The 55,301-nt window shown below is 71.0% G+C and carries 52 protein-coding genes and 2 pseudogenes (1 of these 54 running past the window's edge); 23 read left to right on the top strand and 31 right to left on the bottom strand.

Annotated elements, in window-relative coordinates; all coding sequences use genetic code 11:
- From ACFYOB_RS34910 to ACFYOB_RS34900, 3 genes are all read right to left on the bottom strand, one after another.
- A protein-coding gene (locus tag ACFYOB_RS34910) for a SpoIIE family protein phosphatase (RefSeq protein WP_388567230.1) crosses the window boundary here: on the bottom strand, window positions 1-1,785 show its 5' portion. It extends 624 nt beyond the left edge of the window; 1,785 of the gene's 2,409 nt are visible here — the first part of the coding sequence; its start codon is at window positions 1,783-1,785; its stop codon lies off the left edge, out of view.
- Entirely contained in the window at window positions 1,782-5,846 is a 4,065-nt protein-coding gene (locus ACFYOB_RS34905) for a HAMP domain-containing protein (RefSeq protein WP_388567228.1), read from the bottom strand. Before ACFYOB_RS34905 ends, ACFYOB_RS34910 begins: the two co-directional genes overlap by 4 nt.
- 66 nt (window positions 5,847-5,912) lie before the next feature.
- The gene (locus ACFYOB_RS34900) at window positions 5,913-6,257 is read right to left on the bottom strand and encodes an STAS domain-containing protein (protein WP_388567226.1); all 345 of its coding nucleotides are present in this window, start codon (window positions 6,255-6,257) and stop codon (window positions 5,913-5,915) included.
- A gap of 199 nt (window positions 6,258-6,456) precedes the next feature.
- On the opposite strand from ACFYOB_RS34900, the gene ACFYOB_RS34895 reads away from it, so the two are divergent.
- The 5 genes from ACFYOB_RS34895 to ACFYOB_RS34875 all read left to right on the top strand — a co-directional run bounded on the left by ACFYOB_RS34895 (window position 6,457) and on the right by ACFYOB_RS34875 (window position 10,010).
- Window positions 6,457-7,374, top strand: a complete 918-nt coding sequence (locus tag ACFYOB_RS34895) for a SigB/SigF/SigG family RNA polymerase sigma factor (protein ID WP_388567224.1) — start codon at window positions 6,457-6,459, stop codon at window positions 7,372-7,374.
- A 6-nt stretch (window positions 7,375-7,380) separates the two neighbouring features.
- Window positions 7,381-7,692 (top strand): STAS domain-containing protein, encoded by a 312-nt coding sequence (locus tag ACFYOB_RS34890; RefSeq protein WP_388567222.1) that lies wholly within the window; start codon window positions 7,381-7,383, stop codon window positions 7,690-7,692.
- The gene (locus ACFYOB_RS34885) at window positions 7,689-8,639 is read left to right on the top strand and encodes an anti-sigma factor RsbA family regulatory protein (RefSeq protein ID WP_388567219.1); all 951 of its coding nucleotides are present in this window, start codon (window positions 7,689-7,691) and stop codon (window positions 8,637-8,639) included. The genes ACFYOB_RS34890 and ACFYOB_RS34885 overlap by 4 nt, the downstream gene beginning before the upstream one ends.
- A 196-nt stretch (window positions 8,640-8,835) precedes the next feature.
- Window positions 8,836-9,228, top strand: a complete 393-nt coding sequence (locus ACFYOB_RS34880; RefSeq protein WP_388567217.1) for an ATP-binding protein — start codon at window positions 8,836-8,838, stop codon at window positions 9,226-9,228.
- 395 nt (window positions 9,229-9,623) lie between these two features.
- Window positions 9,624-10,010 (top strand): hypothetical protein, encoded by a 387-nt coding sequence (locus ACFYOB_RS34875; RefSeq protein ID WP_388567215.1) that lies wholly within the window; start codon window positions 9,624-9,626, stop codon window positions 10,008-10,010.
- A gap of 4 nt (window positions 10,011-10,014) precedes the next feature.
- Here the strand turns inward: ACFYOB_RS34875 and ACFYOB_RS34870 are convergent, their stop codons facing one another.
- The 6 genes and pseudogenes from ACFYOB_RS34870 to ACFYOB_RS34845 all read right to left on the bottom strand — a co-directional run bounded on the left by ACFYOB_RS34870 (window position 10,015) and on the right by ACFYOB_RS34845 (window position 16,559).
- On the bottom strand, window positions 10,015-10,992 hold the full coding sequence (locus tag ACFYOB_RS34870; protein WP_388567212.1) for a helix-turn-helix transcriptional regulator: 978 nt from the start codon (window positions 10,990-10,992) through the stop codon (window positions 10,015-10,017).
- A 251-nt stretch (window positions 10,993-11,243) separates the two neighbouring features.
- Window positions 11,244-11,366 carry a hypothetical protein gene (locus tag ACFYOB_RS34865; RefSeq protein ID WP_388567210.1) on the bottom strand — a complete coding sequence of 41 codons (123 nt, stop codon included), beginning with the start codon at window positions 11,364-11,366 and terminating at the stop codon, window positions 11,244-11,246.
- A 57-nt stretch (window positions 11,367-11,423) separates the two neighbouring features.
- The gene (locus ACFYOB_RS34860; protein WP_388567207.1) at window positions 11,424-13,151 is read right to left on the bottom strand and encodes a thiamine pyrophosphate-dependent enzyme; all 1,728 of its coding nucleotides are present in this window, start codon (window positions 13,149-13,151) and stop codon (window positions 11,424-11,426) included.
- Window positions 13,152-13,172: 21 nt separating this feature from the next.
- A complete protein-coding gene (locus tag ACFYOB_RS34855) occupies window positions 13,173-14,747 on the bottom strand; it encodes an FMN-binding glutamate synthase family protein (RefSeq protein WP_388567204.1) in 1,575 nt (524 codons plus the stop codon).
- A 212-nt stretch (window positions 14,748-14,959) separates the two neighbouring features.
- Window positions 14,960-15,202 (bottom strand): annotated as a pseudogene (locus ACFYOB_RS34850) (hypothetical protein); the annotation flags it as partial.
- 13 nt (window positions 15,203-15,215) lie between these two features.
- Window positions 15,216-16,559, bottom strand: coding sequence for a PIG-L family deacetylase (locus ACFYOB_RS34845; protein WP_388567202.1), 1,344 nt, complete (start codon window positions 16,557-16,559; stop codon window positions 15,216-15,218).
- A gap of 402 nt (window positions 16,560-16,961) precedes the next feature.
- Here ACFYOB_RS34845 and ACFYOB_RS34840 point away from each other — a divergent pair, with 402 nt between their 5' ends.
- Complete coding sequence (locus tag ACFYOB_RS34840; protein ID WP_388567200.1) at window positions 16,962-17,291, top strand: plasmid stabilization protein; 330 nt, start codon at window positions 16,962-16,964, stop codon at window positions 17,289-17,291.
- 324 nt (window positions 17,292-17,615) lie between these two features.
- Here ACFYOB_RS34840 and ACFYOB_RS34835 read toward each other — a convergent pair whose 3' ends face one another.
- From ACFYOB_RS34835 to ACFYOB_RS34820, 4 genes are all read right to left on the bottom strand, one after another.
- Window positions 17,616-18,170 (bottom strand): cysteine hydrolase family protein, encoded by a 555-nt coding sequence (locus tag ACFYOB_RS34835; protein ID WP_388567198.1) that lies wholly within the window; start codon window positions 18,168-18,170, stop codon window positions 17,616-17,618.
- Between the two features lie 531 nt (window positions 18,171-18,701).
- The gene (locus tag ACFYOB_RS34830) at window positions 18,702-18,935 is read right to left on the bottom strand and encodes a hypothetical protein (protein ID WP_388567196.1); all 234 of its coding nucleotides are present in this window, start codon (window positions 18,933-18,935) and stop codon (window positions 18,702-18,704) included.
- Window positions 18,936-19,016: 81 nt separating this feature from the next.
- On the bottom strand, window positions 19,017-19,721 hold the full coding sequence (locus ACFYOB_RS34825; RefSeq protein ID WP_388567194.1) for a DUF6766 family protein: 705 nt from the start codon (window positions 19,719-19,721) through the stop codon (window positions 19,017-19,019).
- Between the two features lie 82 nt (window positions 19,722-19,803).
- Complete coding sequence (locus ACFYOB_RS34820; protein ID WP_388567192.1) at window positions 19,804-20,223, bottom strand: hypothetical protein; 420 nt, start codon at window positions 20,221-20,223, stop codon at window positions 19,804-19,806.
- Between ACFYOB_RS34820 and ACFYOB_RS34815 the strand changes: the two genes are divergently transcribed.
- The 4 genes and pseudogenes from ACFYOB_RS34815 to ACFYOB_RS34800 all read left to right on the top strand — a co-directional run bounded on the left by ACFYOB_RS34815 (window position 20,178) and on the right by ACFYOB_RS34800 (window position 22,320).
- Window positions 20,178-20,666 (top strand): LysE family transporter, encoded by a 489-nt coding sequence (locus ACFYOB_RS34815; RefSeq protein WP_388567189.1) that lies wholly within the window; start codon window positions 20,178-20,180, stop codon window positions 20,664-20,666. The two genes, ACFYOB_RS34820 and ACFYOB_RS34815, sit on opposite strands and share 46 nt — an antisense overlap.
- On the top strand, window positions 20,629-20,919 hold the full coding sequence (locus ACFYOB_RS34810; protein ID WP_388567186.1) for a LysE family transporter: 291 nt from the start codon (window positions 20,629-20,631) through the stop codon (window positions 20,917-20,919). Before ACFYOB_RS34815 ends, ACFYOB_RS34810 begins: the two co-directional genes overlap by 38 nt.
- 36 nt (window positions 20,920-20,955) lie before the next feature.
- A pseudogene (locus ACFYOB_RS34805) lies at window positions 20,956-21,463 on the top strand (PaaI family thioesterase).
- Complete coding sequence (locus ACFYOB_RS34800) at window positions 21,460-22,320, top strand: hypothetical protein (RefSeq protein ID WP_388567184.1); 861 nt, start codon at window positions 21,460-21,462, stop codon at window positions 22,318-22,320. The pseudogene ACFYOB_RS34805 and the gene ACFYOB_RS34800 overlap by 4 nt, the downstream one beginning before the upstream one ends.
- Window positions 22,321-22,642: 322 nt before the next feature.
- Here ACFYOB_RS34800 and ACFYOB_RS34795 read toward each other — a convergent pair whose 3' ends face one another.
- Window positions 22,643-24,538 (bottom strand): caspase domain-containing protein, encoded by a 1,896-nt coding sequence (locus tag ACFYOB_RS34795; RefSeq protein WP_388567181.1) that lies wholly within the window; start codon window positions 24,536-24,538, stop codon window positions 22,643-22,645.
- Window positions 24,535-24,906, bottom strand: a complete 372-nt coding sequence (locus tag ACFYOB_RS34790; RefSeq protein ID WP_388567178.1) for a hypothetical protein — start codon at window positions 24,904-24,906, stop codon at window positions 24,535-24,537. Before ACFYOB_RS34790 ends, ACFYOB_RS34795 begins: the two co-directional genes overlap by 4 nt.
- A gap of 294 nt (window positions 24,907-25,200) precedes the next feature.
- Between ACFYOB_RS34790 and ACFYOB_RS34785 the strand changes: the two genes are divergently transcribed.
- The 4 genes from ACFYOB_RS34785 (at window position 25,201) to ACFYOB_RS34770 (ending at window position 29,045) form a co-directional block, all read left to right on the top strand.
- Window positions 25,201-25,638, top strand: a complete 438-nt coding sequence (locus ACFYOB_RS34785; RefSeq protein ID WP_388567175.1) for a glutaredoxin domain-containing protein — start codon at window positions 25,201-25,203, stop codon at window positions 25,636-25,638.
- A 439-nt stretch (window positions 25,639-26,077) separates the two neighbouring features.
- Window positions 26,078-26,587 (top strand): hypothetical protein, encoded by a 510-nt coding sequence (locus tag ACFYOB_RS34780; protein ID WP_388567173.1) that lies wholly within the window; start codon window positions 26,078-26,080, stop codon window positions 26,585-26,587.
- Window positions 26,588-26,636: 49 nt separating this feature from the next.
- On the top strand, window positions 26,637-26,924 hold the full coding sequence (locus ACFYOB_RS34775) for a hypothetical protein (protein ID WP_388567170.1): 288 nt from the start codon (window positions 26,637-26,639) through the stop codon (window positions 26,922-26,924).
- 465 nt (window positions 26,925-27,389) lie between these two features.
- A complete protein-coding gene (locus tag ACFYOB_RS34770; RefSeq protein ID WP_388567167.1) occupies window positions 27,390-29,045 on the top strand; it encodes an Imm49 family immunity protein in 1,656 nt (551 codons plus the stop codon).
- A gap of 200 nt (window positions 29,046-29,245) precedes the next feature.
- Here ACFYOB_RS34770 and ACFYOB_RS34765 read toward each other — a convergent pair whose 3' ends face one another.
- The 3 genes from ACFYOB_RS34765 to ACFYOB_RS34755 all read right to left on the bottom strand — a co-directional run bounded on the left by ACFYOB_RS34765 (window position 29,246) and on the right by ACFYOB_RS34755 (window position 31,460).
- Entirely contained in the window at window positions 29,246-30,655 is a 1,410-nt protein-coding gene (locus ACFYOB_RS34765) for an oxygenase MpaB family protein (protein ID WP_388567165.1), read from the bottom strand.
- A gap of 158 nt (window positions 30,656-30,813) precedes the next feature.
- Window positions 30,814-31,212: a toxin Doc gene (locus tag ACFYOB_RS34760; protein WP_388567162.1), complete on the bottom strand. Its 399-nt coding sequence runs from the start codon at window positions 31,210-31,212 to the stop codon at window positions 30,814-30,816.
- A 2-nt stretch (window positions 31,213-31,214) separates the two neighbouring features.
- Window positions 31,215-31,460 carry an antitoxin MazE7 gene (locus tag ACFYOB_RS34755; RefSeq protein WP_388567160.1) on the bottom strand — a complete coding sequence of 82 codons (246 nt, stop codon included), beginning with the start codon at window positions 31,458-31,460 and terminating at the stop codon, window positions 31,215-31,217.
- Window positions 31,461-31,527: 67 nt separating this feature from the next.
- Between ACFYOB_RS34755 and ACFYOB_RS34750 the strand changes: the two genes are divergently transcribed.
- Window positions 31,528-31,803 (top strand): hypothetical protein, encoded by a 276-nt coding sequence (locus tag ACFYOB_RS34750; protein ID WP_388567158.1) that lies wholly within the window; start codon window positions 31,528-31,530, stop codon window positions 31,801-31,803.
- A gap of 519 nt (window positions 31,804-32,322) precedes the next feature.
- Here ACFYOB_RS34750 and ACFYOB_RS34745 read toward each other — a convergent pair.
- From ACFYOB_RS34745 to ACFYOB_RS34735, 3 genes are all read right to left on the bottom strand, one after another.
- Entirely contained in the window at window positions 32,323-35,973 is a 3,651-nt protein-coding gene (locus tag ACFYOB_RS34745) for a hypothetical protein (protein ID WP_388567155.1), read from the bottom strand.
- 377 nt (window positions 35,974-36,350) lie between these two features.
- Entirely contained in the window at window positions 36,351-36,818 is a 468-nt protein-coding gene (locus ACFYOB_RS34740) for a hypothetical protein (protein WP_388567153.1), read from the bottom strand.
- 91 nt (window positions 36,819-36,909) lie between these two features.
- Window positions 36,910-37,377, bottom strand: a complete 468-nt coding sequence (locus tag ACFYOB_RS34735; protein WP_388567150.1) for a hypothetical protein — start codon at window positions 37,375-37,377, stop codon at window positions 36,910-36,912.
- Between the two features lie 281 nt (window positions 37,378-37,658).
- On the opposite strand from ACFYOB_RS34735, the gene ACFYOB_RS34730 reads away from it, so the two are divergent.
- On the top strand, window positions 37,659-39,743 hold the full coding sequence (locus ACFYOB_RS34730; RefSeq protein WP_388567147.1) for a hypothetical protein: 2,085 nt from the start codon (window positions 37,659-37,661) through the stop codon (window positions 39,741-39,743).
- Between the two features lie 79 nt (window positions 39,744-39,822).
- Here the strand turns inward: ACFYOB_RS34730 and ACFYOB_RS34725 are convergent, their stop codons facing one another.
- A complete protein-coding gene (locus ACFYOB_RS34725; protein WP_388567145.1) occupies window positions 39,823-42,042 on the bottom strand; it encodes a S9 family peptidase in 2,220 nt (739 codons plus the stop codon).
- 62 nt (window positions 42,043-42,104) lie between these two features.
- A complete protein-coding gene (locus tag ACFYOB_RS34720) occupies window positions 42,105-43,892 on the bottom strand; it encodes an N-acetylglutaminylglutamine amidotransferase (RefSeq protein WP_388567142.1) in 1,788 nt (595 codons plus the stop codon).
- Between the two features lie 1,109 nt (window positions 43,893-45,001).
- On the opposite strand from ACFYOB_RS34720, the gene ACFYOB_RS34715 reads away from it, so the two are divergent.
- Window positions 45,002-45,226, top strand: coding sequence for a hypothetical protein (locus ACFYOB_RS34715; protein ID WP_388567141.1), 225 nt, complete (start codon window positions 45,002-45,004; stop codon window positions 45,224-45,226).
- A gap of 305 nt (window positions 45,227-45,531) precedes the next feature.
- Here ACFYOB_RS34715 and ACFYOB_RS34710 read toward each other — a convergent pair whose 3' ends face one another.
- The 4 genes from ACFYOB_RS34710 to ACFYOB_RS34695 form a co-directional block, all read right to left on the bottom strand.
- Window positions 45,532-45,693 carry a hypothetical protein gene (locus ACFYOB_RS34710; RefSeq protein ID WP_388567138.1) on the bottom strand — a complete coding sequence of 54 codons (162 nt, stop codon included), beginning with the start codon at window positions 45,691-45,693 and terminating at the stop codon, window positions 45,532-45,534.
- The gene (locus ACFYOB_RS34705; protein ID WP_388567135.1) at window positions 45,687-46,049 is read right to left on the bottom strand and encodes a hypothetical protein; all 363 of its coding nucleotides are present in this window, start codon (window positions 46,047-46,049) and stop codon (window positions 45,687-45,689) included. Before ACFYOB_RS34705 ends, ACFYOB_RS34710 begins: the two co-directional genes overlap by 7 nt.
- 374 nt (window positions 46,050-46,423) lie before the next feature.
- Window positions 46,424-46,777, bottom strand: a complete 354-nt coding sequence (locus ACFYOB_RS34700; RefSeq protein ID WP_388567132.1) for a hypothetical protein — start codon at window positions 46,775-46,777, stop codon at window positions 46,424-46,426.
- Between the two features lie 612 nt (window positions 46,778-47,389).
- Complete coding sequence (locus ACFYOB_RS34695) at window positions 47,390-48,124, bottom strand: hypothetical protein (RefSeq protein ID WP_388567129.1); 735 nt, start codon at window positions 48,122-48,124, stop codon at window positions 47,390-47,392.
- A gap of 278 nt (window positions 48,125-48,402) precedes the next feature.
- Here ACFYOB_RS34695 and ACFYOB_RS34690 point away from each other — a divergent pair, with 278 nt between their 5' ends.
- Both ACFYOB_RS34690 and ACFYOB_RS34685 read left to right on the top strand, forming a co-directional pair.
- Complete coding sequence (locus ACFYOB_RS34690; protein ID WP_388567127.1) at window positions 48,403-49,134, top strand: DUF6193 family natural product biosynthesis protein; 732 nt, start codon at window positions 48,403-48,405, stop codon at window positions 49,132-49,134.
- A 244-nt stretch (window positions 49,135-49,378) separates the two neighbouring features.
- Window positions 49,379-50,308 (top strand): endonuclease/exonuclease/phosphatase family protein, encoded by a 930-nt coding sequence (locus tag ACFYOB_RS34685; protein ID WP_388567124.1) that lies wholly within the window; start codon window positions 49,379-49,381, stop codon window positions 50,306-50,308.
- Window positions 50,309-50,668: 360 nt separating this feature from the next.
- Here the strand turns inward: ACFYOB_RS34685 and ACFYOB_RS34680 are convergent, their stop codons facing one another.
- Entirely contained in the window at window positions 50,669-50,992 is a 324-nt protein-coding gene (locus ACFYOB_RS34680) for a hypothetical protein (protein WP_388567121.1), read from the bottom strand.
- Window positions 50,993-51,352: 360 nt separating this feature from the next.
- Entirely contained in the window at window positions 51,353-51,778 is a 426-nt protein-coding gene (locus ACFYOB_RS34675; RefSeq protein WP_388567119.1) for a hypothetical protein, read from the bottom strand.
- Between the two features lie 677 nt (window positions 51,779-52,455).
- On the opposite strand from ACFYOB_RS34675, the gene ACFYOB_RS34670 reads away from it, so the two are divergent.
- The 3 genes from ACFYOB_RS34670 to ACFYOB_RS34660 all read left to right on the top strand — a co-directional run bounded on the left by ACFYOB_RS34670 (window position 52,456) and on the right by ACFYOB_RS34660 (window position 53,726).
- Window positions 52,456-52,581, top strand: a complete 126-nt coding sequence (locus ACFYOB_RS34670) for a hypothetical protein (RefSeq protein ID WP_388567116.1) — start codon at window positions 52,456-52,458, stop codon at window positions 52,579-52,581.
- 43 nt (window positions 52,582-52,624) lie between these two features.
- On the top strand, window positions 52,625-52,942 hold the full coding sequence (locus ACFYOB_RS34665; protein ID WP_388567113.1) for a hypothetical protein: 318 nt from the start codon (window positions 52,625-52,627) through the stop codon (window positions 52,940-52,942).
- A 397-nt stretch (window positions 52,943-53,339) separates the two neighbouring features.
- Entirely contained in the window at window positions 53,340-53,726 is a 387-nt protein-coding gene (locus ACFYOB_RS34660) for a DUF3592 domain-containing protein (RefSeq protein ID WP_388567110.1), read from the top strand.
- 699 nt (window positions 53,727-54,425) lie between these two features.
- On the opposite strand, the gene ACFYOB_RS34655 is transcribed toward ACFYOB_RS34660, so the two are convergent.
- Window positions 54,426-54,611 (bottom strand): hypothetical protein, encoded by a 186-nt coding sequence (locus ACFYOB_RS34655; protein WP_388567108.1) that lies wholly within the window; start codon window positions 54,609-54,611, stop codon window positions 54,426-54,428.
- Here ACFYOB_RS34655 and ACFYOB_RS34650 point away from each other — a divergent pair.
- On the top strand, window positions 54,610-54,747 hold the full coding sequence (locus ACFYOB_RS34650) for a hypothetical protein (protein WP_388567105.1): 138 nt from the start codon (window positions 54,610-54,612) through the stop codon (window positions 54,745-54,747). The genes ACFYOB_RS34655 and ACFYOB_RS34650 overlap by 2 nt on opposite strands.
- Before the next feature lie 195 nt (window positions 54,748-54,942).
- Here ACFYOB_RS34650 and ACFYOB_RS34645 read toward each other — a convergent pair.
- A partial coding sequence (locus ACFYOB_RS34645; protein WP_388567103.1) for a transposase occupies window positions 54,943-55,301 on the bottom strand: 359 nt, incomplete at its 5' end.

Raw genomic sequence — 55,301 nt, 5'->3', positions numbered from 1 at the left:
GGCGAGGCGCAACCCCGGCGCCTCGATGCGGTGGTGCGGGGGCATGATGGCGTGCTGGAGCTGGAGCGCGAGCCTGTTGCGTTCGGCCGATTCGGCTTCGGTGAGGGCGAGCTGGTCCCGGGTCGCGGCGAGGGCCACCTCGGTCCAGTGCTGCGCGGAGATGTCCTGGTAGGCACCGCGTACGGCGTGCAGCCGCTGGGCCGCGTCGAGGACGGGCTCGGCGACGACCCGGATGTGGCGCAGGATGCCGTCGGACCGGCGCAGGCGCAGGTTGACGGAGGCCGGGTGCCGGTAGCGCAGGACGGCGCGCAGGAAGCGGCCGAGCGCGGCGGAGTCGTCGGGGTGGGCGTAGTCGGGAAGGTCCCTCAGCGGTACGGGGGATGCGGTGCTCGGCAGTCCGTGGAGGGCGTAGAGCTCGGAGTTCCAGGTGATCTCGCCGGTGGCGAGGTTCTCCTCGAAGCCGCCGATGCGGCCCAGCCGCTGGGCGTGCTGGAGCAGGTTCGCCAGCCGGGCGGTCTCGTCCTCTATGCGCCAGATCAGCAGGACGGCGGCGCCGTGCCGGCTGACGCTGATGTCCGCGACCGAGGTCAGCGGGATCTGGTCGACCAGCGCGGTCAGGCTCACGCGCTCGGCACGAAACGGTTCGCCGGTGGCGTGCACCCGCTCGACGGTCTCGAAGAGGCCGCCCTCGCCCGCTGCCGTCGGGTAGGCCTCCAGCAGCAGTGCGCCGTTGACGTCTGCGCGCGGACGGCCTACGGGGTCTACGAACCGGCTGTTCGCGTGGCGGATGCGGAAGTCGGCCAGCCGGCCGTCCGGGTCGAGCACCGGGGTCAGGATGACGGTGGGGTCGTGCAGGCCCTCGGCGAGATCGATCAGCTCCGAGACGTCGGGGAGCAGTCCCTCCGGTGCCGCGGCGTCGGGCAGGGGAGCCGAGTCCAGGGTGTGGGCGCACAGCTCGGCCAGCGCCTCGATCTGGCGCCGGATCTGCGGCGGCTGGGGCGGCAGGGGGTGCGGCCAGCAGACTTCGAGGACGCCGTGCACGCGTCCGCCCGTACCGGCGGGTACGGCCATCCGGCCGCCCTGGGGCCATTGCAGGTGGCCGATCGAGGGGATGCCCTCGTGCCCCAGGTCGGCGATGGTCACCGGGGCCCGTTCGAGCAAGGCGTGGCGGGGGACGGTCGCGACGCCCGGGGGGACGTGGCGCCAGCGGGCGGCCTCCTCGGCGGGGAGTCCGGCGTGGCCGGCGAGGGCCAGTGAGCCGTCGGGAGCCGCGGCCCACACGGCGACGGCGACCGCTCCCAGCGGGGTCAAGGCGTTGGCCAGCAGGGACTCCGCCACGGCCTGGGTGTCGGCAGCCGCGGCGAGGACTCCGCTCTCGGCGGTGCGCAGGCGTACCGACACGGTGGGGGCCCGCGGGGTCGGCTGGGCCGTCGCGGTGCGTTCGACGAACTCGGCCGCGATCTCGCTGACGTGGTCGCGGGCCGCCTGGTTGACGATGTCGGCGGCGAGTTCGAGGACGGACAGCCCTGCCTCGCGGCACAGCTCGTCGAGCTGGTGGGCTGCGGCGGCGGGGGTGCAGTTCAGCCGCCCCATCAGGATTCCCTTGGCCAGCTCGACCAGCGCCCGGCCGTCGGCGGCCGCGTGGGCCTCCCGTACCTCTCGGCGCAGGCGCTCGACCGTGGCGACGAGCCGCCCGAGGGGGGTCGGCGCCTGCTCGGGGACGTGGGGCGGCGTTCCCTCGTCGGCCCGCGCCTCCGGGGGCGGGGAGGTGTGCGAAGGGGTCACCGTACCGTCGTTCCCTCTGCACGGCGGCCGGGTTCCGTCAGCCAGTGGCGGACGCGGGCGATGAGGGCGTCGGCGTCCACGGGCTTGGTGACGTAGTCGCTGGCCCCGGAGGCAAGGCTCTTCTCCCTGTCGCCGGGCATCGCCTTGGCCGTGACGGCGATGATGGGCAGTTCGGCGTGCGCGGGCATGCGGCGGATCTCCGCGGTGGCGGCGTAGCCGTCCAGCTCGGGCATCATGACGTCCATCAGGATGATGTCGACGCCGGGGTTGCGGGTGAGCGTCTCGATTCCCTTGCGGCCGTCCTCGGCGTGGAGCACGTGCATGCCGTGCAGTTCGAGGATGCCGCTGAGGGCGAAGAGGTTGCGTGCGTCGTCGTCGACGACGAGGACGGTGCGTCCGGCCAGGTCCCCGTCGAGCGCTTGGGGCGAGTGCTCGCCGTCCACCGCCCCGTTCGCGAGGGACAGCGCCTCTCCTGGCTCATCGGCGGACAGGTGCAGGACGATGCGTTCGCGGAGCTCGTCCAGGCTGCTGAGCAACTCCAGGCGGCGGGACACGGCCCGCTCGCGCAAACCCTGCTCCTGGCCGTTGTCGAGGCGGGGGTTGTTGTGCGCGAGGACGGGCAGGGAGCTGAGCGCCGGGTCCCCGTCGAGCGCGTCGAGGAAGCGCAGGGCTTCGCCGTCTGGCATGTCGAGTTCGAGGACGACGCAGTGGAACGGTTCGGACGCCAGCACGGCGGCGGCTTCCCGCGAGCTGGTGGCGCCGACCACCTGGATGCCGGCCTGCTCCCCGCTCCTGGCGTGGTGCGGTACGAGGTCGCGTTCGGCGCTCTCGGCGACGAGGGAGAGCAGGCCGCCCAGGCGTTCCTCGATGACGAGGAGGCGCCTGGCCTGCCGCTGCCGGCCGCCTGCGGTCTCACCGTCGCCCTCGCGGCGCGGCCGGGGCAGTTCGTACGAGCCGCTGCCGGGGGCCGGCAGCGTGGTGGCGGGGAGGACTCCGGGGCCCTCCTCGAAGTCGGCGTGGCTGGCCGGGAGGTAGAGGGTGAAGGTGCTGCCCTGGCCGGGGGTGCTCTCCGCCGCCACGGCTCCGCCCAGCAGCTGGGCGATCTCGCGGGTGATGGAGAGGCCGAGTCCGGTGCCCCCGTACTTGCGGCTCGTGGTGCCGTCGGCCTGCTGAAAGGCGCCGAACACGGATTCCAGCTGCTGTTCGGGGATGCCGATGCCGGTGTCGCGCACCCGGAAGGCCAGCACGCTTCCCCGGCGGAGCAGCCCGGCGGGCACCTCGGCGTCGGTGGCCCGTTCGATGCGCAGCTCGACGCCGCCGCGTTCGGTGAACTTGACCGCGTTGGACAGCAGGTTGCGCAGGACCTGGCGCAGCCGCGAGTCGTCGGTGAGCAGGTCGGCGGGCGCGTCGGGTGCGGTGGTGACGGTGAAGTCGAGGCTCTTCTGCGTGGTCATCGGCCGGAAGGTGGCTTCGACGTACTCCAGGAGCTGCGGCAGGTGGACCCGTTCGGGGTGGACGTCCATCTTGCCCGCCTCGACCTTGGAGAGGTCGAGGATGTCGTTGATCAGCTGGAGCAGGTCGGAGCCGGCCGAGTGGATGATGCCCGCGTACTCGACCTGCTTCGCGGTGAGGTTGCGGGTGGGGTTCTGGGCCAGCAGCTGCGCGAGGATGAGCAGGCTGTTGAGCGGAGTGCGCAGTTCGTGGCTCATGTTCGCCAGGAACTCCGACTTGTACTTGGAGGCCAGCGACAGCTGCTGTGCGCGGTCCTCCAGTTCCTGCCGGGCCTGTTCGATCTGCAGGTTCTTCGCTTCGATGTCGCGGTTCTGGCTGGCGAGCAGGGCGGCCTTCTCCTCCAGTTCGGCGTTGGAACGCTGCAACTCCTCCTGCTGGTCCTGGAGTTCGGCGGATCGCGCCTGGAGTTCGGCGGTCAGGCGCTGCGACTCGCCGAGCAGCTCGTCGGTCCGCGCGTTGGCGACGATGGTGTTGACGTTGACTCCGATGGTCTCCATCAACTGGCTGAGGAAGTCACGGTGGACGGGGGTGAACGCGGAGAACGAGGCGAGTTCGATCACACCGAGGACCTGGTCGTCGACGACGATCGGCAGGATGATCAGGCTGCCCGGCGTCGTGTGGCCGAGCCCCGACGAGATCACGTAGTCGGCGGGTACCTGGTCGGTGGTGATGGTCCGGTGGCTGCGGGCCGCCTGTCCGACGAGGGACTCGCCGAGGGCGAAGCGGACGGCCACGCCGTCGGACGCGGAGCGGCCGTAGGAGCCGACGAGCGTCAGCATCGTGCCCTGCGGAGTCTCCTCGGCCAGGTAGAAGGCGCCGTACTGGGCGGCGACCAGCGGGGTCAGCTCGTCCATGACGAGTTCGGCGACGACCGAAAGGTCGCGGTGGCCCTGCATCAGGCCGGAGATCAGGGCCAGGTTGGACTTCAGCCAGTCCTGCTCCTGGTTGGCGCGGGTGGTCTCCCGCAGCGAGCCGACCATGGAGTTGATGTTGTCCTTGAGGTCGCCGACCTCGCCCGGCGCCTCCACGGTGATGGAACGGGTGAGGTCGCCCTCGGCGACGGCGCTGGTGACGGCGGCGATGGCCCGGACCTGGCGGGTGAGGTTGCCGGCGAGCTCGTTGACGTTCTCGGTGAGCCGCTTCCACGTGCCGGAGACCCCTTCGACCTCGGCCTGGCCGCCGAGCCGGCCCTCGCTGCCCACCTCGCGGGCCACGCGGGTGACCTCGGCGGCGAAGGCGGAGAGCTGGTCGACCATCGTGTTGATGGTGGTCTTCAGCTCCAGGATCTCGCCGCGCGCGTCCACGTCGATCTTCTTCGACAGGTCGCCGTTGGCCACGGCTGTGGTGACGAGCGCGATGTTGCGGACCTGGTTGGTGAGGTTGTTCGCCATCGAGTTGACGTTGTCCGTGAGGTCCTTCCACGTGCCCGCCACGTTGGGTACGCGGGCCTGGCCGCCGAGGCGGCCCTCGGTGCCGACCTCGCGGGCCACCCTCGTCACCTCGTCGGCGAACGCGGACAGCGTGTCGACCATCGTGTTGATGACCCCGGCGAGCGCGGCGACCTCACCCTTGGCCTCCACCGTGATCTTCTGCGACAGATCGCCCCGGGCTACCGCGGTGGCCACCTGGGCGATGGAACGCACCTGGCCCGTCAGGTTCGACGCCATCACGTTGACGTTGTCGGTGAGGTCCTTCCAGGTCCCGGAAACCCCCCGGACCGTGGCCTGGCCACCCAGGTTGCCCTCGGTGCCGACCTCCCGGGCCACCCGCGTCACCTCGTCGGCGAACGCGGACAGTTGGTCGACCATCGTGTTGATGGTGGTCTTCAGTTCCAGGATCTCGCCGCGCGCGGTGACAGTGATCTTCTGGGAGAGGTCGCCCTGGGCGACGGCGGTGGCGACCTGGGCGATCGAACGCACTTGCGCCGTCAGGTTCCCGGCCATGAAGTTGACCGAATCGGTGAGGTCCCGCCAGGTGCCGGAAACGCCCTTGACGTCCGCCTGGCCGCCGAGGAGCCCTTCGGTGCCGACCTCGCGCGCCATGCGGGTGACCTCGCCGGCGAAGGAGGACAACTGGTCGACCATCGTGTTGATCGTGTTCTTCAGTTCGAGGATCTCACCCCGGGCGTCCACGGTGATCTTCTGCGAGAGGTCTCCCTGCGCGACCGCGGTGGTCACCTGGGCGATGTTGCGAACCTGGTCGGTGAGGTTTCCGGCCATGAAATTGACCGAATCCGTAAGGTCCAACCAGGCTCCGCCGACCCCCGGAACCTCGGCCTGACCGCCCAGCGTCCCCTCGGTGCCGACCTCGCGCGCCACCCGCGTCACCTCGGACGTGAACAGCGACACCTGGTTGACCATGCCGTTGAAGACGGTGGCGATCTCCCCGAGGAGCCCCTCCGCCGCTTCGGGCAGCCGTGTGCGGAAATCCCCGTCCCGTACGGCCGTCAGCCCCTCCAACAGCAGCCGCAGCTCCGACTCGGTGATGCCGCCCTCACTGGGTACCACTGGCGCTCCACCCGGTTCCGCCGCGCCAGTCCGCTCAGCCATCGCCAGCCCCACTCTCGATGTACCCGACAGGTGAAGGCTAACGCCCGCCACAGGACCCTACGGCCGTCACGGGCCGAGGGCGTCCTGAACGCTCGGGTGCAGGGACAGAACCGTATCGGCACCGGTCAGGGCGAACAGACGGCGCAGTTGGTCACCCGGAGCGGCGATCCGCAGCGCGGTAGAACGGTGCAGCCGCAGCAGCAGGTTGAGGAAGGAGGAGTCGCCGAAAGTGACGGAACTCGCATCCAGTACCACCATGGGGTGCCGGTCCGCGGCAGCCGTGAGGGCCTCCTCCAGCGACGCCAGGGTGTCCTGGTCCAGCTCTCCACGTGCCGCGACGACCCAGCCGGACCCCGCCGGGTAGCTGTCTTTCACCACGCCGTCGCCCCGCACGTCTTCTGCTCCCGTCATGTCCGCCTCCCCGGATCTCTCCTGTACGCGTTCCGGAATGGAGTATGCACGCTCGATCAACGCAGGACGACGCCCCACCGCTCGGTACGCCCCGCAGGACATGAGTCACACCCCGTACCTGAAACCGATAGGTGTAAGCCGCGGATCTCGGGGCACCAGCGGGCCCGGCAGCCATCGACAACCGGGAGGGACCGCCACCATGCTTCGTTCGGCCGCAGTCGTAAGCCCTGATCGTGCGTCGGACCACCAGGCCCCGGCCCGTAGGCCGCTCACGGAAGGAGACCAGGCCTCGGACGCCCCGCTCCCCCGCGTCGAACAGGCCCGGGAGATCGCGCCCGCGGATGCCAGGGAGTTGTCGAGGCTGTTCTTCAGCAAGCTGCGCTCCTACGAGGAGGGCACGCGGGAGTACCAGTACGCCCGTAACACCCTGATCGAGATGAACCTCTCCCTCGTGCAGTACGCCGCCCGCCGTTTCCGCGCCCGGGCCGCCGGGGGCGGGCTCGACATGAACGACATCATCCAGGTCGGGACGATCGGGCTGATCAAGGCCATCGACCGCTACGACCCCGAGCGCGAGGTCGAGTTCTCGACGCTCGCGCTGCCGTACATCACCGGTGAGATCAAGCGGCACTTCCGCGACACCACCTGGGCCGTCCACGTCCCGCGCCGCCTGCAGGAGCTGCGCTCCGTGCTCGCCAAGGCGCAGGAGGCCCTCACCGACACGCTGAACCGGGCCCCGACGGTCAAGGAGGTGGCCCAGCACCTCGGGCTGTCGGAGGAAGAGGTGATAGACGGCCTGGTCGCCGCGAACGGCTACACCAGCGGCTCGCTCGACACCGCCGGTGAGACGGAGACGCACGCGGGCCGCCCCGCCCCCGCCCTGGCCGAGAGGCTCGGCGACAACGATCCCGGCATGGAGCTGTTCGAGGAGTTCCACACCCTCGCCCCGCTGCTGCGTGAACTGGCGCCGCGGGACCGGCTGATCCTGAGCATGCGGTTCGGGCAGGAGAAGACCCAGGCCGAGATCGGCGCCGAACTCGGCATCTCCCAGATGCAGGTGTCCCGGCTGCTCTCCCGCACGCTGGGCCGACTGCGCGCCGGAATGCTCACCTCGTAGGAGTTCATGGTGGCCCTGACAGCCGTACCGCTGGAAGACCGCGCCGGCGCGCGCCTCAGCGGCAGCGGGGACCTGGACACCCGGCCGGCGCTGTGCGCGGCGCTGGCCGCGGTGAGCCGGATCCCGGGCCCCGTCGTACACCTCGACCTGTCAGCCGTCAGCTTCCTCGACACGGCCGCCGTAGCCGCTCTGGTGCAGGCATCGGCCCGCTTTCGCGGCCAAGGCCGGTGCCTGCTGCTCCACAACCCGCCATACTCGCTCCGCAAGGTAGTGGAGATGTTCCCGGACGAATGTGCCGCGCTGGAGGTCGCAGCATGATCACAGTTCCAGCGGCCGGCCACGCCGGGGCTTTCGTCCATCCCGCGCTGTTCTACCGGGGGCTCGACGAGTACCTCGACGGGGTGGGCGGATTCGTGCGCACGGCGCTCGCGGCGGACGAACCGGTCCTGGTCGCCGTACCCGCACCCCGGCTGGGTCCGCTGCGGGAGAGCCTGGGCGGGGACGTCCCTGGCGTCGAGTACGTGGACATGGCACGGCTGGGCCGCAATCCGGGGCGGATCCTCGCCGCGCTGCAGGATTTCGCCGGACGGCACGAGGGACGGCCGGCCCGGATCGTCGGCGAGCCGATCTGGCCGGGCCGTTCGCGGGCCGAGGTGCTGGAGGCCACGCGGCACGAGGCCCTGATCAACACCGCCTTCGCGGGCCGCGACGCCACCATCCTGTGCCCGTACGACGTGGCCCGCCTCTCCTCCGGCGTGGTCGCCGACGCCCGGCGTACGCACCCCACGCTGAGGGAGGCGGGCCGCGAACTCGCGAGCCGCGAGTACACCGACCCCTCCGTCGTGACCGGTGACTGCGACGTTCCGCTGGCCGAACCCGGTCCGGGAGCGGTGAGCCTCGACTACGCGGGCGGGGACCTGGCCCGGGTCCGCGAGTTCGCCGAGGCATGGGCCCGCGGGACGTCCCTGGCCACGGGCCGGCGGGGCGACCTCATCCTGGCCATCAGCGAGGCCACTGCCAACTCCCTCGCCCACGGGGGCGGCCACGGCACCCTGCGGCTGTGGACCGCCGCGGGGCAGGGTGTGGTGGCCGAGGTCCGCGACGCCGGCCACCTGGCCGATCCGCTGGCCGGGCGCCGCCGCCCCCCGCTCGCCTCCGCCCGAGGCGGACGCGGCCTGTGGATGATCCACCAGCTCTGCGACCTCGTCGAGATCCGGGCCACGCCTTCCGGCCTCACCCTGAGACTGCACATGGCCGACGTCTGAGCACCCGGCCGCCTAAACTGTCCCGGCGCTCGACGTCGCTGGACCGACGGAAGCAGCCGGGGGACCCGAGCGGTCACCACGAGACGAGAGCCGTGCCAACGGCGGGGGTGAGACCACAGTGACGAGCAGCGGATCGCAGACCGACCGACCGCCGGCGCAGCGGCCCGGGGTACCGGTACAACGCCGGCTCCTGGCATTGGCCGGAGTCCGTGGCCAGGTCGCCAAGGGGCGCGACTTCACGCGGCAGACGCTGCGGGACTGGGGCTGGGACGGGACCGACACCTCGGAGGACACCCTGCTCGTCGTCTCCGAGCTGGTCACCAACGCCGGTCTGCACGCGGACGGTTGCGTCCAGCTGGTCCTCACCCGCGGTGACGTGCTGCGCATCGAGGTGTTCGACGGATCCACGGCTCTGCCCCTCCGCGAGCCCGCACCCCGGCGCGGGGTCCCGGGCGGGCACGGGCTCTACATCATCGACCGGCTCTGCGACCGCTGGGGTGCCGAGGTGCACGCCCAGGGCAAGGTGGTGTGGGCGGAGATCGACGCCTCCCGGCTGCTCTCCGGCAAACCCGTGACCGTGACGGGCTGAGGGCACCGCGCGGCGCCCGCGTACCTCGATGACCATCGGACAGGTGTCGTCGGCGAGCCGGACAGGCGTTTGAAAGCGTGGGAAGGGGACACACGCGGGATGTCGGTGCGCTGCCCCTTTGAACGGTGTGGCACCACCGAGCCCGGTGGCCGCACTCCGTTTTCCGTCCCCCCGGAACGGAGTGCGGCCACCGGCTGCCGTCCTACGGAAAGCCCCGGCGCTGCCTCGACCTTGAACCCGCTGAGGACGATGCCCTGCGGGCGGCCGAGCTCTCGCGGTAGCCCACACGTTCTCGGTGTGTTGGTAGGAGGGCGGTTTTCGTTTTCCGGATAGCCGCCGCGGATCCGTTCGCCCGGCGGCTTTCGCCGTGGGCTCCGGGTCGATGGAATAAGCACATGCCACCCACACAACCCCCGACCATCGAGCCTCCCGGGGAAGGACGCGACAGCGCAGACTGCGAGCGGGTCCGGCGGGTCCTGGCCCGGGCCGGCTTCGACACCTCCTCCCACGAGGGGCAGGGTCTGCGGGTGTGGCCGGCTCCCGAGGGGGTCATGGTGGGGTGGGTCGCCCGTGAGGTGCTGCGGCCGACTGTCCAGGTGCACGGCCACGAGGAGGACCTGTCCCGGTTCACGTCCCTCGCCGGTCTGCACAAGGCGCTGCAGACGGCCCTGGCCGAGATCCTGCGCGAGGCGGGCCTCGATGTCGCTCCTCACGGGGAGCGCCTGCTCGCCGTCAGGCCGGGGGCCGCGGCGGCGGACGGAGGGGCCGGGTTGCCGGGTTGACCGCTCAGGACCCGGCGAGGGTGCGCCCGGGCGGGACTCCGTACGCGGCGCGGTAGGCGGCGGAGAAGCGCCCCTGGTGGTGGAAGCCCCAGTGGTTGGCGATGGCCGTGACCGTGTCCCGCGAAGGGTCCGCCGCGACCAGGTCGGCGTGGGCCAGAGCCAGTCGTACGCGGCGCAGGTAGGCCATCGGGGTCGTCCCGAGGTGGCCGCGGAAGGCGTACTGCAGGGCCCGGGGTGTGACACCGGCGGCAGCGGCCATCTCAGCCAGGCCGATTTCGGCGGCCGGCTGCGATTCGATGAAGGCGATGGCCCGGCGGACGGTCTCCGGCGTCGCGTCCCGCGTGTCGGCGGGCACGAGGTCGGGGCGGGCATCGGTGGGGAAGGTGGCCAGCAGCGTCGCGGCGAGCATCCGCGCGGCGGCGTCGACCACCAGCGGTTCGCCGCCCGCCGGCAGGGCCAGGACGCTCTCCTCCACGTAGTCGACGGTCCTCTTCCACTGACCGGCCATGGCCTTGGAGACGGGGGTGAAGCGGGTGAAGCGCAGCGGGCGGGCGGCCTCCCCGGCCGGGCGGCCCGCGAGCTGCTCCACGAGTGTGAGCGGCACCGTCACGGCACGCAGCTCGGCCGAATACACCCGGCCCGCGTAGGGCAGATGGGGCTGCGAGATCGCCAGGACATCACCCGGTCCGGCTTCGGTGACGTCGTCCGCGCACTCGCGTGCCATGCGGCCGCCGACCACGTGTGTGATGGCTACGGAGCCGAGCGGGTCGGTCGTGTACGCGTACTCCGTCGACAGGGCAATGGTGCTGAGCGATACGGGACCGGCGTTGGTGCGGGTGTAGCGGAAGGAGCCGCGCGGGGCGGGCGCCTTCATGCGCAGGCTCGTCCCGTACGCCCCCTTCAGCCAGTCCCGGGCGACGTCCACGTCGGCGGTCCGGAAGCTGTGTCCGTCCTGTGACTGGGCGTGCGGCTGTCCTTGCATGCCGATCGGGCCTTCCGTTCCGCGGCGGGCGCGGCACGGAGGAGCTGCGCGGACTCAGCGTACGTCGCGATGCGGATGCGGAGTGCGGGTTCCCGTCGTACGGACCGTACGACTCGGACCCCCTGACGCGGGGTCACGCCGGTGCCTGCCTTGTCGTGTCGGCCCGAGGACGTGCTCCTCGTACCGGCCGAGTCCGAGGAGGGCGCACATCAGCAGGGGCGGTACGAGCAGTGCCAGGAACAGCACGGGAGCTACCTGTGCCCGGTCAGGGTGGCCACGAGGACGACAAGTGCGAAGGCCATCACCAGCATGTGCAGCCAGACGGGTCCGGATGCGGCGGCCCAGGCGAGTAGCTCTGTCGTATTCGGTGTCATACGGGCGCGCATGCCCGCAGACCGGGCGGTGACACGGCCGGGAGCGGCCCGTCCGGCTCAGCCTTCCCGGCCCGGCAGGAGCTCCTTGGCCTTGGCGACGGCGTAGCCCCAGCCCTGTGCCACGGTCGCCTTGCCGGGTACGGCCACTTCCTCGGGGTTGGTCAGCACGTCCAGCAGGACCGGGCCGGGGGTGCTCAGGGCCCGCCGTACGCCGTCGTGGAGGTCGGCCGGATCGGTGACCCGGATACCCGTCAGGCCGAGGGCCGTCGCGACGGCTGCGAAGTCGGGGTTGTCGAGTTCGGTGCCGAATTCGGGCAGTCCCGCCTCCTCCTGCTCCAGTTTGACCATGCCCAGGCGGCGGTTGTCGAAGACGACGAGCTTCACCGGCAGCCGATACGTCTTGATGGTCATCAGATCGCCGAGCAGCATGCTCAGTCCGCCGTCCCCGCAGAGGGCCACGACCTGCCGACCCGGCGCCCAGAGCTGGGCTCCGATGGCCTGCGGCATGGCGTTGGCCATCGATCCGAGGTTGTAGGAGCCGAGCAGCCTCCGGGCGCCGCGCATGGTGACGAAGCGGGAGAGCCAGACCGTGGCCATCCCGGTGTCGGAGGTGAAGATGGCGTCCTCGTCGGCGTGGGCGTCCACCGCGGCGGCCAGGGCCTCGGGGCGGATGTCGTGGTCCCGGTTGTCCAGGGCAGCCCGCAGCTTGCCGATCGGGCGGCGTTCCAGGGCGGGGTCGGCCAGCTTGCGCTGGCCCTGCTGCCACTTGGCGTACCGCTCCCGCGCGTCGTCCAGGTGGGTGCGGTCGGGCGCGGCCTTCAGCAGCGGCAGCAGGGCCCGTAGCGAGGCGCCAACGTCGCCGGCCAGGCCCACCTCCACGGGGGTGCGGCGTCCCAGGTGGTCCTCCTGGGCATCGATCTGGACCACCCGGCAGTCCTTGGGGTACCACTCCCGGTACGGGAAGTCCGTCCCGAGCATGAGGAGCGTGTCACCGCTGTCGAGGGCGTGGGCGGCGGCGGGGTTGCCGATGAGGCCGGTCTGGCCGACCTGGAAGTCGTTGTCGCCCTCGAAGCCTTCCTTCGCCTTCAGCGTGAGCACCATGGGCGCCGAGAGCAGCTCGGCGATCCGCAAGACCTCGGCGCGGGCGCCGCGGGCCCCGCGGCCGACGAGCAGGGTCACGCGGGAGGCGGAGTTCAGCACGTCGGCGGCTCGGGCGAGGTCCCGGTCCTCTGGCCGGGTGACGACGCGGCCGAGCGCGAAGCGTGTGGGCCGGTCATCGCTCAGCTCCTGCTCGCCCAGGTCTCCCGGGACGGCCAGCGCGGCCACGCCGCCCTGGGTGACGGCGGCGCGAACGGCGCTTTCGAGCATCCGCGGCATCTGTTCCGGGGAGGTCACGGTCGCCCGGTAGACGGCCACGTCGCGGAAGAGCAGGTCGTTGTCGACCTCCTGGAAGTAGTCGCCGCCCAGCTCGGCGAGGGGGACCTGGCCGCAGATCGCCAGGACGGGGGCGCGGCTCTTGGCCGCGTCGTAGAGGCCGTTGAGGAGGTGTACGGAGCCGGGGCCGACCGTACCCATGCACACGCCGAGGGTGCCGGAGAGCTGCGACTGGGCCCCGGCGGCGAAGGCCGCGGCCTCCTCGTGCCGGCAGCCGACCCAGTCGAGGCCGTCGGTGGTGCGGATCGCGTCGGTCAGCGGGTTCAGAGCGTCTCCGACGACTCCGAAGACGTGCTGGACGCCCAGTTCCTTCAGTGAGTGCACGATGACATCGGCGACGGTGCGAGCCACGGGGTTGTCCTCCGGTCGGGTTCAGCGGAAGCGGTCGGGACTGGCCGCCTGCCAGTCGCCTGCCCAGCCTTCCGGCGGGGATGCGAGCAACTCGCGGGGGGTGAGCCAGTCGTGGAGTTCGGCGTAGGAGCGGACGGTGTGCGCGTCCACGCGCTGGAGCAGCATGTGGGGGCGCAGCTCGCGCGGGTCGTCGACGCCCATCGCCGCCATGATCTGGAGGGCGCTCTTGACGGTGGCTTCCTGGTAGCGCCTGACGCGCTGCGACTTGTCCCCCACGTCGAGGGCGCGGGCGCGCCGGGGGTCCTGGGTGGCGACGCCGACGGGGCAGGTGTTGGTGTGGCAGCGCTGGGCCTGGATGCAGCCGATCGCGAACATCATCGCGCGGGCGGCATTTGTGTAGTCGGCTCCCTGGAGGAGCCGTCGTACGAGGTCGCTGCCGGTGGCGACCTTGCCGCCGGCGCCGATCCGGATGCGGTCGCGCAGGCCGGTGCCGACGAGCGCGTTGTGTACCGTCATCAGTCCTTCGTCGAGCGGCAGGCCCACGATGTCCGCGAACTCCAGGGGCGCCGCGCCCGTGCCGCCCTCCGCGCCGTCGACGACGATGAAGTCGGGGGCGGTGTCCTCCTCCAGCATGGCCTTGCAGACGGCCAGGAACTCGCGGCGCGAGCCGACGCACAGCTTGAAGCCGATGGGCTTGCCGCCGGCGAGTTCGCGCATGCGGGCGAGGAAACGCACCAGCTCACGCGGTGTGGAGTACACGCGGTGGAAGGGCGGCGAGAGCACCGTCTCCCCCTGCGGCACGCCCCGAACCTTCGCGATCTCGGCGTTCACCTTGCTGCCCGGGAGGACTCCTCCCATGCCGGGCTTGGCTCCCTGGCTTATCTTCAGGGACACGCACTTCACCTGCGGGTGTGCGGCCTTCTCGGCGAACTGCCGCTCGTCGAAGCCTCCGTCCGGGGTGCGGCAGCCGAAGTATCCGGTGCCGATCTCCCACACCAGGTCTCCGCCGGGGCGCAGGTGGTACTCGGACAGGCCGCCTTCGCCCGTGTCATGGGCGAAACCGCCCAGTTGGGCGCCGGTGTTGAGGGCCAGGACCGCATGGGCCGAGAGGGAGCCGAAGCTCATCGCCGAGACGTTGAGCAAGGCCATGTCGTACGGCCGGCCGCAGTCGGGCCCGCCGACGCGGACCCGGGGCGGATCGGTGCGTACTGGGCGCGGCGCCATGGAGGGTACGAGGTATTCGCTGCCGGGCAGGTAGAGGTCGCGTTCGGTGCCGAACGGCTCCTCCGCGTCGGTTCCCTTGGCGCGCTGGTAGACGATGCTGCGGGTGTCGCGGTCGAAGGGGCGTCCGTCGAAGTTGCGCTCGACGAAGTACTGCTGGATCTCAGGCCGCAGGGCTTCGAGGGCGAAGCGCAGGTGCCCGAGCAAGGGGTAGTTCCGCAGGACGGCATGCCGCCGCTGCAGGGCGTCGTACGCGGCCACCGACGCGAGCAGCAGCAGCGGCCCGGCCGCGGCCCACCACCAGGGTGACGCCCACACGGCGGCGGCGACCGACGCGCAGACACTCAACAGGATCACCAGAGTTGTCTTCAGCACCCTGCGCTTGTGTCCCGCTTCGCACACCCCATTCCCGACGGCCCCGGACCACTCCGTGGAGGCGTGGCGACCGGGGCAATGGCCGGCGTGCCGCCGCCGGGGATCAGGTGAACTGGGTGCTCGCCGTGTGCAGGGCTTCCTGCAGCAGCGGGGCCCGGTCGAGGCCGATCTTGCCGCCGCCGCGTACGACGACGCTCTGTTCTCAGGGCGATCCCGCCGACGATGTGCTCGTTGAGGCTCTCGCCCGAGCCCAGCCCCAGCCGGAAGCGGGTAGGGCGCGTGCCCTTGGGTCGCCGGCCAGGGGAAGGAGTGGTCGGAGATCACGGAGAAGTCGAATCCCGCCCGCTCCGCTCCCACCACGCGGTCGACCAGTTCCCCGGGCCCGGCTTGCTCGGTCATCATCGGTACCCGATTCGCACCGTGCCGGGCGGGCGCCTTACCGCTCCGGACGGCAGTACAGGGACTGGGTTACCACTGCCAACGCAGCTCGGGCTGGTAGGGGCTGCACGCCCGCAGACCGAGACGGGGGTGGAGCACGGCCAGGTCCTCCTGGTGGAGACACCGGTCGGCGGATCCGATCCTTCCGTCGGTGTCGCGCCACCAGACCTGGCGGCCCGATCCGTCGCAGGGTGACACGGTGATCGTCGGTGCGGCGGTGAGGCAGGCGGCCGTCCCGGCGGCCCTGATGGTGCCGCCCGCGAAGGTCCCCCGCTGGCCTGGGCCGCCGTCGCAGTCAGCCGTCGTGACGGCTCCCGAGTCCGGCCGGGTGACTTCCCGAGTGAGGCAGCGCTCGACAACAGCCTTCGTACCGGTACTGCCGATCGCCGACATGATCTCCCCGGAACCGGGCTTCCGGTGCACCCTGCGGTGCTCCCTCTGCATCCACTGTCGGAAGCCCCGGCTGAGGGTGAACTCGGTCGGGCAAGGCACCGTGAAGCAGCCCGCGTATGCGATGTAGGCGGCGTGCACGGCTTCCTTGTCGCGGCGCTGCCGCGCCGTCAGGTTCGCGGGAAGAAGCGGTAGACCGTAACCGACGTACGGCGTGACGACAGGGCGGGCGGGAGAGCGGAACGCGGCCTTTCTGAAGAACCGCCCCGCCATCTCGTGATCGCTGTGATCGGCAGGATTCGGCGGACCGACGCCGAACGTGGCACTGTCGTGGTCGAGTGTGAGGACGCGTTCCGCGTTCCGCAGCGCGATCACCTCGGACAGCACGGAGACCAGCTCCATCCCCGTATAGGACGGCGCGCCGTCCACCGGCGTGATCGCTGCGATCTGCCCGCGGAACAGCTTCAGCAGGCTCTGCCCCGAGTACCGCGGGCTGCCGACGCCCCTCGGGAACCCGTCGGGCAGCCGGAGGAAGACGAGCCTTACGTCGGGGCGGCCGGTCAGTACGAAGGACACGAGGCTGCGCCCACGCACGGCGAGATCGGCCCGGTGCCAGCGATTCGGGGCCCCCGCCATCCTCGCGTAGGCCGCTCGCAGGCCCTGCTCCCGGCGCCTTACGTAGGAATCGTCGGTGAACGAACGCCCTGCGTCGCCGGCCGTCAGGTAGACGGTGCCGACGGAGCAGCGGGCGCGTATCAGCCGCTGTACCTCCGGACTGATGAAGAGCAGGTCGTCGTCCTGGTGCGCCACGCCGACCAGCGTGCTCCGGCACTCCGTGTCCGGTTCCGCGCCCCACCGGAATCCGGCGGGCTGCACCCCGTGGGACTGGGCGGCCCCTATCTGCAGCAACGGAGCGGTCCCGCCGAGCCCGAGGCCCAGGCCCAGGCCCAGGCCCAGGCCCAGGCCCAGCGTCACCAGGAGCATCCGCCGATGCCGCCCCCTCACGTCGCGGCTGTGCTGCTGCTCAGCGGTTCTGACCCCACTGCGTCCCCCTTCGGCGGACTCGTCGCTCCATGCACCGCGCACGCCATTGGCTGATGCACGGATGCTATGGGCGGACCCGGAGCGGTTGCGACACGAGCGGGCCGATCGGTGGACGCCGTCGCCCGGAGCACCTGGCTTGCCCGCTCCTGCCCGTACGCGCTCGCGTCCACTGGCTGGCCCAGGCCAGCGGGCCACCTCTGCGTGACGCGGAGTAGATCGTCCACCCAACCAGTCGCCGATAAGCGCTCGTCGCTTTCATCCACCGCCCGTGTGAGATGCGGGCTGATCCGGGCACACGCACCATGACGTTGTTGTCACAGCCCGCTGATGAAAGGTTCCGTCATGCCCAGAGGATCCAGCCCCAAGCGTGAGCGCCAGTACGAGCACATCAAGGAGTCCGGCGAGAAGCGCGGGATGTCCGAGGGCCGCGCCAAGGAGATGGCCTCCCGTACCGTCAACAAGGAACGCGCACGGTCCGGCGAGAGCAAGACCGCCAGCCGCAGCTCCACCCAGGGCAAATCCGCCTCACAACGCGGCGGCCAAAAATCCCACAGCGGTGGCGGCTCGTCCGAACGGACCAAGGACGACCTCTACCAGGAAGCGAAGAAGCGCGGCATCGAAGGCCGCTCCACCATGACCAAGCAGCAGCTCAAGAACGCCCTCGGCCACTGACCCCAAGGCCCAAGAGCCGATCGCCACCGTCGGCGAGGGCGCGTACACCCGATCAAGCACGCCTGCGGCGCCATGGTCGGCTGGATGCCCGAAGAATTCATCCAGCCAGCCTGTCGGCGCGGACCCGGTCGCGGCTGCAGAAGACCTGCCACCCGCGACCGCCCGGGGCTCCGGCACGCCTTCGGTCCGGTTATGGCCGCCGCCTTGCACGCAGCAGACTTCACCGACCCGCAGGGCCCGCAAGGAGGGCGCGCCCACACGGCAAGGCAATGCGGTCCAGCGAAGCATTCATGTGCTTCCTCCGCTCCTGCTCCTGGGGGCCGGCTAGCGCCCCGGCAGGGCATCGAACTTGATTTCACTTCCCGAGCAGATGACGGCTGACATGTTCCGTTCCATCATGCGCAGAGCTGCCTCCGCCAGATCGGGGTCGATGTGGGCGACCGCGTCGGCCGCGACCACGACGTCGAGATGCCGGATGTAGGCGTCCAGTGCCGAGTAGAGCACGCACTGTTCGGTCACCTGGCCGCACAGGACGACCCGCTCGGCTTCGAGCTGCCCCAGCAGGTAGGCCAAGGGCGTTTCGAAGAACGCCGAATGCCGGGCTTTGACGACGAAGAGCGAGTCCTCGTCGGGCGCGATCGGCTCCACCAGGTCTGAGTGCCGGCCGGACAGTGCTGCCTGGAGGATTTCGCCGTGATGGGACCGCCACTGGCCAAAGTTGTCATTCACGTAGATCACCGGCGACCCACTGGCCCGTGCCCGGCGCAGGAGCTCGCCTACGCCCGGCAAGGTTGTGCGCACGGACCGGACGAGCAACTCCGCGTCCTCGTGCTCGTAGGTGTTGAGCATGTCGATCACGATGAGAGCCGTACAGGCCATGGCGACCGCCTTTCGCTCCCTTCGGGCGGCTTCCCGGACCAGGGGCGCTCTAACCCCAGGGTCTCGGGCCCGGGGAAGAGGCATTGATCCGCATGCGTGCGCGCGCCGAAACCGGACGCTTGCAAACGCTGCTCAACCGTTCCCAGCCGCCGCTGCCGGCCGCGGACCCTCGCCGACACCAGCGGCCTGGACGAGGTGCGCCACCGGGTCGGGGACCTGGTCCGCGGGGAGCTCAAGCCGTCCTACACCGGCTTGGTCCTGGTGCAGCATGGGGCACTGCGCCGCATCGCGTACCCCGTCGGCGGAGACCAGCCCTTCGAACGGATCCCGAGTCATGTTCCCTCGACTCCAACTGGGCCAGTGCCCGGGCCGTGCACGAGAACCGCATGACCGTGGTGGCCGACCGGTCCGACATCACCTCCGGTTACGGCCCGGAGGCCGTCGCAGGTTTTGACTCCCTGGGCCTGAGCACCGCTGTCTACCTCCCGCTGCGCGGCACACGCCCTCTACCGGCCAGCCGCCCGCGGACGATCAAGGCGGCGGGGCGCTGTCCGTCACTGTCGGCGACATCACCGCCACGACATGCGGGCCGCCGCCTTGATGGGCCAGGTCCGCAGCATGGTGCGCCAAGCCGACCACGACCATCCAGGCCAGGGCCCGGACCAGGCGCCGGGCAGCACGCTGCTCCTCCACACCGACCACACCGACCACACCGACCACAGCAACGACACCGACGGACTTCGTCGAGCAGCGCGGCCAGGACATCGACGTGCAATCAACCCCCTCGGCCCTGCTCACCGCCACTTCAGCGCCGGCCCGCTTCCTGAGCCCGGGAGCCGGCACAAGTCACCCTTCGACGCCGGTCGAGGTGTGGGCGGCGCCGACGGGCTTGGACTCGGGCGAGCCCCGCTGGCGCAGGTAGACGGAGAGGATGACCATGGCGGCGACCGCCAGCAGCTCGGACTGCCAGTTCTGCAGCGTGCGGCTCCAGAAATCGGGCAGAACGAGGTAGGCAGCCCATCCGACGGGCGCCTGGAGCTGCCGCAGCTGCTGCTCGTCGTAGGCCGCTACCCCCGAGACCGACTGGGCGAACCAGGACCCGAGGAACAGGCACCCCATGACGATTCCCAGCGAACGCGAGTACAGCCTCTGCCGCCAGTCCTTGGTGCCCGCCCAGCGGGGCGAGTCGCTGCGGGCGTGCTCTCCCAGGCGCTGATCGTGGTCCGACTCAGGGCCGGCCTTGTGGAGCTCCTTGGACTCGGGGGAACCGCGCTGGATGAGCCAGACGGTCCCGAAGATGTAGAGGAAGAACTGGAGAAACTCCGACTGCCAGTTCTCGGTGACGTCCACGGCGAAGTCAGAGGTGGTCACGTATTCGCCCAGGCTGATCCGCTGGAGGCCGTCGACGGTGAGCGCCTCGTTGAACTCGGCGTGCCCGACGACGGCCTGGCAGGCCAGGACCAGCAGGAACGCCGTCCCGAACACCAGGGTGAGACTGTTGTCCCGCCAGAAGCCGCCACTCCGCGGCCGGTCGCGCCCGTCGCCGCTCATCGTTGCATGGCCCCGATGACGGTGAAGTACACGAGGCCGCCCACCACCACGACCAGGCAGGTCACGAACAAGAAGCGCATGGTCAGCCGCCCTTCAACACGCACTGGTAGGGCCGCTCCCCCTGGGGTGTGCAGCCGGCCGCCACGATCTTCCATCCGCTGCTGAACTGCGACAGGAACAATGTGTCGCCGTCGAGGCGAAGCATGGCCTGGCGCCCGTACACCTCGGTGGTGCGCACCGCCCCCGTCCGCGGAAGCTCCTCCGCTCCCAAGGCCTCAGCGCAGCCTTTCTGCTCGTCCTGCTCCAACTGCCCGCGCGTCTGAGGCGCGAGCAACCGACAGGCCGCCGCGTGGTCCCCGGCCGCCAGGAACCGCTCGAACCCCTCCCCCGCGGCACGCGCACCGTCCACCCGCACCGCGGACGCCCCGCACCCGGCGAGCAGCGCACCGACCACGCATGCGCAGAGGCCGATGCGCACGGCCCGCGCTACGGCCGGCTTCACCGCCGGCCCCTCGCTCCGGACTGCAGGACCACGCCTCTTCTCCCCACATTCGGCCCGATTGGCACCAGCACCCCCACTTATGCCCCCTGCCCGCTGCCGAAGCCACGCAGCCTCCTGTGCACCACCCAACCGGTCCACTGCCTTGCCGCAGCAGGAGAGGCGACAGGCCCCGTCCCGGACGCTCGGTCGCACCCGCCGTCACGGGGCTGGTCGCCGGACACGCGGCGTACGCGCTGGTGGCCGTGGCGGGTCTGGCGGTGATCGTGGCGAGCTCCCCGGCCGCGCTGACCGCCCTGACCGCGGCAGGTGCGACCTACCTGCTGTGGCTGGGCCGGGGTGTGCTGAGGCAGCCGGCCGTACCGGCGACCGCTGGAGAGGACGCAGACGCCTTCCCGCGTGCAGGTCATGTTCAAAGGTTTCGGGATCAGCGGCCTGAACCCTAAGGCGCTGCTGCTGCACTTCTCGCTGTTCCCGCAGTTCATCGACAGCGCCGTCGGCTGGCCGGTCGCGGTGCAGACCGTGCTGCTCAGCATGGTGCACCTGACCGCGTGCGCAGTCGTCTACTTCGCCGTCGGGGTCCTCGCCCGCACGGTCCTGAAGACCCGGCCCTCGGCCGCCCGGGTCGTCACCCGTGTCAACGGTGCCATGATGATCGCCATCGGCGCACTCCTGCTGGTGGAACGCCTGGCCGGCTGAGGCCCCGTTCCGCACGCCCCGGAGGAGAGCACGCTCATGGAAGACCAGACGAAGCAGGAACAGGCGAGCCCGGCAGTCCGTAAGCGCGTCCAGGACGGCTTCAACCGTCAGGGCCTCATGACCCACCTCGGTGGACGCCTTGCACAGGTCAGCCCCGGTGGCGTCCGCATCGTGCTCCCGGCTCGTCCCGAAGTGACCCAGCAGCACGGCTACGTCCACGCCGGTGCCACCAGCGCCGTCGCGGACAGCGCCGGCGGATACGCGGCATCACGCTGTTCGACGAGGACTCCGATGTCCTCACCGTCGAATACAAGATCAACTTTCTCGCGCCCGCCGCCGGCGACCACCTCGAAGCGATCGGCACCGTCCTGGAGCCCGGACGTACCCTGACCGTCTGCCAGCTGTCCACGGCGTCCAGTCCGGCGGCGGGCGGAAGCTCGTCGCCAACGGCCAGCAGACCCTGGGCAGATCCCTCCCGCTGACCGGCGATGATGGGCGCGGACGCCGCAGTGGCGTCCGGTGGGCTCTGGGGGGTGGGCAATGATCGAGGTCGGGCGAGAGGGCGCGTTCAGCGTGAACTGTGTCGGTGTGGAGTGCCGGCCGTTCCCGTTGAGCTTCAGCGTCCGCGAGGCCGAGGGGGTGTGGCGGGTGACCGCCGGCGCCGCCCAGGCGGGCGAGTTGGCCGATCTGCTCGTGGCCGTGGCGAACGATGCGGTCGTAGTGGTGTCGCTGGAAACCAACTCCTTCCTGGACGAGGACTGGAGGACGCTGCGTCCGTCGCTGATCGCGGCCGAGCTCGGCGTGCCGTGCACAGTCCACCCCCTCGGATCCTGGGCGTCCGGCACGTACGGACTCGCGGATGAGCTCCTGGTGCTGGACCGCGACCGCCTGCCCCGTCTCCTCGACGGTAGCTGGTCGCCGTACGAGCTGACGCTGATCGACGTACCCGCTGGCTTGACCACGGAGCAGTTTGACGAGCTCGCCCTCGTGCTCGGCACGACCGGCGTCGACGAGTCTCTCCTGGGCTGCCTGGGAGGCTCCCGGGTCTGGTTCTCCGGCCACGACGACTGCTACGTGCTGTTGGAAACCCGAGACCACGCCCTGCCGGCCGCGGTCCTGGCGCGGCTGCTGACCCTGCTGGCCGGCTCAGCCCTCGCCGAACTCACCGAGGAGCCCTCCTCGCGCGTTCCCGAGCCCGAACCCTGGTTGCCTGAGCGGCTGATCGCCACCGCACCCCACTGGGTCGGAGCCCTGGGCACGGTCACCGAGGAGCTGGTGACGATCCGGCTGGCTGCCCTGCCGGACCGGTGGCGGTTGAACGTTCCATTCCCAGAGCACGCCGACCTGACGGCGACGCTCGACGTACGCCACGGCACCTGGCGGATCGCCCCCGCAGGGTGACATCAGGAGCCACCTACGGCGAGGTGTCGGGCGCGAGTGGTTGCAGTCACGGTCTCATCCCGCCACCCTACGGGCTGCCTAAACCGCTTGGCCCGTCGCGGCTGCCGGCGCTGCCGGCCGGGGACGCACAGTGTTCCGGCGCTTGCGCCCCGCGCGCTTCTCCAGCCATCGCTCGGGACCGCTTCAGCCCAGCACAGGGTTGCTCTGAAGGTTCGCTTCCCCGCATGGCCTAGGGCCCTGGGCCGATGAGCCCAACGGAGTTGAGATCGACTGCCTGTATGCGTACAGCGGATAGGGGTGGTCGGCAGGACGCTGTCAGTGGTCAGCGGGCCGCCAACCGGGTGGCGCTGAGCCGGCGGTGTCCGGTCTCCAATTGAACGGAAGCGATTCCCGCCAGCGCGAGCACCTTCCACAGCGTGCCGGTGATGCCGTCGGCAATGTCCATGGCCCACTCGGGGTCCTTCGCGGCGACCACTGGAGCGACGTCGGCGAGAGCCGCCACCTCCACCTTGCTGTCGCCGATCATGCCGGTGATCTCCAGGGCATGGTCGGGGCTGGTGGCGGCGACGGCTTCCGCGACGACCACCAGTGCTTCCGCTCGCCGCGCGCGGTCGGTGATGCCGCAGGCGATGCGCAGGGCTCGAGGCGGGTCGGTGAGCGCAATCGTTCTGGCCACGCCGATCAGAGCAAGGGGATACTGCCTCTGGCCCACGAGCGGAGCGATGAAGCTCAATGCCCGGTCAGGGTCGATCACCGCGAGGGCCTCCGCGACTGCGGGCACTGCCCACGGACTGCACCGGCTGGGAATGAGGCGCAGGGCCCGGCCCGGATCGGTGACCGCAACCGTAAGCGCGATTCCCGCCAGGGCCACGGTGCGGGAGTACCCGTCCGGAATTCCGACGGCGATCTCCTCTGCCCTGTCAGGCGCGAACGCAGCGACGGCACGCGCTACCGCACTCAACGAGTCCGCGCCCAGACGGCCGGACCGCGTGTCGTCGAGGATGTAGGTGTCGAGGATGTACGTCCCATTGCCCGGGTGACGCAATCCGTCGATCCTCGCGATATCCGCCAGCGCCATGGTGCGGTAGGGCTCCCAGACAGTCGACAGGATGTCGATGGCGCGGAAGACATCGGAAGCGGCGACGACCACGGCTATGTGTGCCAGGACGGACTGTCGGCGATCCATGTCCGACAACGTGGCGGCGATGCCCAGCGCCTGTTCCTCGGCTATGGCCGCGACCGCTGGTGCGACCGCAGCCAGGCAGATGCGTCGCAGCTGCTTGCTCCCGGCTTCGGCCACGTGGCGCAGTGCCTGTTCGACTGCGGGGGCGGCACGCTCATGCGCCGAAGCGGTCGTGGTAGGCAGCCCGTGCCAGGCAGGTGCGGTGGCTGCGGGTTTGCCTGTGACGGCCGCGTTCACCAACATCGGAAGGGTTTCGTGCGCGAGGAGCTGACGAGCCGTGATGACCTGCCGGTTGTGCACCAGCCCCAGCATCCCCGCGGTGTTGGTGCCTCGCTGCTGCGGCGCCGGCAGGCCCTCTGCCGTCAGTTCGGCATGAAGGTGCCGGTAGATGTCCGTCAGGGTGAGCATCTGCCCGGCCCTGGGGCTGCCGTCCTGCAACAGCCGGAGCAGCCGTTCGGTGAACGCGGTGTGCCGCTCTCCGTCCAGAATCAACGCCGCCCGGTTCGCCGTGGCGGCGGTCAGCGTGAAGGTGCCGGAAACCTCCAGCGCGTTCAGCAGGGACTGCTCCTCGCCGGCCAAGGGCTGGCCGATGGCGCGACCGCTGAAACAGCTGTCCAGGATGAGCACGCGGTTGCTTGCGGGGCTGTCCAGAAAGGTCTCACGGACCGCATCGAACGTCAGAGCGGAATATGCCAACTGGTCGGGCCGCGTTCCGGCCAGGCTCAGATACAGCTTCCCGCGCCGGTCGATCAGACCATGTCCGCTGTAGTAGACCAGCAGCAGGTCGCTGGCCTGCTCGGCAGCCGAGGTCAGGACTTCCCCGATCTGCACCAGGTCAGCGTCCTCGGACACCGTACGGCAGTGCTCCTGCGCGAACCCGCCGAGAGTCGGGTCGGTGAGGGCCCGCGCCAGGTCAGTCACGTTGTTGGCGACTACGGGTGTGTCCGCCAGTCGCTCGTCACGGTAGCGCGGCGTACCGATCAGCACGATCCGCGACCGCCCGGGATCGACGGCCCGGAACGTCGGCCGGATCACGTGTCGCCGACTCGTTCCTGTCCCTCGGAGGCGAGGAGAACCTGGCGTAGCAGTGACTCGACATCGTCGACCCGCTGGGCTTCGAGCTCCACACTCCGCCCGTCAGGCGACGAGACCGAGACCCGCACGTCAGTACCACGAGGCCGGGTCAGGAACGCGTGCAACGAACCGGCCAGCACGCTGATCACCCCGCCGCTGCCGATCGCGGTGATCAGCACGTCGAACGAAGCCCCGAGTTCGTTGGGGCCGGGCTGTGCCGCACGGGGTGTGACACGACCACGCAGTTCCGGCTCACCATTCAGCCACTCGTCGAGATCCTGTAGTTCGCGGACCGGATTCCCGCCCTGCACCGAAAGCCACGCTTCCACTGCCCCTCCTCAGCTCTGGACCTCAAGGAGTCTATGGCGAAGGGGCAGTTGACGACCCGCAGTTCGGAAACGACGCTCGTACGACTCGTCCCCCGGAGCATGACGCTTACGCGAACGCTTCCCCCGGGAAAGCTTCACGCAGCAGATCCGCTCTCCCGGCTTTCGTCGTGGTCAGGTACACCTTGGCCGTTACGCAGCACATGACCAGACGAGGGACGCGTCAGCGTCCGGCGAACGCCCAGGTCAGGGGCTTAGTTCGAGGAGCCTTTCGAGTCATCGGTAGTCTTCGTCCTCATGACGCGCGCTTGGATCTTGCCGGTGTTGCTTGTGCTCTGCGGCTCACTCGTTGCCACTGGCCTGATATCCAGCGGGTCCCCCGGCCGAGCGGCAGCACTTCTGCTGCTGTTCGCGCTGCTCGCAGGTGTGAACTCGCCTCTGGTCTTCCCGAGGTCGATCAGTGCGCGGGAAGCGCAGCACCGCAGCGCGGTCGACGGCCGGCCGGTCGTCTTCTGGCGGCCGGGCTGCATGTACTGCCTCCGACTGCGCATCCGGTTGGGCCGTAGCGCCCGCCAGGTGCATTGGGTCGACATCTGGCGGGACCCGGCGGGAGCGGCAGCGGTGAGGGCTGCCAACGGTGGCAATGAGACCGTGCCGACTGTCGTCGTGGCGGGCCTGCCGCACGTCAACCCCGATCCTGCGTGGGTACGCGAACAGCTCTCCCGCTCCGCGTGATCAGGAGCGGTGCCGTATCGGAGAGGGCTGGACGCCGTGCCGATGGCGGCAGACGCGTCTGGTCCTGGCCGTCAACGTCAGTCCGTGAGACAGGACCCAAACCCCGGAGAGTCAGCTGAACAGCCACGCCTGGGGCCTCTAACGCCGAGCAGCAACGGCATCGATCCCAGACGCCCGCAGCTTGCGGGCCAGGCACTCCATCTCGGGCGTCGTGCCTGAGTGGGAGCCCGCCAAGACCTCGCTCAGCATTGACTTGACTTCGGCCGGACCAACACCAAGCTCTACTCGCAGAACCCGCATGATCGCAGCGTTCCTCGCCGATGGATCCACCCGAAGACACGCTGCTCCATGTTCGGAGAGCAGTCCCTCCCGTAGTTCGGCAGGCAGGTCGCCACCGCACGCCGCCACCGCAAACCCGCAGCCCGGGCAGTTGGACTCCGTGTCCCAGCGCAAGGAGCCGTTCATCGCCGGGGCCGCCGGGGCAGTGGCCCTCGCCGCGTCCGGGCTGCCCCAGCCCGCTTGGGGGCAGGCGCTGCCCGCGCTGCTGCGCTTCGTGCTGGTACTGGCCTGCTGGCCTGCGGTGGCCGGCTCGGTGGCGGCGATCGTGCGCAACCGGGCGGGAACCGTACTGGTCCTCGTGGTGTGGCCGCTGATCGCCGAGCGGCTGACAGGCCTGCTCCTCGGTCGGCTCCTCGGCGTCGACGGGCTCGGCGGATGGCTGCCCTTCGCGGCTGCGCGGGCCGCCATGTCGGGCAGGGCTTGGGCGCCCCAGCACTCCAACTCAGCACCACAGTCCTGGCACCCAGCCCTCTACGGCGGACTCAGCGACGACTCTCGCCAGCGGGCTGTTCCCAAACCGACCCGCCCGGGACCCAGACGGCGGCCCGGCTCGAAGAACCGCCGCCCCACCCGCCACAAGACACGCACCGAGCCCCGCCGCAGCACTTGATAGGCGCCCCGGTACCGAGAACGTCCACGCCGCCGTGTTGGATGGCTGCGTGGCGAGACGAGAGAAGAAGAAGCGGCCCTCCTTCGGCCTCCCCAAGGGGATCGTCCTGTTGGCGACGCCGGACGGCTGGCGCCACAGCGTCCTCACCGTGGAAGGCGGAATGCTCTGCGGACGCCTCAGCGAGGAGCTGCTCGATCCCGAAGTGGCACAGACCGCTGCCGCCACAATGCTGAAGGAACTCGCGCGTGATTTCCACGACACCACCGTCGAAGTGACCTGGGACCCACGCCAGGAACCCTGGGCCTGGACCGGCCAAGTCACCCCCCGTCACTGGTGACGAGACGACTCCGACTGGCAGCCACTCATCTTGTAGCTGAAGCCGTCGAAGGCATCAGGCGGGCCTGATCAAAGCCGACGGCGGACTGGTCCTGTTCGCGCAGCGGGGTGCTCCCGGTAGGGCAGGTCCAGCAGCTCTGGCGGCGGCCCGGCGCTGCAACGCCTCGAATGACAACCGGCCCCCGGCCTCCAGGTCCCGGACCAGCAGTTCAGACCCCGTATCGAGGACCAGGCCGCCAGGCAGCCCTGCCCGATCTGGTCGGTGCTTAGTCCCCGGAGCGCCCGTTTCCAGCAGCGCCGACCCTGTCAGATGCTGCGCCTAGGCTGTCCCCACGGATCGGCATCGAGGAGCAGCACAGTGCGGATAGAGCGTCATCAGGTAGGCGAGGCAGTTGTTTCGGCGGCGCGCGAGGACTTCGCGAACCGGATCGGGGGGCAGGTCCGGTCCATGTCGAAGGCCGGCCCGATGGCCACTTACGAATGGCAGTCGATCGCCGACGAGTTCCTCGACTACCTGGGCGCTCTCTCCGTCGAGACACCCAGCCTCGACACTCCGGAGGCCAGGGCCGCTCTCAAGGACGCCACCGAGGCAGCGGTCGGCGCCGTCTCCTTCGCGGCGTACCACCCGCACTGCACCTTCCAGGTCTTCCTCGACTACGTGAACTTCGGCATCACGTACGACCCGAGCAATGAGGGCGACACCGAAGAGAGCATCACTCCTCACGAGTGGATCGACGCGTTCTGCCTCACGATCCTCAGGGACAAAGCCCAGTGGCACGGGGAGGCCTTCCACTTCGCTCGCGAGAAGTTCACCGAGCAGGCGCAGGGCAGCCCTGCCGGCGAACTGGCGACGGGATTCATGGCCCAGGTCCTGGGCGACACCGGGAACGATGAGGACTACCCGCCGAGTGCTCAGGCGAAGCTCGCCGCCATCGACGCCGCGCTGGCCCGCATCGGGAGCCGGGCGAGGGAGACCGGCGAGAGCCTCCTCGACCGGCCGGACAGCGTGGCGCTGAGGACCCTGCGCGCCCTGGCCGCCGAGGACAGGGAGGGCTTCGACTCCGGACTGGCCGCGCTTCTGCTCGCACACAGCACCGTGAACGGCCCCGCTGCCTCGCCGAGTAGCCTCCTCCCGCTCCTGCCGCTCGGCCTGGCCGCGCTCGCGTACCGGACCCTGGGCTGGATGCCGGCCCTCCACACCGATTACCTCCCGCATGCCCTGGTCACCGGCTTCGAGGCCAGCGGCCCGAGAGTGGGGGGATTCGGTGGCGACCGGCGGCCGGACGCGGTCGCCGCGCTGTCGGCAGGCCCGCTGCTGGTCGAACGGCCGGCCGGTGGGCACCAGCCCTTGGACCCGGAGATCGAGGCTCTGTGGGACAGGTCCACCCAGGAGGCCCTCAACCCGGAGGACGGAACACCCCTCGCCGTGTCGCGGCTCGAGAGCGCCATGCGCTACCAGGAGCTCCTCTTCATGGCGCGCGCGGGGACCTCGGCCGATGTCACCGACGCCCAGCTCGCGAACCTTCGGCTGGCCTCCCAGTTGGGGGCGGCCCTGTTCCGCATCGCCCTGGCAGAGCCGGGCACCGAGGCCGAGGTAACTGTCGACGGCCGGAAGTTGCGCTATCCGGCGTCGCGGGGCGGAACGGCGGCCGCCGGCAATTGGGCGAACGCCGCTGCCTTCGCGCTGATCACGGGCGAACGCGAGGACCTCGCACCCCTGGTCCTTGCCGGCCCTGCGATCGCCGGCAAGGACGGCTCGGCCTTCGCCTCGTACCGGGAGGCCCTCCACGCCTACCTGACGGGAGTCGATCCCGAGTCGGCAGCAGAGCGGGCTCTGCGCGGGGCCGAGCAGGCCAAGGAGTGGGGCTTCTTCCCGCCGCCCGCCGTGCTGCTGTCGCAGCTGGTGGAGGGCGACGAGGAGAGCTTCAACCTGGCTCTGGCCGATGCCCTCGAAGCCCACCGCGACTACTACCAGGTCGCCGACCGCGCCGACGTCCTCGACGCCGCCATCGACCTCAACGTCCTGGCCCTGGCCTGCCACGCCCGACGTCGGGGGTGGGACATCCGTGTCGAGTCTCCCTACCTGCCCCGGCAGCTCGTCATGGCCGCCCGCCCCGTCTAGGGCCTTCGCCGTACATCCCGCCGGATGCAAGTAGGCGAGATGCCTGCCCTGGAAACCAGAACGCCCCTGGGCAGGACGGCGTCGGCGCCCGCCGGCCGTCGGCAGCCGATGGACGGAATGGACTTGACGGGCGGCAGGACTGCTGGCTGCCCGTCTTCGTCAGAGGGCAGCCCGTGGCCATCGTCGCCGGTGCCTCGTTGTCAGGGGCGGCCCAGCAGCGCCACTCCCGCGGCGGTGTCCGCGCGAGCGGTGAAGAAGTCGGCGAACGCGGCGACGAACTCCTCCTCGCTGATCCGGCCGTCACCGTCCCCGTCCAGCTGCCGGAAGGCGTCGTTCAGCTCGGCGGGGTGGACGCGAGGACCCCCGAACAGGATGCGGTACTCGTCCGCGCACAGATGTCCGCTGCCGTCGGTGTCGGCGGTACGGAACAAGGCGCGCACCGCCGGCTTGAGGCCCTGGTCGAGGTAGTCCGGATCCCGGTCGATGCCGTTGAGCATCGCGGACACGAACTCGGCGCAGTCCACCGCGCCGTCGCCGTCCGCGTCCATGCCCTCGCACAGTTGCTCCCACCAGGACTCGAAGGCGGCGTAGAGCCGGTCCTCGCGCTCGACGGGAAGCTCCAGCTGCCAGCACACGTTGTGGACCATCGCCTGGAGGTCTGCGGAGTCCACCCGCCCGTCGCCGGTCTGGTCGAGCACCTGCCGGAAGAACGCCTCCAGCCGCGCCGGGCGGGAGTCGGCGGTACGGGGCCGGGGCAGGCGCGGTGCCGCGGTGGGCCGACGGGAAGCGGGTCGCTGCTGGTCGCCGTCGGAGTGGCTGCGGTAGCGCAGGCGGTCCGGCAGACGGGTCATGACCTGCCGCATGCCGCGGTGCAGCGTCCAGGACAGGGCGGCGGCGGTACGGGTACGGGGCGTGCCGAACCGCTCGTGCCAGGCCCGCGGCAGGTCAGCGACGGTGAGGCTGGTCAGCACGCTCGCGGCCACGGCGCGCAGCAGCGGCCAGGCGGGCCGGAGCCGTCCGAGTCGGCGGGGCGCGGGGGCCTCGCGCAGCATCTCGAAGAGCAGGTAGCGGACCTGGTCACCGAACTCGAGGACCTCGCGTACGGTGCGCTCGACGTAGGCCGGTACGTCGGCGGCGGTGGCAGGGAGGGTCTTGTCGGGGATACCGAGGGCCACGCAGACCTCTTTGAACTCCGCGTACAGCACGTCGAGCTCGGCGGGTGCGAGCGGATCGCCGGACAGCTCGCGCATGGCCGTCATGGCCTCGTACAGCGTCAGCATGACCCAGGCGCGGACCTCCGGGTCCTCGGCGGTGTACTGGCGGCCCGAGTCGTCGGTGCCGCGGATCCGGCGGTGGGCACGTTCCAGCCGGGCGATCTCGCGCTGCCGCTCCTCGGGCCCGGCGAAGAACAGCCGGCTGCCGCTGTCCATGGTGTGCTCGATCCGCCTCCAGGGGTGGGCCCGGTACGTGGAGTAGCGGGCGGTGCCGGTCGCGACGGCCGGGTGCGCGGTCTGCAGGACGAGCAGCCGCCAGGCCACCAGCCCGATGCGCCATTCGCCGAGGGTCTGGCGCAGCAGGCTGTCGGTGGCGGGTAAAGAGGTGCGCGTCACGCGGTGCTCCTGAGATGTGGGGGCCAACAGGATTACAACGCCGCACGTGTAGAGGAGTCACTGCGAGCGGATCTGGCCCACGATGCTGCCCAGGCGGACGCTGCTGGGACTCGTAGTAGCCGAGGGGTGGGTCCGGCGGACCCGCACGGTGGGCCGCCTCAGGCCGCGGCCGCGATCAGGGAACTCGGGCGCAGCGAGCGCAGCCGGTCGGCCACGTCGTACACGTTCAGGCGCAGGGCGCGTATATCGGTGATCAGGTCGCGCCACGGCTCGAACGCCGTGTCCACGTCCTTGCCGGAGGCCTTGATGTAGGCCGCGGCGACGCCGTAGCCGAAGTACTCGTTCCTGGTCTGCAGCGGGCGCGTGAGAACGATCTGTTCCAGCAGTGCCGCTGCCCGCCAGTAGGCGTCGGGTTCGTCGGTCGCCCAGGACGGGGTGCTCACGCGGTGTCGCGCCACTGCGGCGACCAGGCCCGAGTAGTCCAGGGCTCCCAGTTCCCTGCCCAGGAGTTCCTCCTGACGGTCGAGAAGCCACCGGATGTCGATGTGCAGTTCCAACGTCAGGCCGCCCGGTTCGCGCCCGTGGCCGAGGGCGGGCCGCCGAATTCACGGTCGAACGCCTCGGCGATGCCCGGCTGGCCGACTGCTTCACGGAAAGCGGCGGTCGCCATGCCCAGGGCGAGCTGGTTTTCTTGCTCGATGGCCAGTTCCGCGAGGTAGGCGCGCAGGCTCTTGCCGTGGGCAGCGGCCACTGCGGCGAGGCGGTCCCGGGTCTCGCAGTCGATCTTCACGGTCGTGTCTGCCATGCCTCCGAGTATGCACGCCTGAATACCTTCACGAATACCCTTCGTAACCAGCGTCAGCCAGAGCGGGATGCTGGTACTGGGACCCGGTCCGGCCCGCGCTCCTGGTGCTGGCCCTGTTCACCGCCGCCCTGAGCTACGGCGGCAGTTCCTTCCCGCCTACGGCCCCGCACAGATCGGTTTTACCGCCGGATTCACACCCGCCGACATCCCCGTCGGCTATCTGCTGCTCGGCCCCGCCTGGTTCGTCGCGATGTGGCTGCTCGGCACGGCCGCGTTCTTCGCCCGCACCCGCAACCAGCTGCCCGCCCCTGCCGCCGCACCGCCGACAGGAGCCACCGCATGAACCGACACGACATCCGCTTCACCGGCTCCTGGAAGTCGCCGCTCCCTCCGGATGCGACGTACGCGAAACTCGCCGACGTGGAAGACCCGGCCGAGCGCGTCCTCAGGGCAGCACCCGACGGCGACATCGCGGACACTGTCAGCTGGAGAGTGGAACCCTGCCCGTCCTCAGGCGCTGGATGCCCATGGCACGACCGGTCTTCCACATCAACCACGCCTTCGCCATGCGCTCCGGCCAACGCGCCCTGGCAGCCCTCGCAAGTGCCGGAGCCCGAGCACTGCCGTGACGGGCCGCCCGTGTGGTCGGCCCGGTCGTGCTCGCCGACGCCGGAGGCCGTGACCCGGCCAGCCGAGGTGAAGAGACCCGCTTTCCGCCCGTGTGGTCGCCCCAGGTGCCGGCCATGGTCTCCGGAGCGATCGCCGGCGGCTCGTACGCCGGCAGCAGGCCGACGGTGAGCCCGAGCGCACCGAAGAGGCCGTTCCCGCCACCAACGCCGGCCCGGGGCGGTGGGTGTGGGCGTCAGGTGAGGAGATTGGCTACCGGGGACAACCAGGTCCAGTGCGGGTCGCGGGCCGTGAGGCGGGCCGCCACCCGTTCCCAGGCCTCGGGGTCGGTGCCCAGCCGGGCGGCGACGAGGCCGGCGAGGACCTCCAGGGCGGCCTTCGTCTGCGGCGGGGCGTCCGCACGGCGGGACGCGCCGCTCAGGTACGCGAGGACCAGCGCGGCCGGGGCCGCCTCGTGCAGGAGGTCGGAGGCATCGAGGCCGCCCGTGGCCAGCAGGCCGTCGAACTGCGTGGCGGCGGCGCAGTGGTAGCGGCCGCCCAGCCCGTACCGGGCGCGCGCCCGGGTCAGCTCGGGCCCGTCGGGCAGGCCGTCCGGCCCGGGCTCCTCCAGCAGCTCGGCGTGGCGGAGCCGCAGTGCGGCCGGCGCGTCGGGATGGCGGACGATGTACGGCCAGTTCGGCAGCGGCTCCTCCGCGTGGGCGGTCTCCACTGCCTGCCAGTCGATACCGTTCGGGCGGTCCCACAGGACACCGGTGGTCTGCCAGTGCTGGGTGACCCGCCGCAGCCGGGTGATGAGCTTGCCGGGGGCCAGTTCGCGGGCGGCTCGGGCCCGCAGCACGGCGACCGGGTCGCCGGACTCCAGTGCCTTCACGCAGAGTTTGGTGGCGGCCTGGCCGAGGACGCCGCGGGCGACGAGCGCCGCGAGCCGGTCGGGCCCGCCGTGCTCGCTCAGGTGGAGGCAGCCGAGCACCTGCTGGGCGAGGCTGAGGTCGGTGCGCCGGGCGAAGACCTCCTCGATCAGGTCGGGTTCGGCCGAGGACAGCCAGCGTGCGCCGCCGACCAGGCCCGCCGACGGGTCGGCCCGCAGCGCGGCCAGAACCCGCGCCCCGAGTCCCTCCGACGGGTCCGCGCTGTCGGGCCTGGAGCGGGCCACGATGCTACGGGCGACCTGCGGCGCGGTGCCGTGGCGGAGCAGCGCGAGGTCCACGTCCGGCTCGCCGAGGTCGGCCAGCAGCTCCCCGGCTCCGGGCGCGAGCCACCGGGTCTGGGAGGCGAGGACCCGCAGGGCCTGCGGATCGCGCCCGGCCAGCAGCCGGTCGAGGACGGTCCGCGGGGTCCGGTCGTACCGCAGCAGGTAGGCGGCGAGCATCCAGGGCCCGTCCGGGCCGAGAAGCGGCATCACGGCGTCGACGACCTCGGCGTCGTCGGCCACGCACAGCAGGGTGCCGATCGGCCAGAGCCAGAGGTGGTTGCCGCGGTCGCCCATCAGGATGGCCTCGTCGGGCGTGCCGGGTCGGGCGGTGTACGACGCCCACGCGCGTTCCTCCAGCGGCCGGTACCCGGCGGGTGCCATGTCGCCGGACCTGGCCAAGCGCAGCAGCTCCCTCCAACTGGGCCCGCCCACGGGCGTGCCGGCGTTGGTTCCCGTGGGGCCGCCGGCGGTGTCCGCGGTGTCGGCGAGCCGCAGCCAGGCGTCCGGGTCGGTGCCGAGCTCGGCCCTCAGCAGGCGCCCGGTCTCGGCCCGCCAGGCGGCGGCGAAGGCGAGGCGGCGCCAGTCGTGCGGGAATCCCAGCAGGTGGCGTGCCGGGAGCACGGCAGCGAGTTCGCCTGCCGGGACGATGCCCTGGGTGTAGGCCCGTTCAAGGTGCTGGACGCTGGTGCCCCACGTGTTCACGGGTGCGGCCCAGACCTCGTCGGGGGTCGGCGCGGTGGGCCAGGAGCCGTGGGACGGTGCGATGCCCTGGGCCGCGCAGGCGTCGACGAGCCACCGCGGGGTGGCGAGACCGGGGGCGGTGTCGCCCTGGTGGTCGGCGAGGAAGTGAAGCGCGCCCGGGTCGGCGGGGAGCGGGACCTCGCCGGGAGCGAGGGAGCGCAGGAGGTCGAGGGCGGCGAGGGCCGCCATGCGGGTGCCGCGGGGTACGGGGGGTACGGGGGGCGTTTCGGATGACTCGGCCGTGTCGACCTCGGCCGCTTCCACTGCTGCCGGGCCACGGTGCGCGCGTATGGCGGCCGCTTCGCCGTCCTCCGGGCCGACGGCCGGTCGTTCCGTACCTCCTGCGCCCTCGGAGCCGCCGGAGCCGTTGGTTTCCGGGGCTACGGCCTTTCCAGCCTCGGTGATCACCTCGCTCAGCGTGCCCGGGTGCCGGGGCAGAAGGGCGTCGAACGCGGCCCAGGCCTCGGGCCGGTCGCCGAGCAGGCCGTCGGCCGACTCCCGCAGTTCGGCCAGGGCGGCGTCGCCGAGCAGGTTCCGCCCGGCGAGGCCGTTCAGGGCGCGCAGGGCGCGTACGGCCGGGTGCGCGGTGCGGATCAGGTCGACCGGGTCGAGCACCCCTGCCGCGGCCATGCCCTCGGCCCACAGGCCGGCGTAATCGTCGAGATCCTCCTCGGCGAGGCGCTGCCGGGGCGGGGCGGTGTTGCCGACGCGCCGACCACCCGTCCGCCAGGGCGCGTTGAGGGCGCTGAGCCGGAAGGCGAGCCGCTGGGCGTCGTCCGCGGCCTCGTGGCGGGCCAGTTCCTCGCTCGCCTTCGGCATGAACGGCGAGGCCGCGTGCGCCTCGGCGAGGGCCTTCAGGTCGTGGACGTACGGCTCGGACAGCAGGTCGCGCAGGCTGCTCGTACCGCGCGTGGTGGCCAGCAGGGCGGGCAGCCGGGCAGGGTCCTCGTACGGCTCGCACCGCTCCCGCAGGGCGCGCGGCGCCTTCCCCGAACCGTCATCTGCGGCGAGGGCCTCGGTGACGGCGGAGACGACGGCCCGGCTCAGACACCTCCGGACGCCGGGGTCGCCGAGGAGGGTGCGCACCGCCTCCGGGCCGGTGCGTTCCCAGACCCGGACCAGGGCGTATTGCTGGGCGACGCCGCGGGCGCCGCCGATCAGGGCGCGGGCGGCGAGCCGTGGATCGCCGGATCCGAGCAGCGGGGCGAGCCAGGTGTGCGGCACGTCGGCGCCGCGGTCGGTGAGCTCGGCGTACAGCGCCTCGTCCATGGGGATCCGGTCGAGGCGGTGCACGAGGGTGCGGCGCAGGGACTGCGTGGCGCGCGGGTTGCGGTACACGGCCGCCCCGGCCCGCGGGTCCCCGGTCTCCAGTAGCCGCGCCAGGACCCGACTGTCGAGGCGGGTGTGGCGGGCGAGGGCGGTCCGGGTGCGGGAGTCCCCGTGCTCGGTGACCGCGGCGGTGACGGCCGGGCCGGGGAGGGAGCCGGTGGCGAGCAGACCGTCGAGGGTGCGGTCCGGCAGGGCGGCGAGGGCGGCGGCCGCGTCCTTCGGCCACGCGTGCTCCAGCAGCAGGGCCAGGGTGGCGTGGACGCTGCGGGGCGCGGGCAGGCGCAGCCCGCCGCGGGGGGCGGGCGGTGCGGGCGGTACGGGCGGCGGTACGTCGGTCAACAGCTCGGGCAGCGTGCCGCGGTGGGTCGCGAGGGCGTCGTGGAGGCCGAGCCACCGCTCGGCGTCCCCGCCGAGATGGTCCCGTACCAGCGTCCGGAGGCGCTGCGCGGTCTCCGCGTCGGGGCCGCCGGCGGCGGCGACGGCTCCGGCCACGGTCCGGGCGGGCCGCCCTTCCTCCACGGCCCGCAGGGCGGCACCGGCCGGCGCCGCGCCCGGTTGCTTCCCAGGCAGGTCGAGGAGAGACCGCAGCGTGCGCGCGGCTGAACTGTCGTGCGAGGTACTCATGAAAGCCATGCTAGGAAAGGGGTCTGACAACCCTGACAACCCCTCGAATCGGGACCACCGCAGCGACTGCGCGTGCGCCCGACGGCGGTGTTCAGTTGCGACGCAGTACGCGCCCGGGCGTCAGCTTCGCTATGTGGTTGCACCGAATCCGACGCCTGCCCGCACCCCGGACATGCCATAGGCCGTCGACCAGCCCACGCCATAGGTGAGTTCAAGCGGTCAGCGGCTACGAAAATCCGGCAAGAGCCGTTTTCTTCACAATCCTTTAAATGACCGGGGGCGAACACACCCTCGACCACTTCGATCTCGTGGGTGATTGACACACTGACCTGACAGCGGAGCCTCCGGTCGTGTGAACGACATGTCTTGGTCGACAGTCAGTTCCGTCGCGACTCCGCTTCCTGCGTCAAGTAGAACTTCCAGTTCGCGGGTTCGTTCTCGGTCGAGATCTGGAAGCTCGAATACACATCGCCCCCGTTGCCTTCCTGCACCGACACCTCGGGACCATCGACCGACAGGATCAGCGCCGGGAGCCTCCTGGCCTCCGCGGGTGTTACCTCCCCGAGGACCGCGAACAGGAAGATCTGGTTGCGGTGGGCTTCGAGCTGCGTGCCGAGGCGGTCGTCAGCGTCCAGCGCGGTGCGCTGCCGGGCGTCGAAAGCCCTGCGCAGGTCGTCAATGCAGCCGTCCCATGTGGCCCGCGCGTAGGAGAGTCGCGCAACTGCTCGGCGAGGAACCTGCGGCTCTCGTGCACGCAGCGGACCAACGCCTTCTCCGGCAGGTCGAGATGGAGGCCGAGGACGTCGCGGGCGGCTGCCCGATACCGGCGGCGTCTGCTGGTCCACCGTGCCGCGACACCGGCTGTGGGTGGGCGGCATGCGGAGGTCCCCGCGCCGGGGTGGCGCGGGGACCTGTGACGGGGTGGACGGAGCCTGGTCAGAAGACCTCGCCGTCGGTCTTCAGTTCCAGCCGGACGTTGGTGTCCGCGGTGCCGTTGTTGGTCGCGCAAGCGGTGTAGTAGCCGGCACCGGGGAACGTGCCCCATGCCGTGCGCAGGTCGACGGCCCAGTTGGTCACCAGGCCCGGCGAACCGGTGCCGGGGACCGTCACGCCGTTGTACTGCAGCTTGAACTTCGCGCCCTGGCCGGTCGCCTTGCCGTCGGCGCGGACCTGGTAGGAGGCGTACTGCTGGATGCAGCGCTGCTCGCCCGGGTGCAGCGTGCCTCCGAAGAACTGGCTGGCCGACGCCGGGCCGGCGGTGGCGAGGAGCGCCGCGGCGCAGGCCACGGCGAGCGAGGCGGCAGCGGTGAGCCGCAGGCCGGTACGGCGCCGGGGAGCACGGGCCGGGGCCGTCGGGGCGGAAGCGGCGGACGTCGTGGATGCTGCGGGCGTGTTGGTGGACATGGGATCCCCTCCTGGGTGAGTTGGTGAGTGTTCGGCTGCACGTACGTGCCGACCGGCCGCAAGTGCGGTGCCGTACAGCCGGTCGGGGGCGGTGGGCGCGGCCGTCGCCGCGTCGCGTGCCATCGGTGCCCCGGTGCTGGTCCGCGGCTCCTCGTCCTCCCGGGCCCTGCCCACGGTAGGAGCGGCCGCTGTCCGTCCGACACGCCGGAAGATGACCGACTTCCGCTCGAATTGCGCTCGTTGCGCCCGCTACCGGTCCGGCCGGTGGTATCACCGTTCTCGTGGGGGGACAGCAGGCACCGCTGAGGATGGCCGACCGCTTTGCCGCGGCCCGGGCCAAGGGCTTCGTCGGACGTCAGGCAGAGGTCGAGGCCTTCCGTCGCATCCTGGCGGACGGGCGCGGCGCGGTGGTCCACGTGCACGGCTCGGCCGGGATCGGGAAGTCCACGCTGCTGCACCAGTTCGCGTGGCTGGCCACCCGCGTCGGCCGGCCGGTGACCGTCATCGCGCACGAGCCGGCCGAACCGGCCGAAGGCGCAGCCGGCAACATCCCGACGCCTGCGCACGTGGCCCCGGGCAGCCTCGTCCTGGTCGATGTCCCCGGAGCGGTGGCGGCCACCGAACGGCTTCTTGCCCACCTGCCCGACGACAGCGTGCTGGCCCTCGCCGATCGCGAGCCGCCGCCGCTCGCCTGGCGGACCGACCCCGCCTGGCTCGGCCTCCTCCATTCCATGCCACTCGCCCTGCTGGATCCCTTGGACAGCGCCGAGCTCCTGAACCGGCGCGGCGTACCGGAGGCAGAGCATCCGCGCGTCCTGGCGTTCACCCACGGCCATCCGCTCGCCCTCGCCCTCATGGCCGACGTACGGGTGCACGGCTCGCGCGGGAACACCAGCCCGGCCTCCCCTCCCCGCGTGGTGAACACCCTGCTCGCAGCGCTGCTCGACGTGGTGCCCACCCCGCGGCACCGCGCGGCCCTGGAGGCGTACGGCCAAGCCCTGGTCACCACGGAGCCGCTGCTCGCAGCGCTCGTGGGCGTGCCCGACGCGAGCGACCTGTTCGAGTGGCTGTGCACGCTGTCGATCACCGAGTACGGCAGCCGCGGGATCCACCCCCACGACCTCGCCCGATCCGTCCTCGACACCGAACTCGGCTGGCGCCATCCGGCCCGCAGGACCGAGCTGCGCCGCCGCGCGAGCACGTACTACCAGCAGCTCTTCGCCGACGGCGACCGGGCGCGCCAGCGCGCCGTCCTGGCCGACTTCGCCTATCTGCACCACGACAGCCCGCTGGTCGGGCCCCTCTTGGCGCCGGTCACCACTGCCGCAGCGGCCGGCTCCACGCCCCTCGACGCCCTGTCGATCACGGCGACGGAGGAGACCGAGCTCCCGGCGCTCCTCGCCATGGCCGGACGGTACGAGGGACCGGAGTCCGCCCGGCTGCTGCGCGGCTGGTGGGCCCATCCGGCCGCCACCTGGGCCACCGTACGGGCGGAGGCACCGCCGCCCTCCCCCGCAGGCTTCTACCTCCTGCTCGCCCTCGGTGCCGAGGACCTCGACGACCCGGCCGTCACCGCGGACCCGGCCACCGCGGCCGCCGCCGGCTGGCTCGCCCGCCACGGCGGCCTGCGCGCGGGCGAGCGGGCCCTGCTGGTACGCGCGTGGCTGGCCCGGGACACGTACCAGGACGTCTCCGCCGTCCAGACCCTCATCACCTTGCGGCTGACCCATCACTACCTCACGGCGGAGCAGCGGCCCGCGCTCACCCTCCTCCCCTTCGCCGACCCGGAGTTCTGGGCCGACGGCTGCGCGTACACGGACTTCGACCGCCTGCCGCAGTCCGATTTCACCGTCGGCGGCCGCTCGTACGGAACGTACGTCCACGACTGGCGCCGCACGCCCCCTCTCGCCTGGCTGAACCTGCTCTGCGAACGGGAATCGGCGGCCGACCCGCTGGCGGTGGCGGCGCCCGACGAACGCGGCGGCACACTGCGCGTGCTCGATGCCGAGACCTTCGCCGCCGGAGTGCGCGAGGCCCTGCGCGGGCTGGGGCGGGCCGGCGGGCTGCGCGGCTCGGTCTTGCTGCGCTCACGCGCGGTCGCGTCCCGGGCGGGGCGGGGCGCGGGGCCGGACGAGCGGGCCACCGCTTTGTCCGCCCTGCTCAGGGAGACGGCCGCCGAGCTCCAGGCGGCCCCGCGCGACCGGCGGTCCCACCGGGCGCTCCACCACACCTATCTCCAGCCTGCGGGCACCCAGCAGCGTGCCGCGGACCTGCTCGGCCTGCCGATGTCCACGTACCGCCGCCACCTCGCGGCGGGGGTGAACCGGCTCACGGAGGAACTGTGGCGGCGTGAACTCGACGCCTGACCCGTGCATATCGTTCCTGGCCGGGTGCCTCTCCACCGGCCTGCCATCGGTAGCCGACCGGGGCAGCGCTCCCCGGACCTCAGGACGTCGGGCCCGCCCCGAGATGGCGCTCCAGCCACCGAGCGGCAGCGCGTCGGTAGGTGCGGCGGTTGTCCGCGCGGAGGAATTCGTGGCCTTCGTTGCGGAGCACCAGCAGCTCCGCGGGCAGCCCGCGGTCGCGGGCGGCGCGGACGAACTGCTCCGATTCGGTCGGCGGGACATTGGTGTCGTGCTCGCCGTGGACCGCCAGTACGGGGACGCGCAACTCATGGACGCGGGTCATCGGGGACAGAGCGCGCAGCAACTCCCGGTCGTGTTCGGGGTGCCCGTACTTGGCGGCCGCGGACTGTGCGATCCACGGTTCCGTGCCGGCGAAGAACGTGTCGAAGTCCGACATCCCGCACACGGCCACTCCGGTGCGGAACAGCTCCGGATGCCAGACCAGCGAGGCCATCGTCAGGTAACCGCCGTACGAGCGCCCCATGACCCCCAGCCGCCGGGGGTCTGCGTACCCGAGCGACACCACGTGGGCCGCGCAGTCGGCGACGTCGTCGATCGCCGCGAACCGGCCGGCACCCAGATCGGCGTCGACGAAGGACCGTCCCCAGCCGGACGAGCCGCGGACGTCGGGGGCGAAGACGTCCAGGCCGCGGCTGAGGAGTTCGTGGTAGAGCGGGTTGAACACCGGCCGCTCCTGTTCCTCCGGGCCGCCGTGGAGGTGGATCACGCACGGGGCCGGACGGCCCGGGGCCCGGTCCGGCGTCCGGTAGTACCAGCCGCCCAGCATCAGCCCGTCCCGGGCGCGGCAGCGCACGGGTGCCGGGCGTACGGGGGGCCGGCCGGGCGGGGCCGCCTCCTCGTCACGCGCCGACCAGGGGGCGCGTACGGGGATGCCGCCACCGTCCAGTTCCCAGATGCCGGGCCTCCGGAGCGAGCCCGAGAGGGCCGCGAACGCCGCGCCGCGGCCCACGGCCATGCGGGTCACCACCTCGTGGGGCAGGTCCGGGCGCTGGTGCGGTCCGGAGTCGCCCTCGCCGTCCGCGTCCGCGGTGGGCAGCGCGATGCTCTGCAGTTCACTGGCGCCGTGGACATTCCAGGCGACCAGGCCCCACCGCCCGTGGTCGGGAACGGTCAGCAGGTCGAGGGCGGAGCCTTCGCGCTCGGCCGCGACGAAGGTTCCTTCGGAGGCGCCGTCCTCGTCCAGCCGGACCCGCAGGAGGGCCGCGTACTCCCGTTCCCAGTCGCTGCGCAGCCACAGGGTGCGCGCGTCGGGGGAGAACCGGCCGATCCACGGGTCCCCGTCGGCGACCCGCAGGGCGCAGGTGGTGCGGCCCGACGCGGTGTCCAGTACGAGGCCCTCGCGGTTTCCGCGCGGGCCTCGGCGCAGCAGCGCGAACCGGCCGTCCGCGCTCAGGTCGCAGACGCGCAGGGAGGCGGCCCCCGGTTCGCTGAACAGCAGGACCGGGGCGTTCGTGCCGTCTGGGTCGATGAGGTAGGCGGCCAGCCCTCCGCCCGGCGCCGGTCCGGCATCCGCTCGGCTGCCGGCGCCCGGAGCCAGGGGCCCCGTACGGGGGGCGAATGCCGGATGGCCGGACCGGGGTGCTGCGCCGGCATCGGCGCCCCCTCCGCCGCCGCCGAGGAGGGTCGCGGATCCGCCGCGCTCGGCCCAGGCCGCCCCGGGGCCTCCCATCTGGGCCGTGGCCTCGGACGTCGCGAGCCGTGCGGATGCGTCCTGCGACAGGTGCCCGGGCCCGCTGTGCTCGGCGACCGGCTCTGACGACCAGGCGATAGTGACGGCGAGGGCGGAGCCGTCGCGGGTCCAGGATCCGAGGTGCGCGGCGCCGCCCGCCTCGGCGCCGGCGAGCACGCGGCGGCCGGTCCCGTCGGGGCGCACCACCAGGACCCGGGTGTGCTCGCCGCCGCCCGGGGCCGAGGTGTACGCGATCCAGCGCCCGTCGGGGGACCACAACACCTCGGTCACCGGGTCGGGGTCGGCGTCGAGTACGTGGACCTCGGCGCTCCGGGCCGGCCCGCACCACAGTTGCGGAACCCCTGCCCGGTCGCAGATGAACGCCACGTGCTCGCCGGTGGGGTCGGCCGCCGGGTACCAGCATCCGTGGGCGGTGAGGAGGGTCGGCGGATCGCCGTGGTGATCGTCCGGCACCTGTACGGGCGCGGGTGCCGGTACGGGGGCTTCCGCGCCGGACGGCGGGGCCGCGCCGGACGCCGGGGCCGTCGGCTTCGCACGATCCAGGGGCATGGCCGACTCTCTCCGCCTCTCTCCGCTGCGCCGGGGCTGCGCCTCCGCCGGGCCGTCGCGGATCAGTGAATGCCGTGCACCTGCAACCAGATCTCCAGCGAAGCCACCTGCCACAGCGTGCTGGCTCCCCGCTTGGCACGGTGGCGGTTGGGTTCCGCCAGCAGTGCGGCCACGTGCCGCTGGTCGAAGATCCCGCGCCGGCGCGCCTCCGGTGCGGTCAGGGCGTCCCGTACGCGGGCCAGCACCGGGCCGGCCATCTGCCGGATCCCCGGCACGGGGAAGTAGCCCTTGGGGCGGTCCACGATCTCCGGCGGCAGGACCTTGCGGCCGATGTCCTTGAGCACGGCCTTGCCGCCCTGGTCCAGCTTGAGCTCAGGGGGGCAGGCGGCGGCGAGTTCGACGAGCTCGTGGTCCAGGAACGGCACGCGCGCCTCCAGCCCCCAGGCCATGGTCATGTTGTCGACCCGCTTGACCGGGTCGTCGGGCATGAGCGCGTGGACGTCCATCCGCAGGGCCGCGTCGAGGGAGGTTTCGGCGCCGGGGGCGGCCATGTGGGCACGGACGAACTCCAGGGAGGCGTCACGGGCCGCGGCGGCGTCCGGGTGCAGCATGGCGGTGACCTCGTGGTGCGTCCGGTCGAAGTACGCGTCGGCGTACGCTGCGGGCGCGCCCTCCCGGGCGGCGGAGGCGATCGGCGGGTACCAGTGGTAGCCGGCGAACACCTCGTCCGCTCCCTGGCCGCAGAGCACCACCTTGACGTCCTTGGCGACCTGCTCGGACAGCAGATGGAACGCCACGGCGTCATGGCTGACCATCGGCTCGCTCATGGCTGCGATCGCGCCTTCCAACGCGGCGGGGAGCCGGCCGGTTGGGATCATGAACTTGTGGTGGTCGGTCGAGAACGTGCGGGCGACGAGGTCGGAGAACCGGAATTCGTCGCCGTCCTCCCCGTTCTCCGCTTCGAAGCCCATCGCGAAGGTGGGGAGATCGAGAACCTCCAGCCCCTCCTCCGCCAGCAGGGCCACGATCAGGCTGGAGTCCAGGCCTCCCGAGAGCAGCACGCCGACGGGCACGTCCGCGATCATGCGCCGCCGCACCGCCGTGCGCAGCGCGTCGTGCACCGCCTCGCGCCAGAGCGCCGGGTCCGCGCCGAGTTCGGAGTGCCGGGTGTAGGAGGGCTGCCAGTAGCAGTGGTCGTGGTAGGTGCCGTCCCGCTCCACGACGCGGACGGTGGCCGGCGGGATCTTGCGTACTCCGGCCAGTACGGTCCTGGGCGCCGGTACCGTGCCGTGCCAGCTCAGGTACTGGTGGAGCGCCACCGGGTCGAGGGAGGTGTCGATTCCCCCGCCCGCCAGCAGGGCCGGCAGGGTGGAGGCGAAACGGAGCCTGTGGGCGTCCTGGGTGACGTACAGGGGCTTGATGCCCAGGCGGTCACGGCCGAGCACGACGCGGCCCGTGTGGTGCTCCACGACGGCGAAGGCGAACATGCCGACGAGGAGGTCCACGCATTCCCGGCCCCACTGGGCGTACGCCTTGACGAGCACCTCGGTGTCGGAGTCGGAGAAGAACCGATGCCCGATGCCTTCGAGCCGGCTGCGCACCTCGCGGTGGTTGTAGATGCAGCCGTTGAAGACCGCTGTCAGACCCAGCCGGACGTCGGTCATGGGCTGGGCACCCCGCTCCGACAGGTCGATGATCTTCAACCGTCGGTGCCCCACGGCGACCGCCCCGTGCGACCAGGCGCCTCGGCCATCAGGCCCGCGCGACTCCAGGGTATCGGTCATGCGTTCGACTGCGGCGAGGTCGGGATGGCCGCCGTCGAAGCGCACCTCCCCGCTCAAGCCGCACATGGGGCACCTGCCGAGCCGCCACCACGCAGAAGCGGTCCTCGTAGTGCTCTCGATCCCGAGGGCTCGGCCACGTCCACCATGCTTTCTTCCGCTCCCGTTCGGCCCGCGCCGTGCGGGCTCATGGCGCCTGCCCGACCGCCCGCTCCTCAAGCCAAGGGGCTGCGCCCCGATGACGCGGACCGGTTTACGCGGGCCGCCCCGCACCCGGCGGTCGCGACACGCCCACGGCCCTGCCGTGCCGGCGACGACACCCCCACTTATGCCCCCGCCTGCTCACGGATCCACGCGCCCTGCGGCGCACCACCCGACCGGCGCACCGAGCCCGCGCTCGCGTCCGCGTCCGCGTCCGGTACCCCGGGCGCGTCAGAGGTGACTGCGGGCGGCCGAGGGCGCACACGAATAGGGGCGTGAGCCTTCTCCAGGAGAGCGGCCATCCGCGCGGCCACCGCCTCGAAATCGGACCAGGGGGCGTCCGGGTCGGACGTGCCGCGACCGTCGCGCCGCTGCGACTCGTACGGGGTCATACGTACTCCCAGGGTGACGGGCCGCGGGCGGAATGCCCACGGCCCCTGTGCACAGCCTCTGCCCGCGGACCGGGAACCTACTCCTGCTCCGTGTCCCCGGCCGGTGTCAGGTGACCGGGCTCGGATTCCGGGGCTTCAGGGGTGCGCAAATACCTCGGCGAGACGGTACACAAGGTCACCGATCCCCAGGTCGCAGGCTGGTAGCGGGCGAGCATGGACAGGGCGAGCTGCTACTGGGAGAAGGTGCGGGCCGACGTCGGATCAGAAGACGACGGATGTTCCCACGCCTCCGGCCCCGGAGGGCCAGAGGCTGCTGCAGCCGGGTTCGCTCGTTCGGATGGATCGTGAGCGGATCGCAGCAACACCGGCGGACCAGGTAGCCATGTTGGAGCATGGACACTACGGGCCACAGCACGGCGCCGCACCACAGGAACGAGGGCAAGCCCAGATGACTTCCTGGCAGGGTTGGGCGTGGGCAATCGCAACAGCACCGGGTGCATTCCCCGACCGGGATCGTGACGGGGTAACCAGCCGCGGCGGGGGCACACATAAGTGATCCAGGCACTACCTTCTCAAGGTTGGAAAATGGACAACAAGACGCCGGCGAACCCCAACAACCCTGCACCGCTCTCCGATGAGGAAATGATGAAACTCATCGACGAGATCCTCGACAGCGTGCAGCCCCAGGAAGCCGAGGGCTGCCTCCTCGCCATCGCCAATGGGACCTCACCTCCCCGCGACATTCCGGTCGCTCTGACCCCCGACCAAGCAAGCAGCCTCCTTCTCTTCCTCCACAGAGGTGGCGGCTGAAGGCACAACCGCCACCGCCGTTCTGGCCGCACGCTGCTTCCCACCAAGGGCCCGGAATACCGAGATGGGCGAGACCCCTCGACGATGCGCAGGAGCTGCGGGCCCAGGCCCGCAGCTCCCACCGGATGACACCCCGCGCGCCGAACCCGTGCACGCCGCGTGGGTCCGCGTGTCCGGTCCGGCGGCTCAGGCTGCCGCCCGCGTACGGACGCCGTTCGCGTCGCACGGGAGCGGGCGGCCCGGGTGGTCGCCGGCGAAGTCCTCCGCGATGTCGGCTGCCGTATCGGCCATGGCGTCGTTGGAGATCAGGATCTGCCCGGAGAAGGGCTTGTCGATGTCTCGATGAGGAGCAGGGACCCGGTGAGGAGCCCGGCGAGGACGAAGAGCAGCACGAAGTGCGAGGCCCCGCGCCTGCGCGGCAGCCCGAAGGCGAAGGCCCCGACCGTGGCGGCCAGCGAGATCACCATGAACCAGTAGACGGTGCCCGGGATCGCCGGAGTCGCCTCGGAAAGCCGGGCCTGGCGGACGACGGAACGCTCGTCGTCCGCCTCCACAAGGAGCGCGAAGGTGTTGTCAGCTGGTCCACCCGGTGCGCCTCGGCCCCGACCGCCGCTTCGGCCGAGCCGTACGACTCTGCCGCCACGACGATCACGAAGGCCACCAGCAGCACCGCCAGGGTTTCGAGGGGGCTGATCAGATCGCTGATCGAGGGCTCCTCGTCGTCCGCCCCGGCAGCCGCGTGGCGGCGGCGCCGGAGGTGGTTGGCGAACAGGCCGGCGACGAGGGCTGCGGCCATGACGGCGACGGTGAGGGTGGTGAGCATGAGTGCGGACCTGGGTAGCGGTCGGTCATACCGTGGGCCCGGCTTCGACCTCACCACGGCCGCCGCGCACCGGCACGCCAGCTGCGCCGCCTGGCCCAAGGCCTGTCCGCACACTCATTCGAGCCGTAGCTTGAGGCAGGCGACGGCGACGAGGGCTGGGGGGCGAGCCGGCTGGTCCTGTCCGGCCACCTGGGTGGAGCCAACTCCATCGACCAGGCAACGGCCTGGGCGGTTCGCTGGACGGCACGCCTCATACTGGAATTGCGGTTGTGGTGACGAGGTCGCAGCACGCGGCCTTGCTCGACCTCTGAAGAGAATCGCCAGCAGCAGCGGTTCCGATCCTCGCCGAGCCCAAGTACACCGTCTCGGAACCCTCAGCGGTCTGGGCCGACGAACTCCATGGCCTCCCGGGCCAGCCCGTGCCAGGAGAGCTCTGAGTCAGGGTCCAGGCTGAACCACTCGCGCATCAGGCGCCCGTGCCCCGGGTCGAAGCGCTCGCCTTCACCGGCCTCCACCAGCGCATCGACGCGGGCCCGCGGGAGTTTCACCACCAGACGGCCCTGAGCGAGCATCGCGAAGATCTTCCCGCTGACCTTGAGCGCATTCGCGCCGAACTTGCCTTCCCGTCCCGGATCGTCACCGGGGACGGTCACCCCTGTAACAGCGGCGAACCGCGCGACCAGCTGTTCGTACCGCTCCTCAGGGGAGATAACCCGTCGTCGCTCCATCAGTTCCTCGACTCCATCCGATCGTTCCGGCTGGCGCGCCTCCGCCTGCCCGGCCCCCGCAATGCCTTGCGGGGATCAGGGCGCGGTGGTGGAGCGCATGATCAAGTCTGGCAGGTCGTCCTTGTTGAGGGCGAGGTGGCCGATGGGGGTGGCGCTGGTTAGGTGACCGAGCCGTCGGGGTGGACCGCCCGATGTCCGTCCCAGCCGAGCCAGGCGGCCAAGCCACAAGCGACACGACGAACAGCCGCAGGAAACCTCCTCCCGTCCCCACTCCCAGGTTCGGCCAGTGGTTCGATCGCCACGCGCCCCCCGGCGCGATCCGTCGCCGGATCCGCGAGCACCTGGGCGCCGACGCCGACCACATCTGCATACGCGTCTCGCCGCCCTGCCCGAACGCGAGCGGCGCGAACCCGTACCGGCGCTGCTGCGCCGAGGCCGACGCAGCGCCCCGCGGTCGTCGACGAGGGCGAAGCTGAACTCCTGCCCCCGGTTGCTCGAACGGTAGATCTTCCCGAAGACCGGGACGACGAACAGGTCGTCGCCGAGCGCCGCCGGGCGGGTCATCTTGGAGTCGAGGTAGCCGTAGAGGCTGCCGCTGGTTCCCGTGAGCTCCTACAGGGCCTCGGTCAACGAGGGCGAGGGTCGGTTGCCGCGCCCCACCGGCCCGTCGCCGTACCGCACGTGCGGGTACGCGTCGGCGTCGCTCTGGCCGTCGGTGCGCGCGTCCAGGGTCGCGATGGCGCGCAGTACGGGCTTGCAGCCCGGGCTGAGGGCTGTGCCGGCTTCGGAGACGGCGACGATGTTGGGGTGGGCGCCGGCCCAGTTGCTGAGCCCGTACTCGGAGGTCATGCACAGCAGCCGACCCGCGGGGGTGACGGCGTTCGACGCGGCGAACGGGTCGTCCCCGGGGCCCTGTTGTTTGTCCCAACCCCAGGGCATCGGCCAGGAGGCCAGGACCTTGTCCAGGTCCGGGGACAGGAGGTGGGTGTTTCCGGGCTTGGAGCTGACGGCGACCGCGCCGTCCGGGAGGACCGCCAGCGTCGCGCCGCCGCCCACCGGTATGGCCGACGGGCCACCGCCCGGCACCGCCTGCCCGAACACGGCGGTGGCGGTGGGCGTCCCGTCGGAACCGTAGCGGGTGATCAGCGCGTAGTCGAAGTCCTGCTCGGCGGGGTCGGCCGAGCCTTCCGCGTGCGCGCGGTAGCGCCGCAGGCCGGTCAGCACGTAGGTGTCGCCGGCCGCCGTCGCCACCGCGTGGTCAGCCCTGAATCCCCATCCGCCGGCTTCGGGGTCGAGGCGGTGGACGTCCAGCAGGGACGCGGGCGCGGTGATCGGCAGCAGTGTCATACCGGCATCCTCTCCCCTGCCACCGACAGCGCGTACGCCGACCCCAGGCCCGTCCCCGCAGGTGCTCCAGGCACAGCGATGGGAGCGCGCTGCCGCTTCACCGTCCCAGAGATCGCAGACCTGCGGCCCCGACCTGCATCGAACGCGGAAACCCGCCGCAAGGACAACCTCGCGAACGCCTACCGCGACCGGCTCACAAACGAGCTGCACGCGGGCCTGCGCGGATTTGCGCAGGCAGGAATGGGCTGCACCGGCGCGGGCCTGGCAGACTCGATCGCATGTCCGAGCACCTTTCCGGCGCAGCGCCGAAGGATCCGATGCACGAGTACGCGACGCCCTATCCCGAGGTGGTGCAGGCAGGCTCGCTGCAAAACGCTCTGCAAGTAGCGGTCGATCGCGCGGGCTACGGGTTCGCGGTCGAGTTGACGCCCTCACCGGGTTGGCGTTACGTGGCGGCGCAGGCGGCAGCCGAGGGTCGCTCAGCGACTGTCCTGATGGCACAGCAGGAGCGCTGTTTCATCGTGGACTGCTGGGCTGGTGAGGTCCACATGGCCACAGGCGATACCGAAGACTTGTCCCAGGTCGCCGCCGCGATGGACTCCTGGCTGCGGGCACCGCGGGTACGCGAACTCGTGGAACAGTGGCCCTACCTGCGTACCTGGGAGCTGGCCGAGGCCCACGAGCGTGGCGAGGCTGTCCCGGTGCGGTGGCGCCAACTGCGCGAAGCCGCCGTACTCAAGCAGGACACCGCTCTGCACGAACTCGTCGAGGCCGCCTTCGAGCAGCCGCGTCTTCGGGTCCTGTCACCGGGGCAGAGCATGTACTGGCTCACCTTCAGTCGCCGGGCCGCGCCACCGATCTGTCATGACCTGCCGCGGGTCATGTCGATCGGGCACGGCCGCTACCGGGTGCGATTCGCCGACGGCCGGCTGCAGGAGGTGGACGGTGCTGCGGAGGCCGTCGCGGTGATCCTGGACGGCCTTCCCGGCGACGCTGTCCCCCGGCCTTAGAGGCCGTGTCGGGATCACGCGGTGTGCTTCTTGAGGCGCCTCCGGCAGATCAGGCTGCGCCAAAATCCCCGCGCCCCCACACATCTCACCAGCACCACCCCCCACCGGGGTACACACAGATCGGCAGCCATCCAGCACAGCCTGAACGCCCTGGGCCACCACGAGCCGTCCCGAAAGAACGCGGCTTGCCGTACGGGCAGAGGGTGTTGGGGTAGTCACAGCGCCCGCGGGAAGCATCACGGGTGTGCGCCGAAACCCTGCCACCTTGGCCGTCCTGGCCGTCCTCGCCGTCACCGCCGCCGCATTCTGTGCCCTCGTCCCGCCCGGACCATCCGCCGCCGCGGCCCCTGCCACCGAAGCCGTCACCGCTGCCGGGACGGTCCGACTGACCAGCTACAACATCTGCGGCAACATGTGCAGCCTTCCCCCGTACGACCCGGCACGCCGGATCGCCGCCGTGGTCGCCGAGGCCGATCCGGGAGGTTGGGGTGCCGACCAGCTCTTCCTCCAGGAGGTGTGCGAACACCAGTACCTTGCCCTCCTCGACCGGCTGGGCCCGCTCGGCTACGCCGGGTTCCACTCCGCCACCCTCCCCGCCGGGAACCCTGCCATCTGCGAGGGCCACGCCTACGGGAACGCGGTGCTCGTACGCGGACCGGTCTCGGAGACGGCCGACCTCGACCTGACGGTAGGAGGCGAACGCGAGCCGATCACGGTGCCCTGTGCCCTGACCTTCCTGGCCAACCGGCCCACCTGGTCCTGCTCCGTACACCTCTACTGGGACGACGGCACCCTCGCTGTGCCCGAAGCAGACCGGCTCGCGGCGCAGACCCGCCAGTGGCTGGACGAAGGATTCACCGTCATCCTGGGCGGGGACTTCAACCATTCCCCACGCACCGCAACCCTGTCACGGTTCTACCGACCGGAGAGAGGGGACGGCGCTGACGGGTCCTTCACAGAGGCCGACGAAAGCGACCCGGAGTACTTCGAGCCTGCGGTCTGCCCACCCGCCACCACATCCGCATGCCGGTCGGGCGAGGCGACCTTCGGCCCGAAGAAGCTCGACTACCTCTTCCTCAGCACCCCCCACTTCCAAGCGCCAAGCGCCGACGCCCTCCCCCTCGACACGGCAGTCTCCGACCACAACCTGCTGCGCGTCTCGGCCACCACCTGAGGCATGATCAGGAGCAGGCCCGCATCCGCAGCGAGACTGATATGCACATCGCCGCCGCACAGCACCCGTCAGTGTCATTCCTCCGCCGGGTCATTCGTCCCTGGGCTTCTTCCCGCCCGGCGGAAGCCATGTGCCGGGCAGGGCGCGCTCGGGGGCCTCGGCGTGGAGGCGAGCGTAGAGTTCCATGCCCTCATGAAGCGCGGCCAGTGAACGCGCGTAGTCCTGTACCGCCCCCAGCACGTTGCTGAGATCGACCAAAGCCACGGCAAGGCGCGGCTCGTACGACAGGGCGTCGATCTCGACAAGACGCCGACAGAGGTTCACCCGGTCCTGGGCAACGGGGACGACCGCCTCGAAATCTCAGTTGCCGTACAGCAAGCTGCCCAGGGGGCTCAGGAGCATCTCCAAGAGCGGGAGGTGCGCCTCGAGGTCCGCCGGTGGGAGCAGGCTGAGGGCACCGATCGCCTCCCGGACCCGGTCCGTGGCCTGCTCGCGGTGGCCGAGGTCCGACAGGGCGCCACCCAGACCGTTCAGAGCTGCGGCGAGGGCGGGCAGCCCGGCTTCCGGGCTCGCTTCGGCGAGGTACCGGAACGCGGCGACCTCTTCCGGGTAGCGCTCCAGCGCTTCTTCGTGGCGGCCCAGCCGGGAGAGCACCTGGCCCATGATGAGCAGGGCTTTGTTCATGTCCGCCAGGTGGGCGGCGGGACGTGTGCCGACGAGGTCCGAGTAGAGGTCCAGCGACTGCTGGGCGCAGCCCAGGGCCTCTTCGTGCCGGTCCAGTCCACAGTCACGGACCGCCCTCTCAGGGCTTCAAAAGTATTCCATTTGCCCCTTTGACGCGTACCTCGGTCAGACCCCAAGGAGGGCTGGGCCCGGCAGTAATCGGCCCGGTTCCTGCAGTCGTCGACGATGACCCGCGGCTGCGCTTGATCGAGTGGTTCGAGGAGTTCAGCGTCAGTACCCGTGGCAGTGGACCCCAGCAGACGACGAGGCGTTCATCGCCCACCTGCGAGGCAGGGACAAGGCGATCCAGAAGCGAGCGAACTACCAGCGGATGGTTTCCCAGGGACCGACGTCCGTTGCGCGGGCCCGCAGCTTGGCGTAGCTGTCGCCGGTGTATCCGAGTTCGGCGGAGACGAAGCCCTCGTTGGCGTAGGAAAGGAAGTACGTGTTTCCGTAGCCAGGTGTGTTGGGCGTGAAGAACTTCTCCCACGGACCTATCTCCGTGGCGCGGGCACGCAGTTCCCCGTAGCCGGACCCGTCGTAGCCGAGTTCGGCCGAGACGAAGTCGCCGTTGGCTTCCGACCACAGGACCGTCTCTCCGGTGTCCCGGTTTCGGCAGAGCCCGAACAGTTTCCAGGGATCGCCGTGGTGCGAGCTCGCAGCTCGGCGTAGCGCGCTCCTGCGTACCCGAGTTCGGCGGAGATGAACTTGCCGTTCGCTCCTCTGATGGTGATGTTGTCGTAGCACTCCACGGCGTCGAGCGGCTGAGCCGCTCTCAGCGCCGTCGTTGCTGCCTGGCGAGCGGGGTCGGCCGGCGGCGTGCTGGCCGACGCCACCCCGGTGCAGGTCAAGGTGAGCGGAACGGTGGCAACGAAGCCGATGATGAGTGTCTTCCAGAGCTTCACGACTGGGATGTCCTCTCGTCAAGGATGGTTGCAACCATCCGGTGAGTGACCAGCTTGGAAGCAGCGTCCCAGCGACGTCCAAAGTTTCGGGCTGAGCCGAATGTTGGGACAGGAGCGCTAACCGGAACTGTTGAGTCCCCGGTATCCGGGCGGAAGCCGAGCGGCGGACCCGTGTCCTCCGTGACGGCGGACCCCGCAGCCGCCACCGCGAGGAAGGCGCCGTCTGGCTCTACCTCAACCACGGCAGCCTCATGCTCGACGACGTCGACATTGGGAACCGCCGTCTGACCATCGCCGGGCGAGTTCGTCCGCTCGACGAGCTCACGCTGAAGCTGCTGTTCGACTGGCTGGAGCACCGCCGGAAGCGGTGGCCTAACATTGCCGACCTCCACCTGCCGATCAACAACCAGACCGCCACGGGCACCGGCCACGTCAGCAAACCACTGGATCAATACGCCTCTACGAGGTCAGGATGCGACCTTGGAACGCCTCCGCGTCGACCGCTAGCTCGAAGAGTCCATGCTCCAAGGCCCCGACCTGCCCCACCTCGCCCAGGTGTTCGGACTCCACGAGAAGACCGCCATGCGCTACGCAGACTCCCCGCGGGTCCTGTTGGAGCAGGCCGCCGAGCAGCAGCACCAGTGATACCTGTTCGACCGGGACCCCAGGGTGAAGGGATCATGGGCGGATGCCGTCGACCGAAGCAGCAGCCAACGAGCTACAGGACCGCGCCACCCTCTGGAGCGTGGGCGAGATCCCCGCAAACGATGTCGTCAGCGCGGCCTGTGACGCGCTCGTCGCCGGACTCGACAGCCCCGGACTTCGGGTGTTGGCAGCCTGCACACGCGCCGAGGCGGACTACGACGTGCACGACTTGCTCCCGGTGGCGCTCGATGAACTCGGCCGGATCTGCTTGTCGACCGCGGGCAGAATGCCGCAGGACATCAGGAGTTGCCGTGGATGGGCGGCAGCCCGACAGGGTTCGAGGGTATGGAAGGCCTCGTGAGTCAGCTCGATGTCGCCAGTGGCGAGCCGTCGCAGCCAGTCGGCGGTGGAGTCGGGGCGTCCTTTGCGCCTGTTGTCGGCGTACACATCAACGTGCCCAGCAAGCCCGGTGATCACGGCCGCCTACCAGCCGCGGCGCCCCCATCCAGGAACGCGCCGACGGGTTCTTCGGCCCGCTCGTGCGCCGCCTGGACACCGCCATGGCCCACTCCCGCCGGAACTCCTGGAGCGGGTCGAGTCCTTCGTCGCCGACCTGAACGCCACCATGAACGCCCACCTCGCCGAGGAGAACAGGGCCACCTGACGGGCACCACACCCCCGCCGCGTCTTGCGGCCCTGCCGCCGGATCGGCGATGATCTGGCGTTGCGTCGGTCGGGGGGCGTTGTCGGTGACGTGGTTGATCACTTTGACCGTGCTGGTCGGGCTCGTGGTGTTCGGAGTCTCGCTGGGCATCTACGTTCACTCGAGCCCGCTGTTGAAGCGGGGAGTACGGACTTCTGCCGTGTGCGTGAACGTGGGGCAGGTCGCGGCCGGTTCGATGCTCCTGCTGGAGTACACGCCGGTGGGCGCTCCCGCGCGGCAGTACGCCGTCGGCCCGTTCGCCTTCCCGCCGGTGCGGGTCGGGAGCCGTATCGATGTGATCTACGATCCGAAGCGCCCTCACGAGGTGAGCCTTCCGGAGCGCCTCCCCAAGAGCGAGCGCGGGCTGGTCGTCGCCATGGCCGTTTCCGGCGCCGTGCTCGCGGCCTGCGCGATGCGGATCGTGCTGGCCGTACAGGGCTGAGCCCGTGGGCGCGGCATAGCCAGCGGGGGCGGCATAGCCAGCGGGGGCGGGCCGCCCGGAGCTGGGCCTGACGGAGTTCATCGCCTCCTGGCCGGTACTGGCGGGGCGAAGAAACAGCTGGGAGCGGATCCGGAGCCCCGAGAGCGGATCTTCGAGGTGGTCTTCGACGGGCTGCGACCACGCTGATGCCTCTGCGGTAGCCGCTGCACGTGCTGCTGCTCAGACCCTGGTCAGGGCATCACGAGTCCCCGTACCAGGCGACGAAGGGCCGAGGACATGTCGCTCCTGCCCAAGCGGGTCTACGCGGGGACGGACCGGTTGGTTGACCATCAGGGGCTTTGGTGGAGGGCGATGGTCCAGGTGTGGACGTTGTACTGGTCTTCGTGGCGTGGGTGGGGCTCGGCGATCCTCGCGGTGATGTGGTCACCGTCTCGGTGCAGGGTTGCCGTGTAGGTCCAGGCCTGGTCGGGGTCGACGGGCAGCAGTTCGGCGAGGACGCTGGTGTTGAGCCGGCGATCGACGGCGCGCAGTACTCCCGCATCGATGACCAGGATGGTGCCGTCCTCAAGGACGAGTGGTCGCGGGGTGGGTCGGTGAGTCGGGGGCCGCGTTCGATGACCCTGCCGGGCAGTAGGCGGATCACCCGGCTGCGGGTGGGGATGTTGCGGTCGGCCTCGACGACGCGGATGCCGCTGCACCTCATCCGCCGGCTACGACACGGCCTCCGCCAGATCCAGAGCGCCGTGGCAGGCGGATTTCCTCGTCGAGTTCACGCAGGCGCGCGGCGAGCTCGTCCATCTGCGCACGGATCTGCGCTGCATGGCCGATGAGCTCACGTTCACGCGCGTCGATCCGCTCCAGAAGCGGCGCGACTTGGTCGTCCATGCGGTCACCCGCGCCGGGTCTGGCCGCCAGCGCCCACGACAACGCTTTCGGCATCGCGCTCCTCGACCAGGTCGCTCCCATCGCCCACCGCGCCCACCACCTCACCGGCACGCCCGTACCCGCACCCATAGCCTGATCCCTCAAGCCACTCCGGCGAGCAGCAGCCTGCCCGCCATCGCCCCGACAACCAGGAGGCCACCGTGCCGCTGCCTAGTAGTGCTTTGTTAGCTGGTGTCGTAGGGCTGCCGTGGGACGGTTTGTTGGCAGGTGGGGCAGGTGCCGGTCCAGGTGGCCAGCAGGTGTTGGCGGAGGTCCGGGGCCTGGTAGAGGGTCAGGCCCTGGCAGGGGCTTTTGGGCAGGTCCGCTGCTCGGTGAGGAACAGGTGGGCGGCGGTGACGAGGGTGACGTGGCGGTGCCAGCCGGTGAAGGAACGGCCCTCGAAGTGGTCCAGCCCCAACGCTGTTTTCAGTTCGCGGTAGTCGTGCTCGATCCGCCACCTCGACTTCGCCAGGCGGACGAGGTCCTTGGCGGGGATGTCCGCGGGCAGGTTCGAGATCCAGTACTTCGTGGGTTCCGCCTCGCCCTCGGGCCATTGCGCGATCAGCCAGGACAGCCCGATCGTGCCGTCGGCGGCGGGCTTCGGGAGGCGGCCCGCGAGCCGGATCCGCAGGAGCACGAAGTGCGAGCTCA

It is taken from the genome of Streptomyces sp. NPDC006463, from assembly GCF_042870715.1.
GTDB lineage: Bacteria > Actinomycetota > Actinomycetes > Streptomycetales > Streptomycetaceae > Streptomyces.
This window is presented reverse-complemented; position numbering and strand designations above follow the sequence as displayed.

Excerpts from the sequence above, each read along its gene's own strand:
- ACFYOB_RS34715 (WP_388567141.1), top strand. The coding sequence starts at position 45,002 with ATGGACAACAAGACGCCGGCGAACCCCAACAACCCTGCACCGCTCTCC.
- ACFYOB_RS34650 (WP_388567105.1), top strand. The coding sequence starts at position 54,610 with ATGCGGTCACCCGCGCCGGGTCTGGCCGCCAGCGCCCACGACAACGCT.
- ACFYOB_RS34840 (WP_388567200.1), top strand. The coding sequence starts at position 16,962 with ATGCCCAGAGGATCCAGCCCCAAGCGTGAGCGCCAGTACGAGCACATC.
- ACFYOB_RS34755 (WP_388567160.1), bottom strand. The coding sequence starts at position 31,460 with ATGGCAGACACGACCGTGAAGATCGACTGCGAGACCCGGGACCGCCTC.
- ACFYOB_RS34720 (WP_388567142.1), bottom strand. The coding sequence starts at position 43,892 with ATGTGCGGCTTGAGCGGGGAGGTGCGCTTCGACGGCGGCCATCCCGAC.
- ACFYOB_RS34665 (WP_388567113.1), top strand. The coding sequence starts at position 52,625 with ATGCCGTCGACCGAAGCAGCAGCCAACGAGCTACAGGACCGCGCCACC.
- ACFYOB_RS34705 (WP_388567135.1), bottom strand. The coding sequence starts at position 46,049 with ATGCTCACCACCCTCACCGTCGCCGTCATGGCCGCAGCCCTCGTCGCC.
- ACFYOB_RS34735 (WP_388567150.1), bottom strand. The coding sequence starts at position 37,377 with ATGTCCACCAACACGCCCGCAGCATCCACGACGTCCGCCGCTTCCGCC.
- ACFYOB_RS34750 (WP_388567158.1), top strand. The coding sequence starts at position 31,528 with ATGCTGGTACTGGGACCCGGTCCGGCCCGCGCTCCTGGTGCTGGCCCT.
- ACFYOB_RS34905 (WP_388567228.1), bottom strand. The coding sequence starts at position 5,846 with ATGGCTGAGCGGACTGGCGCGGCGGAACCGGGTGGAGCGCCAGTGGTA.
- ACFYOB_RS34690 (WP_388567127.1), top strand. The coding sequence starts at position 48,403 with ATGTCCGAGCACCTTTCCGGCGCAGCGCCGAAGGATCCGATGCACGAG.
- ACFYOB_RS34900 (WP_388567226.1), bottom strand. The coding sequence starts at position 6,257 with ATGACGGGAGCAGAAGACGTGCGGGGCGACGGCGTGGTGAAAGACAGC.
- ACFYOB_RS34710 (WP_388567138.1), bottom strand. The coding sequence starts at position 45,693 with ATGGTGATCTCGCTGGCCGCCACGGTCGGGGCCTTCGCCTTCGGGCTG.
- ACFYOB_RS34845 (WP_388567202.1), bottom strand. The coding sequence starts at position 16,559 with ATGCTCCTGGTGACGCTGGGCCTGGGCCTGGGCCTGGGCCTGGGCCTG.
- ACFYOB_RS34815 (WP_388567189.1), top strand. The coding sequence starts at position 20,178 with ATGCGCAGAGGCCGATGCGCACGGCCCGCGCTACGGCCGGCTTCACCG.
- ACFYOB_RS34870 (WP_388567212.1), bottom strand. The coding sequence starts at position 10,992 with ATGCAAGGACAGCCGCACGCCCAGTCACAGGACGGACACAGCTTCCGG.
- ACFYOB_RS34830 (WP_388567196.1), bottom strand. The coding sequence starts at position 18,935 with ATGTCCTGGCCGCGCTGCTCGACGAAGTCCGTCGGTGTCGTTGCTGTG.
- ACFYOB_RS34770 (WP_388567167.1), top strand. The coding sequence starts at position 27,390 with ATGGCCACTTACGAATGGCAGTCGATCGCCGACGAGTTCCTCGACTAC.
- ACFYOB_RS34695 (WP_388567129.1), bottom strand. The coding sequence starts at position 48,124 with ATGACACTGCTGCCGATCACCGCGCCCGCGTCCCTGCTGGACGTCCAC.
- ACFYOB_RS34825 (WP_388567194.1), bottom strand. The coding sequence starts at position 19,721 with ATGAGCGGCGACGGGCGCGACCGGCCGCGGAGTGGCGGCTTCTGGCGG.
- ACFYOB_RS34785 (WP_388567175.1), top strand. The coding sequence starts at position 25,201 with ATGACGCGCGCTTGGATCTTGCCGGTGTTGCTTGTGCTCTGCGGCTCA.
- ACFYOB_RS34895 (WP_388567224.1), top strand. The coding sequence starts at position 6,457 with ATGCTTCGTTCGGCCGCAGTCGTAAGCCCTGATCGTGCGTCGGACCAC.
- ACFYOB_RS34810 (WP_388567186.1), top strand. The coding sequence starts at position 20,629 with ATGTTCAAAGGTTTCGGGATCAGCGGCCTGAACCCTAAGGCGCTGCTG.
- ACFYOB_RS34725 (WP_388567145.1), bottom strand. The coding sequence starts at position 42,042 with ATGCCCCTGGATCGTGCGAAGCCGACGGCCCCGGCGTCCGGCGCGGCC.
- ACFYOB_RS34890 (WP_388567222.1), top strand. The coding sequence starts at position 7,381 with ATGGTGGCCCTGACAGCCGTACCGCTGGAAGACCGCGCCGGCGCGCGC.
- ACFYOB_RS34655 (WP_388567108.1), bottom strand. The coding sequence starts at position 54,611 with ATGGACGACCAAGTCGCGCCGCTTCTGGAGCGGATCGACGCGCGTGAA.
- ACFYOB_RS34875 (WP_388567215.1), top strand. The coding sequence starts at position 9,624 with ATGCCACCCACACAACCCCCGACCATCGAGCCTCCCGGGGAAGGACGC.
- ACFYOB_RS34835 (WP_388567198.1), bottom strand. The coding sequence starts at position 18,170 with ATGGCCTGTACGGCTCTCATCGTGATCGACATGCTCAACACCTACGAG.
- ACFYOB_RS34670 (WP_388567116.1), top strand. The coding sequence starts at position 52,456 with ATGCTCCAAGGCCCCGACCTGCCCCACCTCGCCCAGGTGTTCGGACTC.
- ACFYOB_RS34680 (WP_388567121.1), bottom strand. The coding sequence starts at position 50,992 with ATGAACAAAGCCCTGCTCATCATGGGCCAGGTGCTCTCCCGGCTGGGC.
- ACFYOB_RS34700 (WP_388567132.1), bottom strand. The coding sequence starts at position 46,777 with ATGGAGCGACGACGGGTTATCTCCCCTGAGGAGCGGTACGAACAGCTG.
- ACFYOB_RS34865 (WP_388567210.1), bottom strand. The coding sequence starts at position 11,366 with ATGACACCGAATACGACAGAGCTACTCGCCTGGGCCGCCGCATCCGGA.
- ACFYOB_RS34745 (WP_388567155.1), bottom strand. The coding sequence starts at position 35,973 with ATGAGTACCTCGCACGACAGTTCAGCCGCGCGCACGCTGCGGTCTCTC.
- ACFYOB_RS34800 (WP_388567184.1), top strand. The coding sequence starts at position 21,460 with ATGATCGAGGTCGGGCGAGAGGGCGCGTTCAGCGTGAACTGTGTCGGT.
- ACFYOB_RS34885 (WP_388567219.1), top strand. The coding sequence starts at position 7,689 with ATGATCACAGTTCCAGCGGCCGGCCACGCCGGGGCTTTCGTCCATCCC.